The following is a 55,740-nucleotide window of genomic DNA, read 5'->3' on the forward strand; positions in this document are numbered from 1 at the left end:
GGAACGGCAAAGAGCCGTGTGGGACGACAGCTCGGCGACGCCATGGGCAAGGGGCTGTTCACCGCGACGTCCGCGCCGCTGCTCGGCATGGGAAGGGACGTCCCCAACGGCCGCATGTTCCTCCGGGACGGGCATCTCGACCTCGCCTGGGACCTCACCGCCTCGGCTCCGTACTTCGACCAGATGAACACGACCATGAAGCGTGTGTCCCACAGCATCGGCGGGCGCTACGCATCGAGTCCCCTGTGGTGGCTCAACCGCCTCATCACCGTGCATCCCCTGGGCGGCGCGCCGATGGGACGCCATGAGCGGGAAGGCGTGGTCGACTCCTTCGGGCGGGTGTACGGCTACCCGGGGCTTTCGATCGCCGACGGCTCGGTGATGCCCGGCCCCGTGGGGCCGAATCCCTCGCTCACCATCGCGGCACTGGCCGACCGGTCGGCCGACCGCATCATCGAGGATCACCGACAGCACTCCGCGGAGCCCACATGACGACCGGCCAGGGCGGCGAGCGCCGCGAGGCGTCCCCCCGCAGATCCCTCATCCTCGCCGGCGGCGGCCTGAAGGTGGCCTTCCAGGCGGGCGTCCTCCAAGTCCTCCTGGACGAGGCCGAGTTGCGGTTCGATCACGTCGACGGAGCCAGTGGAGGCGTGTTCAACCTCGCGATGTACTGCCAAGGGATGTCCGGGCGCGAGATCGCGGACAACTGGCGCACCCTCTCCCCGCTGAAGGGCGTCACCCCGAACTGGCGCGAGTTGCCGAAGGGACCGTACGCCCGTTCCCTCTTCACGCTGGACGGCTATCGGCGCCGCGTCTTCCCGGACTGGGGACTGGACTGGGAGCGGATCCGGGCCACCGACCGGGAAGCCACCTTCAACCTCTACGACTTCAGCTCCAACGAGCTGGAGACGGTGACCGCGGACCGCATGGACGAGGACCGCTTCTGCGCCGGGGTGGCACTGCCCATGTGGTTCCCTCCCGTCGTGATCGACGGGAGGACGTACATCGACCCGGTCTACCTGACGGACGGGAACGTCGAAGAGGCCATCCGGCGAGGCTGCGACGAACTGTGGATCATCTGGACGGTCAGCCGGCGGCACCGCTGGCGGAACGGCTTCGTGGCCAACTACTTCCACATCATCGAAACGACCGCCAACGGCCAGTTGAAGCACTGGCTTCGCCGGATCGAGGCCAGCAACACGGCCATCCGCGCGGGAGAGCACGGAGAGTTCGGACGCCTCATCGACGTCAGGCTCCTGAGCGCCGAGGTCCCGCTGAACTACCTCGTCAACTTCAGCAGGGACCGTTTCGCCCAGGCCGTGGAACTCGGCGTCCACCGCGCCCGCCAGTGGTGCACCGACCAGGGGATTCCCTGGAAGCCCGGCGCCCCTCCGGACCGCCCCGACGGCCCCACCCGTCTGCGCTTCACCGAACGCATGGTCGGACGCGTCGCCTTCGGCGAGCACGACGTCCAGGACATGCCCGCGCCGGAGGATGCGACTGCCGTCGACCTGGCCCTGCACGTGACCGTCGACATTCAGGGGATGGACCGCTTCCTCGTCGATCCGGAGCACGAGGCCTCCCTGCGGGGAGAGATCGTCTGCCAGGCTCTGGGCGGACGCCTTCCGGTCGAGCGAGGAACCTTCCAGCTGTTCGTGGAACGGTCCGACCCGGAACATCTCCAGATGTGTTACCGCCTGTTCTTCACCGACCGCGCCGGTCACCCCCTCACCCTCAGCGGGCACAAGGACGTCAACGAGGACTCCCGCCGGGGAGTCTGGAAGGACACGTCCGTCCTCCACACCCGCGTCCTCCGTGGCCACGTCGGCATCGACGAGGAGGCCGAAGCCCAGGTGGTGGCCACGGGAGCCGTTCGCATCCGCCCGGCCGACTTCCTGAAGCAGCTCACCACCTTCCGGGTCGAAGCGCCGACGCTCGCCGGCAGGGCGGCCACGCTGGGCCGCTTCGGACGGTTCTTCTCCGGCAAGCTGTGGGACGTGTACGCGCAGAACGTCCTGCCCTGGTCACCCCTGTGAACGAGGAGTCGTCGTGGACGTCGGCAAGCTGCGCAAGCGCGCAACGGAGCTCCGGTTCACCCCGCGGAAGCCGGTGCGCTGGCTGGCACCGACGGAGCTGTCACGTACGGCGGTCAAGGTCGGTCTGGCCGCGGTGTTCGCCGACTACGCGGACAAGCGCGAGATACAGGGCGCGCTCCGGGCCGGACTGCTGCAGGCTCCGTTGGCGCATCCCGACGCCGGGGAGATCTGGATCGACTTCGTCGCCGACCTCGGCGACGGCTTCGAGGCGACGTACTCGGTGGCGTCCGCGCTGGCCGCGCCCGAGCTCGCCGTCTCCGATGCCGTCTCGTGCCCCCGGGGTTCGCTGCTCGTCCTCGGCGGGGACCAGGTGTATCCGGTGGCCTCGACGACGGCGTACGAGGACCGGCTGAAGGGGCCCTACCGCGCCGCGCTCCCGTCGGCACCCGACCAGCCGCTCATGGTGGCGCTGCCGGGCAACCACGACTGGTACGACGGACTCACCGCGTTCCTGCGGACGTTCGCCCAGGAGAGGTGCATCGGCGGCTGGCAGACCCGGCAGACCCGGAGCTACTTCGCGGTGCGGCTGCCGCGGCGCTGGTGGCTCGTCGGTCTGGACAGTCAGCTCGGCTCCTACATCGACGATCCGCAGCGACGGTACTTCGAGACCTGCCTCTCGCCGCGGCTGCTGCCGGGCGACAGCGTGATCGTCTGCTCCGCCGCGCCGACCTGGATCAAGAGCCACGGGGATCCCGACTCCTTCAACACCCTTCACTGGTTCGACCGGAACTTCATCCGGACCCGGCTCGACCGGGTGACCGGGCAGCGCGTGGACACGGGCGCGTCGATCCGCCTCTGGCTGACCGGCGACAAGCACCACTACGCCCGCTACGAGGAACGGCTGCCCGACGACCCGCCCACGTCCGGCGGAACCCCGCCCACGAACCCCCGACGGCGCCAGATGGTGACGTGCGGCCTGGGCGGCGCGTTCCTGTCCTCCACGCACAGACTGCCGAACGCGCTGTCGCTTCCCCCTGCCACGTCGCGGCTGCGGAAGAAGGACGACCCGCCGGCGGCATTCGCCCTCAGCCCGCACACGTACCCCACGGCGCAAGAGTCCCGCTCGCTCGCCCGGAGGATCGCCAACCCCTTCACGCGGTACTGGCTCGGGTGGCGCAACCCCGGGTTCGCCGGACTGGCCGGGGTGGTGCAGCTGGTGCTCGTCCTGTTGATGAGTGGCGCGTTCGCGCTGGCCGCAGGGAGACGGCATCCCGTCGACGCCATCCGGAGTGCCGGCGCCTACGACGTGATCGGCATGGTCGGCGTGTGCGTCTTTCTCTTCATCCTGCCCTTCGTGCTCGGCTGGGGAAGACGACCGGCGGGCGCACGGCCACCGCGGAGAATGACCGGTCCGATCGTCGCCACGCTGCTGCAACTGGCGGTCGCCGCAGGTGTCCTGGCCGTCACCGTCACCGTGGTCTGGGCGCTGCCACCTTCGTGGTTCGGATTGCTCCGGCTGGCCATCCCCGTGGCCGTCATCGTGGTGACGGGCGCGTTCCTCGGCTCCGCGGTCTTCGCCCTGTGGGTGCTGTTGACGCACCACGGTCTGGTCGCCGATTGGCAAATGTCCGGCCAGTCCGTCGACGACCGCACGGGCTTCGTCCGGATGCACATCGCACCGGACGGCACGCTCACGCTCTACCCGCTGGCACTCCAAGGCACCTGCCGGGACTGGCGACTCGACGTGGTCGCGGACACCCCGACCTCGTGGGTCCGGCCGGTACCCGGTACGCCGCCGACCGTGCGACTCATCGAAGATCCCGTGGTGATCGCACGGCACGGAGGACGAGCGGAGATCAGCCGCGGCCGCGGCGGTTGAACGCCGCCCTCGCCCAGAGGAAGCCGACCAGGAGGACGCCGATCAGCCATCCCATGGCGAGGTAGCCGCTGTTGCCGATCTCGCTGCCCATGAGGAGCCCGCGCACCGTGTCGATGACGGGCGTGAAGGGCTGGTACTCGGCGAACAGGCGCACCGCCGTCGGCATCGAGTCCGTGGGCACGAAGGCGCTGCTGACCAGCGGCAGCAACTGCAGTGGCAGCATGGCGGTGCCGGCGCCGCCAGGGCTCTTGGCCTGGGCCCCGAAGGCGATCGAGAGCCAGGTCAGAGCGATGCCGAGCAGAGTGAGCACGCCGAACGCGGCGAGCCATTCGACCGGGGTCGAGGTGGGGCTGAAGCCCATGAGCAGGGCCACCAGGAGGACGAGCGTGACGGTGGCCATCGTGCGGATGGTTCCGCCGATCACATGCCCGGTCAGCACCGCGGAGCGCGAGATCGGCATGGTGCGGAATCGTTTGACGATGCCTTCCGTCAGGTCGACGCTCACCATCACCGCCGTGGTCCCGCCGCCGTAGCAGACCGTGAGCAGGATCATCGAGGGGGCGATGTAGTTCAGATACTCGGTGCGACCCGAACCGCCGCCCATTCCGGCGCCCATGGTGCCGCCGAGAATGTAGACGAACATGAGCAGCAGGATGATGGGCGTCACCAGGCTGGAGACCAGCATGACGGGATAACGGATTCCGTGCCGCAGGCTGCGCCGCAGCATGGTCATCGAATCGGTGACCACGTAGGAGGAGCTGCTCATCGGGCGGACCCCTTCTGGGCGCTGCTCGGGTCGGTCAGAGCGAGGAACACGTCATCGAGGTCGGGAGAGTGGACCGTCAATTCGTCGACCTCGACGGCCACGTCGTCCAGTGTGTCGAGCAGCGTCCGGAGGGAGCGGACACTGCCGTCGGTCGGGACCCTCAGCGCGAGGGACTTCTCGTCCCTGGACACGTCGTCGAGGATGCGGGCCGCCGCCTCGAGGTGGCCGGTCTCGGCGAACTGCAGCCGGATGTAGCTTCCCGGGACGCGCCGCTTGAGTTCCTCGGCGGTGCCCTCGGCGACCAGGCTCCCGTGGTCGAGGACCGCGATGCGGTCGGCGAGCTGGTCCGCCTCTTCCAGGTACTGGGTGGTGAGGAAGACGGTGACGCCTTCGGCGACCAGGCCGCGGATGATGCCCCACATGGCGTGCCGGCTGCGGGGATCGAGGCCGGTGGTCGGTTCGTCGAGGAAGATGATGCGCGGCCTGCCGACCAGCGTCATGGCGAGGTCGAGCCTGCGCCGCATGCCCCCGGAGTAGGTGAGGGCTCCCTTGTCCGCCGCGTCCACCAGGTCGAACTGCTCCAGCAGTTCGGCGGCTCGACGCCGGCCGCCGCTGCGGCCCAAGTGGTACAGGTCCGCCATCATGATCAGGTTCTCCCTGCCGGTGAGCAGGTTGTCCACCGCGGAGAACTGACCCGTGACGCCGATGGCCGCCCGGACCTCCGCGGCGTTCCGCGTGATGTCGTGGCCCGCGACGTGTACGTCACCCGCGTCCGCGTCGGTGAGCGTCGCCAGGATCTCGACGGTCGTCGTCTTGCCGGCTCCGTTGGGGCCGAGGAGCGAGAAGATGGTGCCGGCCGGGATGTCCAGGTCGATGCCGTCGAGCACCACCTTGTCTCCGTACGCCTTGCGTAAGCCGGTCGCCTTGATTGCTGCGGGGGGCGTTGTCACGTCCCCTCCTTTCCTTCCTGCCCGATGTGCGCGGGGGGTACGAACCCCGTCAGGAGTGGTGGATGTCGATCTGGCCGACCAGGGTGCGCAGGTGCAGCCTGACGGTCTCCTCGGACGCCCCGGGCCCGTCGGTGGAGTTCAGGGCGTTGCTCACCCCGCCCACCAGGGCGTGGGCGTCGACGTACGCCGCCGAGTCCTCGTGGACGCCGACCTCGATCGAGCCGCGGGCGGTTTCGAGCGTGACCGATCCTCGGGAGACTTCGCTGACGTGGATGTCGCCGTTGGCGTTCTTGATCTCGACGTCACCGTCGGCCCGGCCGACCGAGACGTCGCCGTTGGTCGCGTTCAGTGTCAGACCGCGTGAGACGTGGCCGACCTTGGTGACGCCGCTGAGGTTCTCGATCGTGGCGGAACCGTCGACGTCGGCGATACGCAGCTTGCCCTGCGCGACGGTGATGTCGACGTCTCCCAGGACACGCTTGATCGTGACGTTGCCGAGCCCCGCCTCCAGGCGAAGCCCCGCGGTCTCCTCCAGGCGGATGTCACCGCATCCCGACTCGAAGCGGAAGGAGCCGAGCCGCCCCTGCCCGTCGACGGATCCCACGGCCGCGTCACCCTGCACCCGGGAGCCGGCCGGCAGGGCGATCGTGATGTGGATCGACTCGTCGCTGGTGGTCTCGACGTTCTTCTGCTTGCCGAAGAGCCTGCGGCGCGGCTTGGGGCCGCGGATCTGCAACGTGCCGCCGCTGTAGTCGACTTCGGTCTCCTCGGCGGCCCGGCGACTGGCCTCGCTGCCGTTGCTCGGCCGGACCTCCACCACGGTGTCGGTGCGGTCGTCGGCACGGAGTTCGACGTCTCCGGCGGCGATGCCGATCCGGACGGAGATCGGGTCGGGGGTTTCGAATGTGGGCATGCCAAACGCCTTTCTGGGCAGTCCAAACGTGGTCGACGAGCGACTGGACCGGGACGGGACGACGAAGCCACGCGATGGAGCGCACTCGATGGGGCGGACTCGATGGGGCGGACTCAGCCCTCAGCGGGACCAGCCGGAGTAGCCCTGACCGATCCGCAGCTCGCCTCCGGCGCGGGTGCCGCCTACGGCGGCGGTGACGACGCGGGCGAGCCATGCGTTCGCCGACAGGCCCTCAAGGCCCGCGACTTCGTCGACCAGCAGCTTGACGGACTCGGGAATACGAAGGGTGACACGCGCCATCGCGCCGTCCCCCGCGGGCGGTCCGGATGTCGGTGCGGCCGGAGCCGAACCGGCGGGTGCGGAGGGCGGGGAATCCTCCACCGGGACCGTGACCCGGAAATCGGGGTTGCTCCCCCGGAGAACCACGTCCACGGAACCCGGCTTCAGGTCCACGGCGATCTCCTCGGCCGCGGCCGACACCACTTCCAGCAGGGTGAGCCGGATCGCCGACTCCAGCGGAATGGCGAACCGCTCAAGAAAGGCCTCTGCCTCCTCCCCTCCCGCTGTACCGGCAGCGGCGACCGCACGATTGAGACTCGCGACAAACGGCGCCAGATCCATGACGTCACCGTAGCGTCATGAGTGACGTCACTACAAGCGGCGATGACGTCACATCCATCGATCTGACGTCACCCTCGACCCGGCTGACGTCACCCGCACGCCACGGGTCAGCGCACGCGCCCGCGGGCCTTCAGCTGGGTCGCCGGGAGCTCCGGGGCCGGAAGGCGGTCGCCGTCGTAGCCCTTCACCTCGCCGAAGCGGCCGCTGTCCACCCAGGCCTCGCGGGCCTCGCGGATCTCCTCGTCCGTGCGGCCGATGAAGTTCCACCACATGACGATCTCCTCCTCGAACGGTTCACCGCCGAGGAGCATCAGGCCCGCGTCCGACAGGGCGCGCAGGGGCAGCTCGGTGCGGCCGCAGCCGAGGTACAGCATGGAGCCGGGCAGGACCGGTACGCCGTCGACGTGGGCCTCGCCCGACATGGCCAGGACCGCGTACTCGAAGTCGGGCTCCAGCGGGAGGCTCGTCTCGGTGCCCGCCGTCAGCGTGAGGTCGGCTCCGACGAGCGGCGAGTACGTGGTGCCGGGCGAGGTGGCGCCGTCGAGGGCCCCGAGGATCACGGTGGCCGTGAGACCGGGGGCCGTGACCCGGGGCAGGTCGGCGTGGTGCTGGAAGTGGGGCTCCACGTGGCGGTGGGCGTCGGGGAGCGCGACCCAGAGCTGTGCGCCGTGGAGGAAGCGGGCGTGCGGGCGGGGGCTCTCCTCGGAGTGGGAGATCGCCCGGCCCGAGGTCATCAGGCCCAGCTCACGCGGGCGGACCGTCTGGAGGCTGCCGGTGGAGTCGCGGTGCAGGACCTCGCCCTCGTGGAGCCAGCTCACGGTCTGCAGCCCCATGTGCGGGTGGGGCGGGACCTGCATGCCGGGCTCGTCGGCGATGTCGTCGGGGCCGTAGTGGTCGACGAACGCCCAGGCGCCGACCATCCGCCGGCCGAGGTTCGGGAGCAGTCGGCGGACCTCGGTCGACTCCCCGAGCTGGACGCGCCGCGGGCTGAGGAGCTCTCGTACGGGCTCGGCGACGACGAAGCCGCGGCCACCGCACACCGTCAACGCGGCCTGACGATCAAGATTGCTCATGACGCTCAACCTATCGTAGTGGAATGTTCAACTATCCAGGTTTGTTGACCTGGTCGACCGTCACACAGAGTGGCAGATCCGGGAAGCCGGAAGGGGAGAGCAAGTGAGCGACACGTACTACGAGTTCGGAACGGCCGGGGAACGCTGGGACCGCGCACGGTTGTTCTTCGACGCGAAGGAGTACGGGACCGCCGTCCGTATCCTGCGCGGCCTCGTCGCCGAGCACCCGGAGCAGACGGCCCAGCGGCTCCTCCTCGCGCGTGCCTACTACCACTCCGCGCAGCTCACCCGGGCCGAGACCGAACTGCGGGCCGTCCTGGACCGCGACCCCGTCGAGCACTACGCCCGGCTGATGCTCGGACGCACGCTGGAGCGCCAGGGGCGCCCGGACGAGGCCGCGCCGCACCTGAGGATGGCCGCCGCGATGGCGGGCGAGACCCCGCCCTGACGCCGTTCTGATACCCCCGCACGGTATGGTCGCGCCAGGAGGTCCTGGTCTTGCGTACACGTCGGGCGGCCCGCGGACAGCGCGGCATGCGAGCAGGAGGTGCCCTGGCGCACCTCCTGCTCGTCGTCGTGCTCGCGCTCGGGGTGTTCCTGATGCACGCCGTCGGCCACCCCGAGGGCTCCGGCGGTACGACGGAGACCACCGCGGCCGCCCACCACTCCACCCCGGAGCCCGGCGCGCATGCCGCCGGCGGCGACGGCTCCGACGCGCGGCACGACCCCGGCGCGGGGATGGACATGACCACGCTGTGCGTGGCCGTTCTCGGCGCCTGGCTCCTCGCCGGGCTCGTCCGGGCCGCCCTGGCCCGACGCCCCGACTGGCTCACCGTCGTCCTCGCGCGGCTCGTCCCCGCCCTGGGACCCCACGCGCCGCCGCGCAGACCTCCCGACCTCGCCCTGCTGTCCGTCCTGCGGATCTAGGCCGTATCGCCACCGCGGGCGCCTCGCGCTGCCCGTGAACGCCTTCGACCTGACCTTTTTCCCGCCGGTACGGACACCCGTTCCGTACGGACAGCACACGAGGTATCACTCCCATGCGCACCTTCACGCGTCGCACCGCCAAGAAGTTCGCCCTCGCCGGCGTCGTCACCGCCACCGGGCTCCTGCTCGCCGCCTGCGGAACGGACGACGGGATGAGCGGCATGGACCACGGCGGCAATTCCGCCACGGCCTCCGCTCCCGCCTCTCCCTCCGCTTCCGCTTCCGCTTCCGCTTCCGCTTCCGCTTCCGCCGAAGGGTCCGCCACCGGGGCCGAGGCCGCCGCGCCCGGGGCCTTCAACGACGCGGACGTCATGTTCGCGCAGATGATGATCCCCCACCACGAGCAGGCCCTGGAGATGGCGAAGCTCGCCGACGGCCGGGCCGAGGACCCCGAGGTCAAGAAGCTCGTCGCCGCGATCGAGCGGGCGCAGGACCCGGAGATCCGGAAGATGAAGGCCTGGCTGAAGGGCTGGGGCAAGCCCGAGTCCGCCGGTGCCGGTCACGGTTCCGGGGGCGGGAGCGGCCACGGCATGGCCGGGATGATGTCCGAGCAGGACATGAAGGACCTGGCGGCCGTCAAGGGCGAGGCCTTCGACCGGAAGTTCGCCGAGCTGATGATCGCCCACCACGACGGCGCCGTCGACATGGCGAAGGACGAGCAGAAGAACGGCCGGAACGCCTCGGCGAAGAAGCTCGCCGACGATGTCGTCCGGACCCAGTCCACCGAGATCGCCGAGCTGCGGAAGATCCTCGACCGGCTCTGACCGCGAGCGGCCGGCCCTCACCGGGGCCGGCCGCCCGCGCCCCGTCCCTTCCGCTCCCTTCCTTCCTCTCCTCCGGCGAAAGAACGATGAAGAAGCACTCCCCCGGGCCCACGGCCACCGCCGCCGTCACCGCCCTCACCCTCGCGCTCGCCCTGACTGCCTGCTCGCAGGAGCCGGCCGCCGACGACACCCCCGACGTCACTCTGAGTCACATCCACGGCCTCGGCGTACGCGGCGACACCCTCTACGTCGCCACCCACGACGGCGTCCACACCCCCGACGCCGCCGGCCGCCCGACGCTCGTCGGCGACCGCCGGGACGACTTCATGGGCTTCACGGTCACGGCTTCGGGCGCCTTCCTCGCGAGCGGGCACCCCGCCCCCGGCACCGGCGGACCCGCCGACCTCGGTCTCGTCGAGTCGACGGACGCCGGGCGTACGTGGCACGAGAAGTCCCTCGGCGGCGAGGTCGACTTCCACTCCCTCGACACCGCGCCCGATTCCACGGTCTACGGCTACGACAGCGCGAACGGCCGCCTGCGGGTCAGCCCCGACGGCGTCACCTGGGAGGACCGGGCCGCCCTGCGCGCCCTCGACATCGCCGTCTCCCCCGCCGCCCCGGACACCGTCCTCGCCACCACCGAGACCGGCGTGGCCCGCAGCGCGGACGGCGGCAGGACCTTCGCCCCGGCCAGGGGCCAGGTCCTGTCGTACGTCTCCTGGGGTGCTCCCGACGCCCTCTTCGGCGTCGATCCGAGCGGGGTGCTCTTCCGCGGTACGGATACGGGGACGGGTTCCGGTGTCCGCTGGGCCCGGGTCGCCACCGTGCCGGGCGGGGCCCCTCAGGCGCTCACCGTCGTGGACGCCCGCCGCCTGCTCGCCGCCACCCAGGACGGGGTGTACGAGTCGCGGGACGGCGGGCGGACCTTCGAGCGGCGGGTCACGGTGGCTTCGGGCAAGGGCGGCCACTGACCTCACCCCTCGCGCCGCTCCACGACCACCTCGCCGCCCACCACGACCGTCTCCGCCACCGTGCCCGGGATCTCCTCGGGTGCGACGCGGAGGATGTCACGGGAGAGGACGACGAAGTCGGCGAGCTTTCCCACCGTCAGCGAACCCCGCTCGTCCTCCAGGTAGTTGGCGTAGGCCGAGCCCATCGTGTAGCCCTCGACGGCGGCGGCGACGTCGATCGTCTCGCCCGCCGTCCAGCTCTCCCCGCCGCCGGGCGGGCGGCGGGTGACGGCCGCGTGGATGCCCACCATGGGGTCCATCTCGGCGACGTTCCAGTCGCTGGAGAGTGCGAGGACCGCCCCGGCGTCGCGCAGGCTGCGCAGCGGCCAGGCCTTGTGCCAGCGGTCCGGGCCGACGTTCTCGGCCCAGTCCTTGCCGGGTCCCGCGATGTCGGGGGCGGCGTGCCGGGGCTGCATGCAGGCGACGACGCCGAGTTCGGCGAAGCGGGGGGTGTCGGCCGGGTCGAGGCACTCGACGTGGACGATCTGGTGGCGTGCGTCGCGTGGCCCGTTGGCGGTTCGGGCGCGGGCGACGGCGTCGAGGACGGTGCGGATGCCCCGGTCGCCGGTGGCGTGGACGAAGCACTGGAAGCCGCGCGCGTCGAGGCGGGTGAGGAGCTCGGCGAACTCCTCGGGCGGGTAGAAGGTGTCGCCGCGGTGGTGGGCGCAGCCCGCGTACGGCTCCAGGAGGGCGGCCGTGCGGGGTTCGACGACGTCGTCGATGTACAGCTTGAGCGGGCCGACCCGCAGCCGGTCGTCCGCGAACTCCTTCGCCGCGGCTTCGAATGCGTCGAGGTCGGTGTCGGTGGTGCCGCGCGGATGGAAGAGCGCGGCGACGATCCGCGAGCGCAGCCGGCCCTCGGCGCGGGCGCGCTGGAAGAGGGCGAGGTCGTCGAGGGAGTTCTGGGGCTCGACGACGGTGGTGATGCCGTAACCGATGGCGTCGTCGAGGCTCTTGGCGAGCCGGCCGTACTGCCGGTCGGGCGAGGCCCAGGGCACCCCGAGGTCGCGCAGCGCGCGGTGGCCGTCGCGGGAGAGGCCCTTGATCGCGAAGTCCTTGACGAATCCGGTGGGTTCGCCGGTGGCCGGGTCGGTGACGGCCCGGCCGAAGGGCAGATCGGTGTGGTCGCGGTCGACGCCGAGTCGCCGGAGGGCGGCGGTGTTGAGCCAGGCGGTGTGCACGTCGTAGCTGAGGACGACGGCGGGGGTGTCGCCGGTGGCCGGGTCGAGGTCGGCGGCGGTGGGCATGCGTCCGCCGGGGACGGCCGAGTAGTCGAAGGCCTCGGCCTCGATCCACTCGGCGTCGGGGTGCGCCGCGTGCCAGGAGCGGATGCGGTCGTGGATGGCGTCGAGAGTGCGGGCGCCCGCGAGCTGGACGCAGGCGTCGTCCGAGCCGAGGCGGACGTGGTTGTGGGCGTCGACGAAGCCGGGCAGGACGAGCCGCCCTCCGGCGTCGAGCACCCGGGTGCCGGGCCCGGTCCAGGCGTCCGCTCCGGCGTCGGAGCCGATCCAGACGATGCGGCCGGCGCGGACGGCGAGGGCCTGCGCCTCGGGGAGCGCGGGGTCGACGGTGTGGATGCGGGCCCCGAGGAGGACGAGGTCGGCGTGGGCGGGGGTCGCGGCGGTGGTGTTGTTCATGCGGGTGGCTCCGTGACGTACGTACGCGTGTGGTACGGAGGGGCGGGATCGGGGCGACGCGGGGTGGGTCAGGGGTGCGCCGGGGCTACCGTGCGGCGCGCGAGGAGCGCGTACACGAGGGCGGAGACGACCGCGCCGAGGAGCGTGAGGTCCGCGCCGCCGAGCGGGGCGACCAGGGGGCCGGTCCACAGTGCGGAGTCGCAGGTGAGCGCGGAGAAGGTGAGGCCGGCGAGGAGCGCGATCAGGCCGGGCGGATGCCAGCCCGAGCGGTACCAGTAGGCGCCGCCCTCGCGCGCGTGCAGGCCGTCGGAGTCGTAGGCGCAGCGCCGGAGGACCATGTCGGCGAGGAAGACGCCGCCCCAGGGGGCGAAGACGATGATCAGGAGGGAGAGGAAGGAGAGGAGCGAGGTGGTGAAGTCGGTGAGGAAGAGGGCACCGAGGGAGCCCGCGGCGGTGACGGCCGCGCTGATGACGATGGCCCGGGCCCGGTTCCACGGGATGCCGAGGACCTGGAGGTTCAGGCTCGACGAGTAGAGCGTGATGATCGAGTTGGTGACCGAGCCGCCGAGGACGAGGGCGAGGAAGAGCGGCTGGAACCAGCCGGGGAGCAGGCTCTCGGTGCCCGCCACCGCGTCGGTCATGGCGACCTGGGTCGCGGCGGCGACGCCGGCGACGCCCAGGGCGACGGAGGAGAGGAAGCCGCCGAGCGCGCCGCTGACGGTGACGGCCTTGAGGGAGGTCGTGCGGGGCAGGTAGCGGGTGTAGTCGGCGGGCATGGGGAGGTACGAGAAGGGGCCCGCGAGCATGACGACGAAGGCGAGGCTCCAGCCGGCGGCGCCGGGCGCGGCGGAGGGGGCGGAGGTGTCGGCGCCGGGCAGCACGAGGACGAGGAGCGCGGCGAAGCCGACGGCGAGGACGTAGGCCATCCAGCGTTCGGCGAACTGGACGGTGGCGTGGCCCCAGAGGGCGACGGCGAAGGTCAGCGCGAGGGTGACGCCGAGGGCGAGGGCCCGGGTGAGGTGGCCGCTGTGCCAGCCGAGGTCGGCGAAGAAGGCTTCGAGGGCGAGGGTGCCGACCACCGTGTTCACGATGGTGTAGCCGATGCTGACGATCCAGTTGAGCAGACCGGCGGACCAGTTCCCGCGGATGCCGAAGGCGGCCCGGGAGATCACGAGGGTCGCGGTGCCGGTGCGCACGCCGCTGAGTCCGGCCGCGCCGATGGCGAGGAAGGAGAGGCCGCCGAGCACGACGACGAGGGTGGCCTGCCAGAAGGAGAGCCCGAAGGCGACGGCGAGGGCGCCGTTGATGACGTAGGTGAACGTGAGGTTCGAGCCGAACCAGAGCCAGAAGACGTCCTTGGCGCTGCCGTGCCGTTCGGCGTCGGGGATGGGGTCGATGCCGTGCTCCTCGACCTGGAACACCTCGTCCCGGCCCGTCGTCACGGCCACCGTCTCGTGTCCGAGCACACCGCACCTCCTGATCTTGAATGCCGTTCTAAGTTTTTGAATGACATTCAAGATGTGCGATAGATTCAGGCCACGTCAAGACCTTCGGAGGTTGCGGTTAGGGTCGATCGGGTCACGAAACGACAGAACGAGGATGGTGGCGGCGGCGGTGGCAGGGGCAGCACGACGGCGGGACGGACACGTCACCCAGGAGCGGATGCTGGAGGAGGCCATGGCGGCGATCGCCGAGGACGGCCTCGCCTCGCTCACCATGTCGGCGCTCGCGGAGCGGCTCGGCACCAGTGGCGGCCACATCCTGTACTACTTCGGCAGCAAGGACCTGCTGCTGCTCGCCGCCCTCCGGTGGAGCGAGGCCGCGCTCACCGAGGAGCGCGAGGTCCTGTTGTCCCGGCGGATCACGGCCGAGCGCAAGCTCGACCTCTTCCTCCGGCTCTATCTGCCGCGCGGGCCCCGCGACCCGCGCTGGACACTGTGGATCGAGCTCTGGGCCCGCACCCCCGGCAACACCGAGCTGCGCGAGGCCCAGGAGGCACTGGACCAGGGCTGGCAGGAGGACCTGGAGTCCCTGCTCGCGGCGGGGGTCGCCCGGCGGCGTTTCGCGCCGCTGGACGTCACCGAGCGGGCCTCCGAACTCCTGGCGCTGCTCGACGGGTTGAGCACCCGGGTCGTCCTGGGCCAGGAGTCCGGCCGGGACGCGCGGCCGGCGCTGGAGGCGGCGCGCTCCGCGGCGCGGCTGCTGATCGCTCCGTACGCCTCCGACACGCCCCGGGCTGAAGAGAAATGACGGCCGCTCAGTCCCGGTAGGCCTCCAACAGGCGCAGCCACGCCTCGCTCAGGGTCGGGTACGACGGTACGGCGTGCCAGAGCCGGGCGATCGGGACCTCGCCGACGACGGCGACCGTCGCCGAGTGGAGGAGTTCGCCGATCCCCGGGCCGACGAAGGAGGCGCCGAGGACGACCTCCCGGTCGAGGTCGACGACCATCCGGGCCTGCCCCCGGTAGCCCTGGGCGTAGAGCCCGGCACCGGCGACCTGCCGCATGTCGACGTCGACGGCCCGGACCCGGCGGCCCGCCCGCTCGGCCTCGGCCAGGGTGAGGCCGACGGCGGCCGCCTCGGGGTCGCAGAACACCACCTGCGGCGCGGCGGCGCGGTCGGCGGTGGCCGCGTGCGCCCCCCAACTCCCGTCGTCCAGCGGCCCGGTGCCCTTCGCGCGGGCCGCGATCGCGGCACCGGCGATCCGGGCCTGGTACTTGCCCTGGTGGGTCATGAGCGCGCGGTGGTTGACGTCCCCGACCGCGTAGAGCCAGTCGCTGCCGGTGACCCGGAGGCTGTCGTCGACGTCGAGCCAGGAGCCCGGTTCGAGGCCGACCGTCTCCAGTCCGAGGTCCTCGGTGCGCGGGGCCCGGCCGGTCGCGAAGAGCACCTCGTCGCCCTCGACGTGGTCGCCGCCCTCCAGGACCACGGTCACCGGGCCGGTGCCCCCGTCGCGTACCACCGCGGCGACCCGGGCACCCGTGCGGACGTCCGCTCCGCGCGACGCGAGGGCCGAGGCGACGCGCTCGCCGACGAACGGCTCCATCCGGGGCAGCAGCCCCCCGCCCCGCACCAGCATCGTGACCTTCGCGCCGAGGGCCTGCCAGGCGGTGGCCATCTCCACCCCGACCACTCCCCCGCCGACCACGGTCAGCCGCGCGGGCACCCGGCCAGCGCTGGTCGCCTCACGGCTGGTCCAGGGCCTGGCCCCGGGCAGGCCGGGCAGCTCGGGGAGGACGGCGCGGCTACCGGTGCAGACGGCGACCGCGTGCCGGGCGGTGAGGACGTGCTCGTCGCCCTCGGGTCCGGTGACGGCGACCCGGCGGGGCCCGGCGAGGCGGCCATGGCCGCGGAAGACCCGTACGCCGATCGAATCCAGCCAGTCGACCTGGCCGTCGTCCTTCCAGTGCCCGACGACGGTGTCCCGGTGGCGGAAGACCTCCAGGGCGTCGAGCGGACCGTAGACCGACTCGCGCAGGCCGGCGACCTTGCGGGCGTCGGAGCGGGCGAGTGCGGGGCGCAGGAGGGCCTTGCTGGGCATGCACGCCCAGTACGAGCACTCACCGCCGATCAGCTCGCTCTCGACGATCGCGGCCGTGAGCCCGGCCGCCCGCACCCGGTCGACGACGTTCTCGCCGACCGGTCCCGCCCCGAGGACCACGACGTCGTACGCGCTCTCTTCCACCGTTCGTGTCATGATCCCAGTCTGCTGGCAGGGGTCCGGAATAGCGCGGCTCGATACGCCGTTGTGCCGGGCGAGTCCCCAGGGGACCGTGAGGACACCGCCAGGAGACCCCGAAAGGCAGGCAGGCATGAGCACCGTAGAGCTCACCAAGGACAACTTCGACGAGATCGTGAGTGGGAACGGTTTCGTCCTGATCGACTTCTGGGCTTCGTGGTGCGGTCCCTGCCGTCAGTTCGGCCCGATCTTCGAGGCCGCGTCGGAGCGGCACCAGGACCTGGTCTTCGCGAAGGTGGACACCGAGGCGCAGCAGGAGCTGGCCGCCGCGTTCGAGATCCGCTCGATCCCGACGCTGATGATCGTGCGGGACAACGTGGCCGTCTTCGCGCAGCCGGGTGCGCTGCCGGAGGCCGCCCTGGAGGACGTCATCGGGCAGGCGCGAAAGCTGGACATGGACGAGGTCCGCAAGTCCGTCGAGGCCTCGCAGCAGCAGTGACGTGACGGCATGACGCCGTGACGAGAGGGGTACGTGGAGAGCCTCCCGTACCCCTCTCGCGTACGTGGTGGGGCTCAGCGCTCCAGGACCAGCGCGAGGCCCTGGCCCACGCCGATGCAGAGCGCCGCGAGGCCCGTGCCCGAGCCGGCCGCGGCGAGCTGGTGGGCCACGGAACCGGCGAGACGGGCGCCCGAGGCGCCCAGCGGGTGGCCGATGGCGACCGCGCCGCCGCGCGGGTTCACGATCTCCGGGTCGAGTTCCGGCCATTCGGCGAGGCAGCCGAGCGCCTGCGCCGCGAAGGCCTCGTTGAGCTCGAAGGTCGTCAGGTCGGCGAAGGAACGTCCCGCCTTCTCCAGCGCCCTCCGGACCGCCGCCACCGGGCCGAGGCCGAAGAGCTGGGGCTCGATGCCGGTGACCGCGGACGTACGGATACGGGCGAGCGGCTCGCGGCCGGTCTCGCGCAGCCCCTCCTCGTCGACAAGCAGCAGGGCCGCCGCGCCGTCGTTGAGCGGCGAGGAGTTGCCCGCCGTGACGGTGCCGCCCGTGGGGCGGAAGGACGGCTTGAGCTTGGCGAGCGCCTCCAGGGACGTGGTGTCGCGGATGCACTCGTCCCGGGCGAGGTCCACGCCTGCGTACGGGACGACCTCGTCGTCGTACAGCCCCTTCGCCCACGCCTCGGCGGCCTTGCGGTGGCTGGCGAGCGCGAAGGCGTCCTGCCGGTCGCGGGTGAGGCCGTGCTTGTCGGCGACGAGCTCCGCGCCCTCGCCGAGGGAGACCGTCCACTCGGCGGGCATCCGGGGGTTTGTCATGCGCCAGCCGAGAGTCGTCGAGTGGAGCTGCTGGTGACCTGCGGGGAAGGCCCGCTCGGGCTTCTGCAGGACCCACGGGGCGCGGGACATGGACTCGACGCCGCCGGCGATGGCGACCGACGCGTCGCCCAGCGCGATCGCGCGGGCCGCCTGGATGACGGCCTCCATGCCGGAGCCGCAGAGGCGGTTGACGGTGACGCCGGGGACGGAGACGGGCAGTCCGGCGAGCAGGACGGCCATCCTGGCCACGTCGCGGTTGTCCTCTCCCGCGCCGTTGGCGTCGCCGAAGTAGACGTCGTCGACGCGGGCCGGGTCGAGCGCGGGCGTGCGGTCGACGAGGGCCCGCACCACGTGGGCGGCGAGGTCGTCCGGGCGCACCCCGGCGAGCGCGCCCCCGAACTTCCCGATCGGTGTGCGGACGGCGTCGACGATGTAGACGTCGCGGATGCTCATCGGTTCTCTCCCACGTGACCTTCGGAACGACTCTGTTCGCCTGGTGCCTCGCCTGGTGAGGAGACGTTCGTCTCCGGCGTGCGCCGCCGAGTCTGTGCCCGTCGCCGCGCGGTGTCAACGGGCCTCTTCAGGCCGGACCGGGGGTGGCCCGCAGGGGAGAGTGCCAGGTCAGCCACGGGAGAACGCCGGGTCAGGCGCGCGGCGCCGGGCGGACGAGGGCCGTGAGTCCGTAGTCGAGTTCGCGGCCGTCGACGAGCAGGGCCTCGACCGTCCGCGTCTCCGGGTCGACGTCGGCGACGATGCCGTGCCCCTCGTACATCGGATATCCGGAGGAGCCGTGCCGCCCGGTGGCCTCGACGACCGCCGTGCGGACGGCGCTGTCCTCCACGGACGCGCCGCCGCGGTCCTCGACGTGCTCGGGCACCAGCAGGATCTCGAAGCGCTTCGGAACTGTGCTCATGTCCCGACGCTAAGCGCTCAGCTGGACTCCCGCCGGACGACCCGCGACTCCAGCAGGCGGCGGGGGCGCGGCGGGACGTCCTCGTCCCGCACGGCGCGGTCGACCAGCTCGGCCAGCTCCCGGCCGAGGACCATGTCGATGTGGACGGTGCTCAGCCGCGGCCGCAGCAGCCGGCCGAGGAGCAGGTCGTCGGCGCCGACGACGGCCGTCTCGTCCGGTACGGAGATCCCGGCGTCCTGGAGGGCCCGCATCAGGAGCATCGCGTACTCGTCGTTGTACGCGAACACGCCGTCCAGCCCGAGCTCGCGCCACCGTCCGGCCAGCTCCTCCGCCGACTCCTCGTCGTACCGCAGGGGAAGGGGCACGACGGTGGCACCGGTGCCCTCGGCCGCGCGCCGCGCGCCGTCGAGGCGGGGCTGCGAGAACATCCCGAGGCCCGGCTCCTCCGGGACGACGACGCCGATCCGGCGCCGGCCGCTCTCGACGAGGTGGGCGGTGGCGACCTCGCCGACCCGGCCCTGGTCCATGACGAGGGAGTGGGTGCCCTCGACCTGCTGGGTGCCGAGCGTGATCACCGCGCGCGCCCCGGAGCGCTTGAGGAGCTCGACCGCCTGCTCCGTGAGCTCGACCTCACCGAGCGAGACCACGGCGACCGGCCGCAGCTCGGCCCAGGCCCGGGCCGCCTCGTCGGACTTCAGGCCGATGCTGCCGTACTGCACGACCGTGTAGTCGAGGCGCCGCAGCTCCCACTGGAGATCGCTGAAGAACTGGCTGTAGAGCGGGCCCACAGGGATGTGGGCGCTCGGCAGCAGCACCATCCGGCTGTGGCCGGCACGCAGGCTGCGGGCCGCCGCGTGGGGGACGTACCCCAGCTCCTCGGCCGCCTCGCGCACCCGCTGACGGGTGGGCTCGCTGATCCGGACGGCCGAGGTGTTGTTCAGCACGTACGAGACGGTGGCCCGGGAGACGCCCGCGAGGCGCGCGACGTCGGCACTGGTCGGGACCGCGCGCCCGGTGGGGCGCTCGGGGGACTGTTCGGTTGAGTGGCTCATCGCTCCGGCATCTTTCCAGAACAATCCGGCACAGGGTCTGGCGGATGGCCTGATTTGAGTGCTACACAGTGCTCACACGTGTCACTGACACGTGTAACTCTATCGCTCAATCCGCTCTTCGCCCCCTCATCGGGCGATCTCTCCCAGGAGGGCAATGTGGCCCTTTCCTCCCCCGGAACCGGCTCCGGCACCGGCACCGCCGGCCCCGACGCCGCCACGACCGGCCCCGACTCCCCCGCGGCCGGCGGGCCGACGCGGGGCCTGCTGCCCCTGCTCCTCGCCGGCAACTCGGCGATGTACACCCTGTACATCGGCGTCGGCGGCATGCTCCTCGCGCTCCAGGTCGAGTCCATCGACCCCGCGAACAAGGTGGCGAACTTCGGCCTCGTCGCCGGTGTGTCCGCGATCTTCGCCACGGTCTTCAACCCGGTCGCGGGCGCACTCTCGGACCGGTCCGGGCGGCGCAACCCGTGGATCCTCGGCGGCGGCCTGCTCGCCCTCCCCGTGATGCTGCTCCTCGGCAGCGTCCACACGATCCTGCTGGTCACGATCGCCTGGTGCCTCGGCCAGGCCGTCATGAACATCTACCAGGCGGCCATCACCTCCGTGGTGCCCGACCGGGTCCCGATGGCCGCGCGCGGCAAGGCCTCGGCGGCCGTCGGCCTCGGCCTGCCCATCGGCTCGACGATCGGCGCCCTCATCGGCGCGGCCTACTCCGACGACTACCGGACGGGCTACCTCGTCTTCGGTGCGATCGTCGCCGCAACGGCCGTGCTGTTCAGCACCTGTGCCCGCGAGGAGCGCATGCCCCCGAAGGCGCCGCTGCCGGTCAAGCAGCAGATCGCGGCCTTCGGCAGTGCCCTCAAGGACCATGACTTCCGCTGGGCGTTCATCGGCCGGGCCCTGCTGGTCCTCGGCTACTTCGCCGTGGCCGGATTCCAGCTGTACATCCTCAAGGACCACACCGAGCTGCCCGCCGGGCTGAAGCCCGAGGAGGCCGTGGCCATCCTCATGCCGCTCAACGCGGTCGCCATGGTGGTCTCCACCGTGCTCGGCGGCTGGCTGTCCGACCGCTACGACCGCCGCAAGCTCTTCGTGGGCGCCTCGGCGGCGCTCGCCGCCGTCGCGCTGGTCATCCCGGCCGTCTCGACGAGCTGGACCGCGATGCTCGCCTTCTCGGTCGTCAACGGCCTCGGCTTCGGCTGCTACATGGCCGTCGACACCGCGCTGGTGACCATGGTGCTGCCCAAGGCCGAGGACGCGGCCCGGGACATGGGCGTCCTCAACGTCGCCAACGCCGGCCCCCAGATCATCGCCCCCTTTGTGGCCTCGCTCATCGTCTCGCTGAGTGGCGGATACACGGCCCTGTTCCTGGTGGCGGCCGTACTGTCGGTGCTCGGCGCGCTCGCCGTGCGCCCCATCCGCAGCGTGCGCTGACCCCCGGTCGGCGCCCGCCCGGGGGTGTCCGGCGGATCAGGGCCTGCCGATGCCCCTGATCCGCGGGACGCCCCCGTACCCGTCGCACCGTTCAGAGAGGCAGCACCGTGCACCTGCACACCACCACGTGGGGATCCGGTGACCGGATCGCCCTGCTCGTCCACGGCCTCATGGCCGACCACCGCACCTGGCGGCGGGTCGGACCGGCCCTCGCCTCGCGGGGCTACCGGGTGATCGCCGTGGACCTGCGGGGGCACGGGGCGAGTGCCCGGGCGGCGGGACCCGAGGAGTACCGGCCGGAGGACTACGCCGACGACCTCGTCGAGAACCTCCCGGCCGGGGCCGAACTGGCCGTCGGGCACTCCCTCGGCGGGCTCGCCCTCGTCCGGGCCGTGGAGCGCCTCACACCCGCCCGCGCGGTGTACGCGGACCCGGCCTGGCACCTGAGGCGCGGTCCCGACGGGTACGTGCCGGAGCTCTTCGTCCGGGGCAAGTCCTTCTCCCGGGACCTCGTGAAGGGGTTCAACCCGCGCTGGTCGGACGACGACCTCGACACCGAGATGGCGTCGGTACGCGTCTGGGACGAGCGATCGGCGTACGGCCTGGTCGGCGTCACCGGTACGGACATGTGGCCGGTACGGCCCACCGTCCCCTCCCTCGTCACGCTCGCCGACCCGAGCCTGCTGATCTCCGCCGACGACGCCCGGATGCTGGAGGGGCGCGGCTTCACCCTGCGGACCGTCGCGGGCGCCGGGCACACGATCCACCGGGACGACTTCGACGGGTTCATGTCCGCGCTGGACGACTGGATCTGACGTACCGTTCATCCATGGACGACGCGTCGATGGACTCCTCGATGGTGGGACTGCTGGGCCGGGTGACCGGCCCGGTCGGGCCCGGCCTCGTCGGCGAGGTGATCGTCCGGATCCGGGGCGGCGCCGAGCACTTCCTCGCCTATCCGGCCTCGCCGAAGGAACGGATCGAGACCGGAACGGTCGTGATGGTCATGGAACATCTCCCTCCGCGCACCGTCTATGTCACAGCCGCGTACGACAGTTGACCGAACCGTTGAGTGGCGCCCATCACAGGCGCACACTCCCTTCACCGGGTCCGCACGGCTCCGGTGAAGGGGGAACTGCCCATGGGCATCGGCATTCTGGCGGGCGTCGTCGTCGGCGCCTTCGTCCTTCTGATCGTCGTCTTCAAGATGATGTGGCGCGTCGCGGAACCCAACGAGGCGCTGATCATCTCCGGTTCCAACCACAAGAACGAGGGCCTCGGCGCGGGGATGGGGTTCCGGATCGTCACCGGTCGCGGCACCCTCGTGATGCCCGGCGTCCAGGCGGTGCGCAAGCTCTCGCTCGACCTCAACGAGACCCAGTTGTCCGTCGAATGCGTCACCCACCAGGGCATTCCGCTCAAGGTCCGCGGTGTGGTGATCTTCAAGGTCGGTGACGACTTCGTGTCGATCGCCAACGCCGCGCGCCGCTTCCTCGACCAGCAGAAGCTCATGAGCGAGCGGGTGCACATCGTCTTCGCCGGTCATCTCCGCGCCATCGTCGGCGGGTTGACCGTGGAGGACATGATCCGTGACCGGGAGAAGCTGACCGGACAGGCCCGTTCGGCCTGTGGCACGGAGATGGAGAAGCTCGGTCTGATCGTCGACTCGCTGCAGATCCACGAGATCGAGGACCCGACCGGGTACATCAAGAACCTGGCCGCCCCGCACGCCGCCGCCGTCCAGCGGGACGCGCGGATCGCGCAGGCGGAGGCGAACCGGCGGGCGACCGAGGCCGAGCAGATGGCCGCGGCGCGGATGTCGGAGGCGACCCGCGACAGCGAGATCCTCCAGGCGGGCTACCAGGCCGAGCGGGACCAGGCCTCGGCCACGGCCCGTCAGGCCGGCCCGCTCGCCGACGCGGCCTCGCGCCAGGAGGTCGTGGTCCAGGAGACCCGGGTGGCCGAGCTGGAGGGCCACCGCAAGGAGCAGCAGCTCCAGGCGGAGGTCCGCAAGCCGGCCGACGCCATGGCGTACGAGACCCGGACGCTGGCCATGGCCGAGCGTGACGCCCGGATCTCGGCGGCCGAGGCCGACGCGAAGGAGACCGAGCTGGCGAGCGCGGCCAAGGCGACGGCCACCCGGCTCACCGGTGAGGCCGAGGCGGCGGCGCAGCACGCGAAGGGGCTCGCGATCGCCGAGGCGACCCGGGCGAAGGGCCTGGCGGAGGCCGAGTCGATCAAGGCGCGTGCGGCGGCGCTCGCGGAGAACCAGGAGGCGGTCGTCGCCCAGCAGCTGGCCGAGAAGTGGCCGGAGATCGTGTCGGCCGGCGCGTCGGCCTTCGGGAACGTCGACCAGATGGTGCTGCTGAACGGCGCCGACGGGATGGCGGATGTCTTCGCCAAGGCGCTGACCATGGGCGGGACCGGTCTCGGTCTGGCCCGGCAGCTGCTCGCCACGATGAACCCGGGCGCGCCCGAGCGGCTCGGTGGGGTGCCGCCGGCTCCCCGATCGGAGGAGAGCGTGGAGATCACGGTCGGCGACGCGGAGTAGCCGGAACCACCGGACGCGACGAGCGACCCGCGCGACGGGCCCGGTGCCGTCATGGCGCCGGGCCCGTTCGTGCGATCCCCTGGCCTTGGTGGAGGCCTGGCCGCTGTGCGCGGGCCTGGCCTCAGTAGTGGCCTGGCCTCAGTTGTGGCCGAACTTCCGTTCCTTGCGGTGGGACGCGTGCTCCACGAGGGGCATCTGCGGCTCTCTCGTGGGGGTCGCCACGGTCTTCTCCTTCGCGGCCGCCTCCGTGCGGTGCTCATGACCGCCGGTGCGGGCACCTCGGTTGGTCCGGGTCTGTTTCTTGCCCACGATCGTGCCTCCCATGAAGGGGTCTCGGACTGTGGTCCGTATCCCCTCAGCCTTGCACGGAGGCACGAAAGCCGCATTTCAGCGGATCCGCACGTCAGACGGGTCGGTCGAAGACCCGGGCGAAGGCGGCGAGCGTCCGCGCGCCGGAGGAGCGGTCCAGGACGGCGAAGACGATCTCCTCGAAGTGGCCCGCGAACCGGCCGTCCCCCGTGAGCAGCGCCTTGAAGGCTCCGGCGACTTCCGCCGGGTCGTTCTGGAACACCCCGCAGCCCCAGGCTCCGAGCACGAGCCGTCGGTATCCGGCCGCGGCGGCCGTCTCCAGGACCCGTTCGGCGCGGGAGGCCAGGGCCGCCGGGAGCCGTGGGGCCAGTTCGGGGGTGTTGCGGCGGACGACGCCCGCGTTGGGTGCCGGCGAGGTGAGGAAGCCGACCGTGAACGGCTCGGCGAGCAGTGCGCCGCGTTCGTCGCGGAAGACCGGGACCCGGGGCGAGTGGATGACCCGGTCGGTGTAGAAGGCGTCGCGGTTCTCGCGGTGGTGGGCGTAGTAGCCGGGGGCGCGGAGCAGCGTGGCGTGGAGGGCGGAGGCCCGGCAGAGGGCCTCTTCCTGGGCCTGGGCGCCGTTGAGGTAGCCGCCGCCGGGGTTGCGGGCGGAGGCGAAGTTCAGGACGGCGACCGGGCGGGCGGGGCCGGCCGAGACCATGCGGCGCGCGGCGGCCAGGCTGCTCTCGCCGGTGACGTCCAGGGTGGCCGTGCGGTCGGTGTCGGGGGTGACGGGGACGGGTTCGGGGCCGTGGAGGCGGGTTCCGGCCAGTGCGGCGGCCAGGTCTTCGGCGAGGGAGACGATCCGGCCGTCCGGGGCCCGGTACTCGCCCGCGGCCACGATCTCCTCGGTCCGCCGCGCGATCTCCCGCAGTCGTGCGCTCATGGCCGCCAGCATGATCGTTCCCTCTTCGCCGGGACAACGGATTTTCCGAGGTTTCCGCCGGGGCGGGAAGTTTCGGGCCAACAGGGGCACAGGGGGCGCGTGCGGCCTGCGGAGGGCGCTCTTGCACGCGCGTCGGCGGTGGCTTTAGGTGGAAGCAGCGGCTTCCGGGGCCGGCCTTACCCGGCCTGTCCCGTGGATCAGGAGGTGCACGGATGGCAGCGAGCGGCACACCGCGTGGCGGCCCCCCACTCACCGAGGCGGAGGCGGAGGACCTGCTGCGCGGCATCTGTTTCAAGACAGGCCCACCCCGCACGGTGGGGGCCGAGCTGGAGTGGCTCGTCCATGATCTGCGCGACCCCCGCCTGCCCGTACGGCCGCCGAGACTGGCCGCCGCGCTCAGCACCGTACGGTCCTTGCCGCTCGTCTCGGCACTCACCTTCGAACCGGGCGGTCAGCTGGAGCTCAGTTCGCGTCCGGCCGGGTCGCTGATGGAGTGTCTCGACTCGCTCGCCGCCGATCTGCGCTCGGTACGGGAGGCGCTCGGACCGCTCGGTCTCACCCTGAGCGGCTACGGGGTGGACCCCTGGCACGCGCCGCGCGGCCGGGTGCTGCACGAGCCGCGGTACGACGCCATGGAGATCGTGCTCGACCGTACGGGACCGGCCGGGCGGGCGATGATGTGCGACTCGGCCTCCGTGCAGGTCTGTCTCGACGCAGGGCTCGACGAGCCGGGTCCGCTCGGCTACCACCGGCGCTGGCGGCTCGCCCACCTCCTCGGCGCGGTGCTCGTGGCGGTCTTCGCCAACTCCCCGCTGCACGGCGGCCGTCGGACCGGCTGGCGCTCGACGCGCCAGGCGCTGTGGACGGAGCTCGACCCGCGGCGGGCCCTCGCTCCCCGGCCGGACGGGAAGCCCCGCGACGAGTGGACCGCGCACGTCCTGGACACGCCGGTGATGTGCGTACGGGCCGCCGAGGGGCCGTGGGCGGTGCCGGAGGGGCTGACCTTCCGCGAGTGGCTGCGCACCGGCGCCCCCCGCCCCGCGGACCTCGAGGATCTGCGCTACCACCTGACGACGCTCTTCCCGCCGGTCCGGCCGCGCGGCCATCTGGAGCTGCGGATGATCGACGCGCAGCCCGGCCCGGACGGCTGGGTGGTGCCGGTGGCCGTGACGACGGCCGTCTTCGAGGACCCGGAGGCCGCGGAGACCGTGTACCGGGCGGTCCAGCCCCTCGCGGAGCAGGCCGGTCCTGGTCCGGCGCCCCGCAATCCGCTGTGGCTCGCGGCGGCGCGCGACGGCCTCGCCGATCCCGGACTGCACGCCGCCGCCCGCGGGGTCTTCGCGGCCGCCGTCGAGGCGCTGCCGCGGATCGGGGCGAGCGAGGAGGTGCGGCGGGCCGTCGTCGCCTTCCAGGAGCGGTACGTGATCCCCGGGAGCTGTCCGGCCGACGAGCTTCAGGCGGTGACGTCATGACCGGGACCGAGCGGAGCACCGGGATCGATCCGGAGGTGCTGCGCGCCCGGGCCGTGGACGCCCTGACCGTCGCGCGGGAGCGCACGGCCCTCCTCACCTCCTGCGTCGAGGACGGCGAACTCACCGCGCAGCACTCGCCTTTGATGTCGCCCCTGGTCTGGGACCTGGCGCACATCGGCAACCAGGAGGAGCAGTGGCTGTGGCGGGCCGTCGCGGGGCGGGACGCCCTGCGGCCGGAGATCGACTCCCTCTACGACGCGTTCGAGCACCCGCGCGCCAGCCGCCCCTCGCTGCCCCTGCTCGCGCCCGGCGAGGCCCGCGCTTACGCCGCGGACGTCCGCCTGAGGATCCTCGACGTGCTGGAGACCGCCCCGCTGGAGGGGCGGCCGCTGCTCGACGACGGTTTCGCGTTCGGCATGATCGCCCAGCACGAGCAGCAGCACGACGAGACCATGCTGATCACCCATCAGCTGCGTAAAGGGCCGGCGGCGCTGACCGCTCCCCCGCCACCGGCCGCGCGGTCCGGTCCACTGCCCGCCGAAGTCCTCGTCCCCGGCGGCCCGTTCGCCATGGGCACGTCGGACGAACCGTGGGCACTGGACAACGAACGCCCGGCCCACGCCCGGGTCGTCCCGGCCTTCTTCGTCGACACCACCCCCGTCACGAACGGCGCATATCTGGCCTTCATGGCGGACGGCGGGTACACGGACCGGCGCTGGTGGCGGCCCGAGGGATGGGCGCAGATCCGGGAGCACGGCATCGAAGCGCCGCTGTTCTGGCGCCGGGACGGCGGGCAGTGGCTGCGCCGCCGCTTCGGGGTGACCGAACCCGTACCGGTGGACGAGCCGGTCCTGCACGTGAGCTGGTACGAGGCGGACGCGTACGCGCGCTGGGCCGGGCGCAGGCTCCCCACCGAGGCCGAGTGGGAGAAGGCCGCCCGCTACGACCCGGTCTCGGGGCGCTCGCGCCGCTACCCGTGGGGCGACGCCGATCCCGGTCCCGAGCACGCGAACCTCGGGCAGCGGCACCTGCGGCCGGCCGCCGCGGGCAGCTATCCGGAGGGTGCCTCGCCGCACGGCGTAAGGCAGTTGATCGGCGACGTGTGGGAGTGGACGGCGAGCGACTTCCTGCCGTACCCCGGCTTCACGGCCTTCCCGTACAAGGAGTACTCGGAGGTGTTCTTCGGACCGGAGCACAAGGTGCTGCGCGGCGGGTCGTTCGCGGTGGACGCGGTCGCCTGCCGGGGCACCTTCCGCAACTGGGACCTGCCGGTGCGGCGTCAGATCTTCTCCGGCTTCCGCACGGCACGGACCGCGGAGCTCGACTGATGTGCCGTCATCTCGCGTACGTGGGCGGGCCGGTGGCGCTGGGCGAGCTGCTGGTCCGGCCGGAGCACGCTCTGCTGCGCCAGTCCTGGGAACCGCGTACCCAGACGAGCGGTGTCGTGAACGCCGACGGCTTCGGGGTGGGCTGGTACGCGGAGGGGGATCCGGTGCCCGCGCGGTACCGGCGCGCGGGGCCGATCTGGGGCGACCTCTCCTTCGCTGACCTCGCCCGGGTGGTCCGCTCCGGGGCGCTGCTCGCGGCGGTACGGGGCGCCACGCTGCCCGGCGCCGACGGGGAGGCCGCGGCCGCTCCGTTCACCGCGGGCCCCTGGCTGTTCAGCCACAACGGCGCCGTCACGGGCTGGCCCGGCTCTCTGGCCTCGACGGCCGGCGCGCTCCCGGTCGACGCGCTGCTGAGCCTGGAGGCGCGCACCGACTCGGCGCTGTTGTGGGCGCTCGTGCTGCACCGGCTGCGGGCCGGGGACGCGCCGGGCACGGCCCTGGCCGACACCGTGCGGGAGGCCGCCGCCGCGGCGCCCGGTTCCTCGCTGAACCTGCTGCTCACCGACGGCGCCACCGTCGCCGCGACGACCTGGGGGAACAGCCTCTGGTACCTGACGGGCCCCGGCCGTGTGGTCGTGGCCTCCGAACCGTACGACGACGATCCGCGGTGGCGCGAGGTCCCCGAGCACACGCTCGTGACCGCCGACCGCGGCGATGTCACCCTCACCCCGCTCAAGGAGCCGTCCGCGTGAGTCCGTTCCAGCTGACCCGTACCCTCGCCCCCGACGCCGCGGGCGCCGATCTGCGCGCCGACGTCCTCCACGGGCTGACCCGCTCCCCCAAGGCGCTGCCGCCGAAGTGGTTCTACGACGCCCGGGGCAGCGAGCTGTTCGAGGAGATCACCCGGCTGCCCGAGTACTACCCGACGCGGGCGGAGCGGGAGATCCTGATCGCGCGGGCGCCGGAGATCGCCGCCGCCACCGGGGCCAGGACCCTGGTCGAGCTGGGCTCCGGCTCCTCCGAGAAGACGCGGTTCCTGATCGACGCGCTCCTGCCCGGTCTGGACGCCTACGTGCCGGTGGACGTGAGCGAGTCCGCGCTGACCGGGGCGGCCGAGTCGCTGCTCGCCGACCGGCCGGAGCTGCACGTGCACGCGTTGGTGGCCGACTTCACCCGGGGGCTCGCGCTGCCGGGGACGCCCGGTCCGCGGCTGGTGGCCTTCCTCGGGGGCACGATCGGCAATCTGCTCCCCGAGGAGCGGCGGACGTTCCTGCGCTCGGTCCGGTCGATGCTCACGCCGGGCGACGCCCTGCTGCTCGGCACGGATCTGGTGAAGGACGAGGAGACGCTCGTCGCCGCGTACGACGACGCGGCCGGGGTGACGGCGGCGTTCAACAAGAACGTGCTGTCCGTGATCGGCCGGGAGCTCGGCGCCGACGCGGATCCGGACGATTTCGAGCACGTGGCGGTCTGGGACCGGGACCGGGAGTGGATCGAGATGCGGCTGCGCGCGCGGCACGCGCTCACGGTGAAGATCCCGGAGCTGGATCTCGTGGTGCCCTTCGCGGCGGGCGAGGAGGTACGGACGGAGGTGTCGGCGAAGTTCCGTCAGGCAGGAGTGCGGGACGAGCTGGCGGAGGCGGGGCTCGACCTGTCCCGCTGGTGGACGGACGACGAGGGCAGGTTCGCGCTGTCGCTCGCGACGGCACGCTGAGCGACGACGCGAGCTCCGAGGGCGCGCCCGGTGAGGACGCGTACGGGGAGGGCGCGCGCGGCAAGGGCGCGCGGTGCGAGGGCGCGCGGTGCGAGGGCGCGCGGCTTGAGGGCGCGCGGTGCGAGGGCACGCGGCTTGGGGACGCGCGGTGTGGCTGCGGCCTCCGTGACGGCCCGCTGAGCCGCAGCGGCCAGGGACCGCCGGTCCGGGAAGCGCGTACCCGACAGCGGGTCCAGTAGCCGTACGTCGGCGGTGACTCCGCGCATGGTGACGAGCCGCCACAGGGAGGCGCCCAGTGGATCGTCGCCCACGTAGGCGGCGGCACTGGTGGGCCGGTAGTCGATCCGTACGGGCTGGACGTCGGCCCCGCCGTCCAGCGCGGCCTGGAACGCGGCGGGCCGGAAGCGGCCTCCGGCCCGGCCGCACCAGGTCGACCCCTCCGGGAAGACGATCACCCGGCCGCCGCCGGCGAGCACGGCGGCCATCGTGCGCACGGTGCCGGGCAGGTCCCTGAGCCGGTCGCGGTCGATGAAGAGGGTCCCGCCGAGCGCGGCGAGGGTGCCGAGGACCGGCCAGCGGCGGACCTCGGCCTTGGCGACCATCCGGCCGGGGAGGACGGCCGCGATGAGCGGGATGTCCAGCCAGGAGACGTGGTTGGCGACGACGAGGAGCGGCCCTTCGGCCGGGGCGGCGGCCCCGTCGAAGCGGACGCGCACGCCGAAGGCGCGGACCACGGACCGTACCCAGTACCGGACGAGGGCGAGCCGCACCGGCGTCGGCAGGAGCCCGGTGGCCGGCATGCACAGGATGCCGAGGAGGACCGCGCCGATCCCGGCTGCCAGCCGCATCGCGGCCAGGGCGGTGCCCGCGGCGCGGGCCCCGTGGCGGGCGACCGGGTCGGGGTGGGCGGCGCAGTGGCCCGGGGTGCAGGGCGCCGTGGGGAGCCACGGCGAGGGCGCCGTGGTCCCGTTCACTGGGCGGGGGCGAGCGACAGGAAGTGGTTGAGGTAGCGCGGGTTGGTGCGGCGCAGGGAGAGCAGGACGTACAGGTCGGCGACGCCGAAGTCGGGGTCGTGGGCGGGGGCGCCGCAGACCCAGGCGCCGAGGCGGAGGTAGCCGCGCAGCAGCGGCGGGAGTTCGGTGCGGCCTGCGGGGCGGGCGATGCCGTCGGAGTTCCAGAGCTTGTGCGGGGTGACCCAGTACTCCTCGGGGGCGAGGTGCTTGGCCTTGACCGTGTCCCAGGTGGAGGCGGCGAGGACGCCGCCGTCGGTGAGGGGGACCGAACAGCAGCCGGCGAGCCAGTTGTGGCCGGTCCGGGTCATGTAGCGGGCGAGGCCGGCCCAGATGAGGGAGATGACGGCGCCGTTGCGGTGGGCGGGGTGGACGCAGGACCGGCCGACCTCCACGAGGTCGTGGCGGACGGGGGCGAGCCGGGTGAGGTCGAACTCGCTCTCGGAGTAGAGGCGTCCGGCTACGGCGGCCCGCTCGGGCGGCAGGATCCGGTAGGTGCCGACGACGTCGCCGGTGGCCTCGTCCCGTACGAGCAGGTGGTCGCAGTACGCGTCGAAGGCGTCGGAGTCGAGGCCGGGGTCGGGGCCGTCGAGCCGGGCGCCGAGTTCGCCGGCGAAGACCTGGTGGCGCAGCCGCTGGGCGGCCCGTACGTCCTCCTGGTCACGGGCGAGGCCGACCACGTACCGGGGCGTGGGCTGCTCGGGCCCGGCCTGGGGCTGGGGTCGCGGCTGGGGCTGGGCGGGGACGGACCCGGTGGGGACGGACCCGGTCCCGGCGGGGACGGCGAGTGTGGGCGACGGTGCGGTCATGTCGGGCTCCTCCGGCGGACGGAAGGTGAAGGGGCGGGACCGGGCCGCGTGAGCGGTGGCCCGGCTCCTTACTTCTTCCGTCACCGGCTGGATTCGACATGACCGTCCGGGGGCTCGCGGATGTGCGAACGCTGAATGCTATTCGGCGAGGGTGTCCGAGATCTCGGCCGAGGCCTTCGCGGCGGCCTGTGCCGGGTCCTCGCCCTGGAGGACGGCCGTCATGTACGGCTTGATGGGGTTGTCGGCCTCGACATTGGCCCACTGCGGGGAGTTGGGGGTGGCGCGGCCGCGGGCGGCGGCCGCCGCCATGACGGCGGTCGCCTCCTGGCCGGAGACGACGGAGGCGAGGCCCTTCTTGTTGGGCACGTACCCCATGGCGCGGGCGAGTTCGGTCTGCCACTTCTCGCCGGCGAGCGCCTTGACGACGTCGAGGGCGGCGCCGCGCTGGGGTGCGTTCTCCGGGATGATGAGGTCGGAGCCGCCGGTGAAGACGGCGCCGGGCTGGCCGGCCTTCTTGCCGGGCATCGCGAAGAAGCCGAGCTTGTCCTTGAGGTCCGGGTTGGCCTTCAGGATCGGCGCGACGGCACTGGTCGTGGCGATGATCTGGGCGACGTCGCCCTTGGCGAAGACGTCGGCCTGCGGCGGGTTCTGCTCGTCGGCGTTCTTGGGGCCGGTGCCGAGGGACTGGAGGTCCTTGTAGAAGGCCATGCCGCGCAGGGCCGCGGGGCTGCCGAGGGCGCCGGTCCACTCGCCGCCCTTGTCGACGGCGAGTTCGCCGCCCTCCTCCCAGATGAAGCCGGAGAGGGTGTACCAGTCCTGGCCTGCGAGGTAGATGCCCTGGGAGCCGCCGCGGTTGAGCTTCTCGGTGTCGGCGAGCCACTCGGCGCGGGTGGTCGGCGGCTTGTCGATCCCGGCGTCCCGGAACAGGTCCTTGTTGTAGATGACGATGCGGTTGGCCGCGTACCAGGGAATGCCGTACTGGGACCCGCCGATCCTGCCCGGCTGGGCGAGACCGGGCAGCCAGTCCTCGCTGCCCAGGTCGCGGACGGACTCCAGGGTGAGGTCGTAGAGCTTGTCGGTGTCGGCGTACTGGGCGACCTGGGTGTTGCCGACCTCGATGATGTCGGGTCCGCCGGGTCCCTCGATGGCCTCGGTGACCTTCTTCCCGATGCCGGTCCAGTCCTGGATGCTGATCTTGAGGTCGACGCCGTCGTGCTCTTCCTCGTAGGCCTCGGTGAAGCGCGTGAGGAAGTCCTCGCTGGCGCTGTCCCGCATGAGCCAGATGTTGACGGTCTTCGTCTCGCTCCCGCCCGGCATCATCCCGCAACCGGCGAGCGCGAGCGCGGTGGCGGCTGCCAAGGGGCAGGCCAGATGGCGGTTCTTCACGTAGGTCACCTTCTGCGGTTCTGCACAGGTTCGTGCGGCATTGGGGGCTGACCCGACGTGGGGGGACCGAACGGGGTGTTCGCGCGGGTATGTGGCCTGGATTCTGGTCTGGACCAACGAAGTGGTCAAGTCCTTGACCATCTCGTTTCAGCCTCCGGATGGACGAACCGGAGCCTTACCTTCGGTAAGCGACCGCACGCCGTACGGAGGCCGTCCTGTCGCGCGCCGCCCCGGCCTGGGGCACGGTGGAGGGACGCACCGAGAGGAGTTCGGCCCCCATGTCGAATCACACCTACCGCGTCACCGAGATCGTCGGGACGTCCACCGAAGGCGTCGACGAAGCCATCCGCAACGGCATCAACCGCGCCGCGCAGACGCTGCGGGGCCTCGACTGGTTCGAGGTCACGCAGGTCCGCGGCCATATCGTCGAAGGCGCGATCGAGCACTACCAGGTGGGGCTCAAGGTCGGCTTCCGCCTGGAGGACGAGAGCTGACGGACGGCGAGGGAACGACGTCCGACGAGCGACGTCCGACGAGCGACGTCCGACGAGCGGCGCCCGACGGACGACCGAGCCCGGGTGGCCGGGCGGATCAGGTCCGGCCCTCCTTCTCCTGGGCGTCCGTCAGCACCTCCGACGAAACCGCCCAGTGGGCGCGTACGACGCGGAACCCGGCCGCCTCCGCCGCGTCGCAGACCAGTGCGTCGTCGTCGACGAGCATCCGGATCTCACGGTCGGCGCCGAGCCGCCGGAGCACCTCCACCTTGGTCACCCTGGCCGGCCTGAAGTCCCGGTCGCCCCGCATGTGGATCCGGCCCTCCGGCAGCCCCTGCGCTGCCAGCCAGGCCACGGTGGCCCGCCGGCAGCGCTCCGGCCGCCCGGTCAGGTAGACCACCTCGCACTCCTCGGCCGCGTCACGGCACAGCTCGACGCCCTCCGCCAGCGGCGGATCGTCGGGCGCCGCCGCGAAGAAGCCGCGCCAGTCCTTGGGCCGCGCCTCCAGGAAGTGCTGGCGGTGGGCGGTCGCGGAGAGGGTGTTGTCCAGGTCGAAGACGGCCAGTGGCCGGGTGTCGCGTGTCACGGCCCCAGCGTAGGAGCAGGTGTACGCCGCCGCCTCACGCTTTCCGGCCCGCGCCCGCGGACCCCGGACCCGACACCCCGTGCCGGGAATCCCTCGCCGCTCCCGGCGTTGGACCGTACGTGAGCACCTTCCTCGACGGCATCCGATTCTCCGTCCTCGACCGCTCCCGCACGCGGGAGGGCGAGGACGCCCCACAGGCGCTGCGCGACACCGTGCGCCTCGCCCAGGAGGTGGAGGCCCTCGGCTACCACCGGTTCTGGGTGTCGGAGCACCACAGCGTGCCCGGGGTCGCCGGCTCGGCGCCGACGGTGCTCGCCGCCGCGGTGGCCGCCTCGACGTCCACCGTGCGGGTCGGCACGGGCGGGGTGATGCTGCCCAACCACCAGCCGCTGGTCGTGGCCGAGCAGTTCGGGGTCCTGGAGTCCCTCTTCCCCGGCCGGATCGACATGGGCGTCGGCCGCTCGGTCGGTTTCACGGACGGCATCCGGCGGGCCCTCGGGCGCGACAAGGAGGACGCCGACCGGTTCGGGGAGCAGCTCGACGAGCTCCTCGGCTGGTTCACCGGAGAGCAGACGGCCCATCCGCAGGTGCACGCCCGGCCCGCGGAGGGCCTGCGGGTCCCGCCGTTCGTCCTCGCGACGGGCGAGGGCGCGGCGATCGCCGCGGCGGCCGGCCTTCCGCTGGTCATCGGCGACCTGCGGGGCCGGGACCGCGTCCTCGCCGCCGTCGACACGTACCGCTCCGCCTTCCGTCCCTCCCCGTGGGCCGCCGAGCCGTACGTGGTCGTGGCCGGGACGGTCGTGGTGGCGGACAGCGAGGCGGCGGCCCGCCGGCTGCTGATGCCGGAGGCCTGGTCCCTCGCGTACTCCCGCACCCGCGGCGTGTTCCCGCCGCTCGCCCCGCCCGAGCGGATCGAGGAGCCGGCGCTGACCGGCCGGATGACGGAGAAGCAGCGCGGCTTCTACGAGTCCGGTCTCGTGGGTCATGTGCACGGCACGGAGGAGCAGGTGGCCGAGGCGCTGGAGCGGGCCGTGAAGGAGACCGGGGCCCAGGAGGTGCTGGTGACCACGAGCACGTACGACCGGGCGGCGCTGAGCGACTCGTACCGCGGGCTTGCGCGGGCCGTCGGCCTGACGGCGCCGGCCACCACCCACCCGACCGGGGCAAACAGGGAGCAGTAGCTAATATCGATGCATGCGTGACAGACCCCACGATCCGTACGTCCGTGTCCGCGGCGCCCGCGAGCACAACCTCGCCGGGGTCGACGTCGACATCCCGCGCGACGCACTCGTCGCCTTCACCGGGGTGTCCGGTTCGGGCAAGTCGTCGCTCGCCTTCGGGACGATCTACGCGGAGGCGCAGCGGCGCTACTTCGAATCGGTCGCGCCGTACGCGCGGCGGCTGATCCATCAGGTGGGGGCGCCCGCGGTCGGCGAGATCAGCGGGCTGCCCCCGGCGGTCTCCCTGGAACAGCGCCGGTCCTCGCCGAACGCCCGCTCCTCGGTCGGCACGGTGACGACGCTCTCCAACTCGTTGCGGATGCTGTTCTCGCGGGCCGGCCGCTACCCGGAGGGCGCGGCCCGGCTCGACTCCGACGCCTTCTCCCCCAACACGGCGACGGGCGCGTGCCCTTCGTGCCACGGCATCGGCCGGATCCACGAGACGAGCGAGGAACTCCTCGTCCCGGATCAGGATCTGTCGATCCGTCAAGGTGCCATCGCCGCCTGGCCGGGCGCCTGGCAGGGGAAAAACCTGCGGGACGTCCTGGACACCCTCGGGTACGACGTCGACCGGCCGTGGCGCGAGCTGGCCGCGAAGGACCGGGAGTGGATCCTCTTCACCGAGGAGCAGCCGGTGGTCACGGTGCACCCGGTGCGGGAGGCGGAGCGCATCCAACGCCCTTACCAGGGCACGTACATGAGTGCCCGGCGGTACGTCCTGCGGACGTTCGCGGACTCGAAGAGCACGACGCTGCGGGCGAAGGCGGAGCGGTTCCTGTCGAGTGCGCCCTGCCCGGTGTGCGGCGGCAGCCGGCTGCGCCCGGAGGCGCTCGCGGTGACCTTCGCGGGGCGGACGATCGCCGAGCTGGCCGCGCTGCCGCTGACGGTCCTGGCCGGGCTCCTCTCGGCGACGCCGACGGGCGGTACGGAGACGGGCACCGAGGAGACGGCGCGCGTCCTCACCGAGGACCTCGTCGCCCGGATCGCCACGGTCACCGAACTCGGTCTCGGCTACCTCAGCCTGGACCGCGCGACGCCGACCCTCTCCAACGGGGAGCTCCAGCGGCTGCGGCTCGCCACCCAGCTGCGCGCGGGGCTCTTCGGTGTCGTGTACGTGCTCGACGAGCCGTCCGCCGGTCTGCACCCGGCCGACACCGAGGCGCTCCTCGTGGTCCTCGACCGGCTGAAGGAGGCAGGGAACTCGGTCTTCGTCGTCGAGCACCATCTCGACGTCGTCCGTCACGCCGACTGGCTCGTCGACGTCGGGCCGCGCGCCGGGGTGCACGGCGGACACGTCCTGCACAGCGGTCCGCCGCAGGAGCTGGCGGCCGTCGAGGCGTCCGCGACCCGGCGCTTCCTCTTCGACCGGCGGCCGGCGCCCGCGCGGACGGTGCGCGCTCCGTCGGGCTGGCTGCGTACGGGCTCGGTGACCCGGCACAATCTGCGGGCGGTCGACGCGGCCTTCCCGCTCGGTGTCCTCACCGCCGTGACGGGTGTGTCGGGTTCGGGCAAGTCGACCCTCGTCGGCGCGCTGACCGAGGAACTGCCCGGGGTGGGCCGCCTGGTGACGGTGGACCAGCGTCCGATCGGGCGGACCCCACGCTCCAACCTCGCCACGTACACGGGTCTCTTCGACGTCGTGCGGAAGCTGTTCACCGAGACGGAGGAGGCGCGGGCACGCGGCTACAAGGCGGGCCGCTTCTCCTTCAACGTCTCCGGCGGGCGCTGCGAGACCTGCCAGGGCGAGGGTTTCGTCTCGGTGGAGCTCCTCTTCCTGCCGAGCACCTACGCGCCGTGCCCCGACTGCCACGGCGCGCGGTACAACCCCGAGACGCTTCAGGTGCGGCTGCGCGGGCTCACGATCGCCGAAGTCCTGGACCTCACCGTCGAGTCGGCGGCGGAGTTCTTCGACGACGTCCCGGCCGCCGCCCGGAGCCTGCGGACGCTGCTGGAGGTGGGCCTCGGCTATCTGCGGCTCGGGCAGCCGGCCACTGAGCTGTCCGGCGGCGAGGCGCAGCGCATCAAGCTCGCCTCCGAGCTCCAGCGTCCGCGCCGCTCCGCCACGCTGTACGTGCTGGACGAGCCGACGACGGGGCTGCACCCGGCGGATGTCGAGGTCCTGATGCGTCAGCTCCACGGCCTCGTGGACGCGGGCCACTCCGTGATCGTCGTCGAGCACGACATGGACGTGGTCGCCACCGCCGACTGGGTCCTCGACCTGGGCCCGGGCGGCGGCGACGAGGGCGGCCGGGTGGTGTCGGAGGGCCCTCCGGCCGAGGTGGCCGCCTCCCCGGCGAGCCGGACGGCTCCGTACCTGGCCCGGGCGCTCGCCGGCGGATGACCGCCCGGGAGCACCCCGCCCCCGCTCCTCCCGCCTTCTCCCCTACCCCTACCCCTACCCCTACCCCTTCACCTTCCGCCGCGCCCGCAGCCATTCCTTGTTCATCGCCGCGATCGACGGCAGCGGGATCCCCTTCGGGCACGCCGTCGCGCACTCACCCGTCAGCGTGCAGCCGCCGAAGCCCTCCGCGTCCATCTGGGCCACCATGTCGAGGACCCTGGTCTCGCGTTCCGGGGAACCCTGCGGCAGGACGTTCAGGTGGTTGATCTTCGCCGAGGTGAAGAGCATCGCCGAGCCGTTGGGGCAGGCCGCGACACAGGCGCCGCAGCCGATGCACTCCGCGTGCTCGAAGGCGGAGTCCGCGTCGGCCTTCGGGACGGGGGTGGCGTGGGCCTCGGGCGCCGAGCCCGTGGGGGCGCTGATGTAGCCGCCGGACTGGATGACGCGGTCGAAGGCGGAGCGGTCGACCACCAGGTCCTTGACGACGGGGAAGGCCGCCGCACGCCAGGGCTCGATGTCGATCGTGTCGCCGTCGCGGAAGGAGCGCATGTGGAGCTGGCACGTGGTGGTGCGCTCGGGGCCGTGGGCGTCGCCGTTGATGACGAGGCTGCACGCGCCGCAGATGCCCTCGCGGCAGTCGTGGTCGAAGGCGACGGGGTCCTCGCCGCGCAGGATGAGGGCCTCGTTGAGGGTGTCGAGCATCTCCAGGAACGACATGTCGGCGGAGATGCCGTCGACGTCGTAGGTGGACATGGCGCCGGGGGCGTCGGCGTTCCGCTGGCGCCAGACGCGCAGGGTGAGCCTCATGCGTAACTCCGCTGGGTGGGGTGGACGTACTCGAAGGTGAGGTCCTCCTTGTGGAGGACGGGGGAGGCGCCCGGCGCCGTGCCGTGCTCTCCCGGCGGGCGCCCCCCGGGGCCCCGGAATTCCCAGGCCGCCACGTACGCGAACTCCTCGTCGCTGCGCGCCGCTTCGCCGTCCGGCGTCTGGGACTCCTCGCGGAAGTGGCCGCCGCAGGACTCCGCCCGGTGGAGCGCGTCGAGGCACATCAGCTCGGCCAGCTCCAGGTAGTCGACGATGCGGTTCGCCTTCTCCAGGGACTGGTTGAACTCCTGGCCGGTGCCGGGGACCTTGATCCGGCGCCAGAACTCCTCCCGGATCTCGGGGATCCGGGCGAGCGCCTTGCGCAGGCCCTCCTCCGTGCGGGCCATGCCGCAGAACTCCCACATGAGTTCGCCCAGTTCGCGGTGGAAGGAGTCTGGGGTGCGGTCGCCGTCGACGGAGAGGAGGAGGTTCAGCCGGTCCTCGGTCTCGGCGAGGACGTCCCGGACCGCCGGGTGGTCGTCGGTGACCGGCTCGGCGTGCGGGTGGCGGGCGAGGTAGTCGTTGATGGTGGCGGGGAGGACGAAGTACCCGTCGGCGAGGCCCTGCATGAGGGCGGAGGCGCCGAGCCGGTTGGCCCCGTGGTCGGAGAAGTTGGCCTCGCCGATGGCGAAGAGGCCGGGGACGGTGGTCTGGAGGTCGTAGTCGACCCAGAGTCCGCCCATCGTGTAGTGCACGGCGGGGTAGATCCGCATGGGGACCTCGTACGGGTTCTCGGCGGTGATCCGCTCGTACATGTCGAAGAGGTTGCCGTACCTCTCCTCGACGGCCTTGCGGCCGAGGCGCCGGATCGCGTCGGCGAAGTCGAGGTAGACGCCCTGGCCGCCGGGGCCGACGCCGCGGCCCTCGTCGCAGACGTTCTTCGCGGCGCGCGACGCGATGTCGCGGGGGACGAGGTTGCCGAAGGAGGGGTAGATCCGCTCCAGGTAGTAGTCACGCTCGTCCTCGGGGATGTCGGCCGCCGGCCGCCGGTCCCCGTGGGCCTTCGGGACCCAGATGCGCCCGTCGTTGCGGAGGGACTCGCTCATCAGGGTCAGCTTGGACTGGTGGTCGCCGGTGCGCGGGACGCAGGTGGGGTGGATCTGGGTGAAGCAGGGGTTGGCGAAGTACGCGCCGCGCCGGTGGGCCCGCCAGACGGCGGTGGCGTTGGAGTTCATCGCGTTGGTGGAGAGGTAGAAGACGTTCCCGTAGCCGCCGCTGGCGAGGACGACCGCGTCCGCGTAGTGGGTGGAGACCTCGCCCGTGATCAGGTCGCGGGCGACGATGCCGCGGGCCCGGCCGTCGACGACGATCAGGTCGAGCATCTCCGTACGGGCGTGCATCTCGACGTTGCCTGCGGCGATCTGCCGGGACAGCGCCTGGTAGGCGCCGAGCAGGAGTTGCTGGCCGGTCTGACCGCGGGCGTAGAAGGTGCGGGAGACCTGGACGCCGCCGAAGGAGCGGGTGTCGAGGAGTCCGCCGTACTCGCGGGCGAAGGGCACGCCCTGGGCGACGCACTGGTCGATGATCTCGACGGAGATCTGGGCGAGGCGGTGCACGTTGGACTCTCGGGCGCGGAAGTCGCCGCCCTTGACGGTGTCGTAGAAGAGGCGGTGGATCGAGTCGCCGTCGTTGCGGTAGTTCTTGGCGGCGTTGATGCCGCCCTGGGCGGCGATCGAGTGGGCGCGGCGCGGGGAGTCCTGGAAGCAGAACTGGACGACGTGGTAGCCCTGTTCGGCGAGGGTGGCGCCGGCGGAGCCGCCGGCGAGGCCGGTGCCGACGACGATGATCCGGTGCTTGCGGCGGTTGGCGGGATTGACGAGCTTGGCCTGGAAGCGGCGGGTGTCCCAGCGTTCGGCGATGGGGCCTGCCGGGGCGGTGGTGTCGGCGAGCGGTTCGCCGACGCGGTAATCGAGGTAGGTCATTCAGCTCACCACTCCGGTCATGACGGCGACGGGTACGGAGACGAAGCCCGCGGTCAGGACGAGCGCGAGGGTGTTCGCGGCGGCCCTGAGGAGGCGCTCGCGGCGGGCGTTGCCGACGCCCAGGGTCTGGGCGGCGCTCCAGAAGCCGTGGCGGACGTGGAGGCCGACGGCGAGCATGGCGACGATGTAGATGACGTTGCCGTACCAGGTGGAGAAGGTGTCGACGACGTTCTGGTAGGGCTTGCCCTCCTCGAAGCCGCCGGGGTGCACGGTGCCGGTGGTGAGGTCGAGGATGTGCCAGACGATGAAGAGGGCGAGGATGATCCCGCCCCAGCGCATGGTGCGGGTGGCGTACGAGGCGCGCCTGCGGCGGTGGACGTACGCGGTGGGGCGGGCCTTCACGTCGCGCCGGCTGAGCTGGTACGCGGAGACGGCGTGGGCGCCGACGGCGGCGAGGAGCACGATCCGGACGAGCCAGAGGGCCCACTCGTGGTGCAGGACGGGGGCGCCCATCACCCGCAGCCAGTGGCCGTAGGCGTTGAACTCCTCGGGGCCGAAGAAGACCTTCAGGTTGCCGGCGACATGGGCGACGAGATAGCCGAGCATGAGCAGCCCGCTGACGGCCATGACCGTCTTCTTGCCGAGGGTCGATGACAGGAATCCGCGTGACGGTGTGGGGGACGGCGGGCGGCCCGTCGTCCGGTCCCTCGTGGGTGCCAGAGCCATGCCCCCGACGCTAGGGCCGAACGACCCGAGAGGTCCAAGACATGGTCCGGCTGATCTCGATAGGCACAACCTATCCGTGTCCCCTACGCTGGGGTCATGCAGTTCCAGCAGCTCCTCTACTTCGTCGCCGTGGCCGAGACCCGTCACTTCACGCGGGCGGCCGAGCGCGTCCATGTCTCGCAGCCCTCGCTCTCCCAGCAGATCAAGGCCCTGGAAGGGGAGTTGGGCGCGGAGCTGTTCAGCCGGGCCCGGGGGAACATCACGCTCACCGACGCGGGCGAGGCGCTGCTGCCGCTCGCGCGCCGGATCCTCGCCGACACGGAGACGGCCCGGCTGGAGGTGCAGGAGCTGGCGCAGCTCAAGCGGGGCAGGGTGCGGCTCGGCGCGACGCCGAGCCTGTGCACGGGGCTGCTCCCGGACGTGCTGCGCGCCTTCCACGACCTGCACCCGGGAATCGAGCTCCTCATCGAGGAGGGCGGCTCGCACGATCTCGTACGGGAGCTGGCGCGCGGGGCGCTCGACCTGGCCCTGGTGGTGCTGCCGCTGCCGTCCCCGTCACCGGCGCTGACGACGGTCGAGCTGCTCCGGGAGGACCTGGTGGTCGTCACCTCGGCCTCGGCTCCGGCGCCGGGGCGTCCGGTGCGGATCAAGGACCTGCGGGACCAGCCGCTCGTGATGTTCCGGCACGGCTACGACCTGCGGGAACTGACCGTGGCGGCCTGCCGGGCGGAGGGTTTCGAGCCGACGTTCACGGTCGAGGGCGGGGAGCTGGACGCGGTGCTCGGTTTCGTCCGGGCGGGGCTCGGGCTCGCGGTCGTCCCGGCGATGGTCGCGGCGCGGGCGGGCCGCGATCTGCGGGTGACGGCGCTCGCCCGGCCGGGGCTGCGGCGTACGATCGCGCTCGCGCACCGGAGCGACGTGGCGCCCCCGAGGGCGGCGCGCGAGCTCCAGCGGATACTGCTGGCCTCGCGGCGGAGCGGCCCGGACCGGGCCGCGGACATCGGCTGAGGCGGTCGTCACCCGCCCCGTCCGCTCCACCTGAACCCCCGTAAATCCGCGTGCGGCAGACCGTCGGCGGCTGCGAGCATGCCTCCATGGTCCACGCTCTCGAACACCTGGTCGTCCGGCACACCCACCATCTCCCCTCCCCCACCGGTCCGGCCGGGGACGGGGCCGCCGCCGCGCGCAGGCTCGACGCGGCCCTGATGACCGCAGGGTTCAAGCTGTCGGGCGACCTGGTCGAGCGCCTGTCGGGGCTGGCCGGGCCGACCGTCGTCGAGACCGCCGTCCGCACTCTCGCGACCGTCCGTGACATCGTCGGCGACCACGTCCGGCACAACGCCTACTTCGTCGACTTCCCGGACAACGTGCCGGACACGCTCGACTTCTGGAGGGCGTGCGTGGCCGAGGCGTTCGCCGACGGCGACGCCCGCACCCATGCGCTCGACCAGCTGAGCGCCGGCCTCCTCGACCTGCTGACCCTCCCGTCGTACGGCCGCTACCAGCACACGTACGAGGAGATGCTCGCCGTCCACGACGAGCTGATCGCGGCGGCCGGCGACCGGCTGACGGTGCTGCACCTCGGCGCGGACGCGGACACCGAGGTCACCGCGCTCTATCTGGCCCTGGCCGGCAGCACGACCCCGCTCGGCGAGGAGCATCTGCGTGATCTGGCCGTGCTCGCCGAGCACTGCGCGGACGGCCCCCAGCCCGAGACGATCACGGTCCGGGAGAACCGCGCCGTCGTCAACCACGCCCGGCTGCGGGTGGGCGCCGCCCCGCTGCTCGACACCGTGACCGACGTCCTGCGGCTGGCCTGCGCCCTTGCGGAGGGTGATGTCACCCTGCGCGAGCCCACCCGGTTCCGCGCACTGTCCCGCCCGCACCGCCGCACCCTGCTCGCGGGGCTCGACGCGGTCGTGGCCGCGTCCCCGGCGAAGCTCTCGGACGTGTCCGCGCACGGGGAGGCGTGGAAGCGCCTCGGGGAACGGCTGCACCCCCACGAGTACCCGCACTGGCCGCACGCCGCCGAGGTGTTCGCCGTCGCCCGGGGCGAGCGGACGGTGCCGTCGTTCGACAGCCGCGTGGAGGAGATGCTGGACCGGGGCGAGGTCGCGGGCGTGGCGGAGCTGCTGGCCACCGCGGCCCCGGGGCGCCTGTTCCGCGCCCTGGACCGGCTGCTGCGCGGCGCGGCGGAGGGCAAGGAGCGGGAGGCGGTCCTCGCGGCGGTCGAGCGGGCCGCGCCGGAGGTGTCGGGCCGGGTCGTCCTGTCGGTGCGCGAGCACCTGGAGAACCGCGCGGGCGGGAGTGGCGGGGAGCGCCGGCTGTTCGTGAACCGGGAGGGCAAGGCCTGGGTCACCGACGACACGCGTCCGCCGCTGGAGGACTCCGACCGCGAGCGGCTCATCGCGGTCCTCGACGCCGAGACCCGGCGCCGACTCCCCTCGCCGGGGCGTCTGTTGATCGACCCCGACGTCCTGAGTGTCGCCCTGCCGTTGAGCGGCCGGGCGGCCTCGGCGGGACTCGGCGTGCTGCCGCGCGGCTCGGTCTCGCCGGTCGAGGGGGAGCTGCTGCGGTTCTTCATGTACTGGAGGCAGGCACGGTACACGACCGACCTCGATCTGTCGGCGCTCGTCCTGGACGCGGACTACGCGACGGTGACCTGGCTGTCGTACACGGCCCTGACCGACGTCGAGGGCCGGCACTCGGGTGACATCACCAACGCGCCGGACGGGGCTTCGGAGTTCATCGATCTGCGACTCGGCGCGGTGCGCGGCACGTTCATCGTCCCGCAGGTGCACGTCTACTCGGGTGAGGACTTCGACCAGGTGGCGGAGGGCTTCTTCGGGTACATGCTGCGCGAGTCCGAGCAGCGCGGCCGGCCGTTCGAGCCGCGTACGGTGCGCATGAAGTCGGATCTGCGCGGCCCCGGCCGGGTGGCCCTGCCGCTCGCCTTCCGGCGGGACGACGAGGGCCACTGGCACGCGCACTGGCTCAACCTCTGCCTGCGGGGCACGCCGTCGGCGAACCAGGTCGAGGGGCACCGGGTGTCGATCGCGGTCCTCCTGCGCGGCCTGCTGGGGCGCACGTCCCTGACGGTCGGTCATCTCGTGGCGCTGATGGAGGAGTCGGGGGCGCGGACGACGCTGTGGGACGGCCGGACGGTGCCGGACGCCCCGGTCACGTACATCGGTCTGGAGCGTCCGGAGGGTCTGGCTGCGGGCTCGCGTGTGTTCACCCCGGAAAATCTGCGCGACCTGCTGCCCGCCTGAGTGCTACGGTCGTTCCGGGGCGAGGCCATGGAGAGGCTTCCTTCTCATCTTCCATGAAATAGCCTCTCCGCTTTCCTCCCCCGTATCTCTTCCCGGCCTCCCCGCTTCGCGTGGGGAGGCCGGTTTCGTACGTCCGGGTCTCAGACCGCGTCCGCCAGGAGCAGCGAGTGGATGCGGTCCGGGGCGCCGGGGCGGGCGTAGTACCAGCCCTGGGCCGTGTCGCAGCCGAGCTCGCGGAGCTGGCGGGCCTGGGCGCCGGTCTCCACGCCCTCGACCGTGACGGCGAGCTCCAGGCTGTGGGCCAGGGAGACGATCCCCTCGACGATCTTGAGGTCGACCGGGTCCACCGGGTGCTGCTGCATGCCCCGGGTGAAGGAGCGGTCGAGCTTCAGGACGCTCACCGGCAGACGGCGCAGGTTGGCGAGGTTCGAGTAGCCGGTGCCGAAGTCGTCGAGCGCGATGTCCACGCCCATCTCGGCGAGCTGCCGCAGCGGCTTGAGCAGGTCCTCGTCGGCGCCGATCAGGGCCGACTCGGTCACCTCAAGGCAGAGCGCGCCCGGTTCGAGCCCCGACCGCTCCAGGACGTCGACGGTCTCGGCGACCAGCCGGGGGTGGTGCAGCTGGGTCGGGGACAGGTTGACGTTGATCCGCAGCGGGCCGCCGTCGGCGTGCCGGGCCTGCCAGAAGCGGGCCTGGCGCACGGCCTCCTGGAGCACCCAGCGGCCGAGCGGCACGATGAGGCCGGTGTCCTCGGCGAGCGGGATGAACCGGTCGGGGCCGAGCACCCCGTGCTGCGGGTGGCACCAGCGGACCAGTGCCTCCGCGCCGTGCACGCTGCCGTCGCCGAGGTGGACGAGCGGCTGGTACTCGATGAAGAACTCGCCGCGCTCCAGGGCCGTGGGCAGTGCCGTCGTCAGGCCGTGCCGGGTGATGGCGCGGGCGTCGGCCTCGGGGTCGGCGAGCTCGAAGCGGTTGCCGCCCGCGGACTTGGCCCGGTACATGGTGATGTCGGCGCTGCGCAGCACCTCGGCCGGGGTCCGCTCCCCCGCCGGTCCCTCGACCACGCCGAGGCTGCCGCGGACGGTCAGTTCGCGGCCGTCGATGCGCAGGGGGGTGGAGAGGGCGCCGAGGATGCGGTCGGCGAGTTCGGTGACGTCCTGTTGGCCGGCGCAGCCGGTGGTGAGGGCGACGAACTCGTCCCCGCCGAGCCGGGCCACCATCTCGCCCGAGCCGGTGACGCAGCTCTGCAGCCGGTCGGCGACCTCGACGAGCAGCCGGTCGCCGGTGGAGTGGCCGAGGCTGTCGTTGATGACCTTGAAGCCGTCGAGGTCGAGGTAGCAGAGGCCGAAGCGGGAGTTCTCGCCGGAGACGAGGGCCTTCTCCAGGCGTTCGAAGAACAGGGTCCGGTTCGGCAGCCCGGTGAGCGCGTCGTGGGTGGCCTCGTACCGCAGACGCAGGTGGAGCAGCCGCCGTTCGGTGGTGTCCTCCATCAGGGCGAGCTGGTACTGGGGCCGTCCCTCGGCGTCGCGGAGGAGCGAGACGGTGAGGTTGGTCCAGAGAACCGTTCCGTCGCCTCGGTAGTACGGCTTCTCCACCCGGTAGGACTCCCGCTCGCCGCGGACGAGCTCCTCGTACAGCTTCCAGACGTGCGGGCCGTCCTCCGGGTGGACCCACTCGCTGACGTTCCGGCTGCGCACCTGGCCCTCCATCCCGCCGAACATGCGGGTGAGGGTCTCGTTGACCTCCAGGACGTTGCCGTCGAGGTCGGCGATGCCGATGCCGATGGCGGCCCCGTCGAAGACCGCGCGGAAGCGGCTCTCGGTGGCGTGGAGGGCGATCTCGGCGGCGCTGCGGGCGGCGAGCGCGGAGCGGGCGATCGCCTCCTGTTCGGCGCGGGTCCGCTCGCGCAGGGCCTGCGCGTAGCCGGCGGCCATGGCGTGCTGGAGCCGGGCGCAGCGGGCGCGGAGCTCCTCGGCCGGGAGATCCGACTCCGTGCCGCAGTACAGCACCAGGTACGAGTCGACCACGCCGAGGCTGCGGCCGAGCGCGTCGGGGTCGGTGCAGTGGGCGGCGACGAGGGCCGCGCCGGCGCGTTGGGCGGGGGCCGTGTCGAAGGGGCGGGCGTGCAGGGCGTCGCACAGGGTGCGGGCCGGCGGCAGCAGGTGCCCCTCGAACTCGGCGCGGGTCAGCGAGGTGGCCGTCACCGGGAAGATCGCGCGGCTCCAGATGGTGACGAACCGCCTGAGTCTGTCCTCCGGACCGTCCGCCTCGGCGACGGAACCGGTGGGCTGCGACGGGACCTTCACGCCTTGCGCCCCACCCCTGCGAATCCGGAGAAGGCGTAAGGATCCTCCTCCTCGACCGGACTGTCCGGTCGCCAGGCGGGCATCGGGACCAGCCCGGGCTCGACCAGCTCGGTGCCCGCGAAGAAGCGGGTGATCTCCTCGCCCGACCGCATCACCAGGGGGCTGCGGATGTTGCGGTAGACGCCGACGGTGCCGCCCGCCTGCTCCTCGGTGAGCGGGATGCCCTCGTACGAGGCGTGGGTGACGACGAGGAGGCTGCCGGGCGCGAGCGCGTCGATCAGCTCGGCGACGGCCTCGTAGGGCCGGTCCTCGTCCTCCAGGAAGTGGAGGACGGCGACGAGGAGCAGGGCCACCGGCCGGTCCAGGTCGAGGAGCCGGGACACCTCGGGGCTGCGCAGGATGTCGGCCGGCTTGCGGAGGTCGGCGGCGACGACCGCGGCGGCCTCGTCCCCCTCCAGGACGGCGCGGCTGTGGGCGACGGCGACCGGATCGTGGTCGACGTAGACGACCCGCGCGGCGGGGTTCGCGGCCCGGGCGACCTCGTGCACGTTGCCGAAGGTGGGTATGCCGGAGCCGATGTCGAGGAACTGGGTGACGTCGTTGTCAACGGCGTGGCGGACGGCGCGCCGCATGAAGGCACGGTTCGCCTGCATGATCTTGGGGAGGCCAGGCATGAACTCCATGGCCTTGCGCGCCGCTTCCCGGTCCACTTCGAAATTGTGCGAGCCGCCCAGATAGAAGTCGTACATACGGGACACGCTCGGCACCGAAATGTCGATACCCGGCGGAGCCCAGGCGGGACGCTCCATCAATGTCTCCAACAAGTCGCCATGGGGGATGCGGCCATGTGTTCGCGGCCGGTGTTCGAGGTGAGGCTACTGATCGCCCGCCGGGAGAGCGAGTAGAAACGGAAATTAGCGGTCCGTTCTTGGTCACACGTCATTGGCACATGCTCGTGGAGCGCAGAGTTCACGCCTTCAGGTCGTGCAAATTCACGTGCATATGAGTGTGCGTCGACTTCCCGGCCGACCTCAGCCGCACCTTACGGGGGCGCGGGCCCTTGGCGCACCTCGGTCGTCGCCTTCGAGGACGAGCCGGCGACGCCGCAGGATGCCGTGCCGTCCGACGCCCATGACAGGGCGACAACCGGACAGTTCTCGTACCGGAGCCCCTACGGACTCCCCCGGAGTCCCGTTGATGTCCTGACGGGACCCTGACTAAGTCAGGTCGGAGGCCCGCCGAAGCGGAGAGGAGCGCCCGCGGCGAATCACACGGCTCGGCGGCACCCGGGCATTCCGCCGAATCCGCCTCCGGAGCGGCGAAACGTCAAACCACGCGTCGTGAGAACCCCACCATCCGGCGAATCCCCGCCGATTCCACCCCGGTTCGCCGCGTCTGTGATCAAGCTCGACGGCGTGTCTCTGTACGGATCACCCCTCGCGCGGTCGCTGGCGGCCCTCGGACTCGTGTGGCTGCTCGCCGCACCCGTCCCCGCCGCCGACTCCTGCGCCTACGCCACGACCGGCCCCGACGGTTCGCACACCTCGGTGGCGGTCATCGGGCCGGGCGCGTGCTCACCCACCCCCGCTCCGCCGCCGCCTCCGCCGCCGACGAAGCCCACGACGCCCGCGCCCCGGCCCACGACGCCGAAGCCGCAGCCTCAGCCTCAGCCCCCGACCGTCCCGGCGCCACCCCCGCCTCCCGTACGGACGACGACGCCGCCGCCTCCGCCGGTGACCACCCCCGCACCGCGCCCGGAGCCCGCCTCCCCCGCCTCCCCCGCACCGGCCACCCCGGTCCCACCGGAGCGCACTCCGGCGCCCGCGCCGCCGGCGTCACCTCCCGCCGCGGCGCCCGCGCCCGCGCCCACCGCGGGGACCCGGCCCCCGGCCCGCGGGCCCGTCGCCCTCCCGCACTACCGCCGCACCGCGCGGCCCCAGCCGAAGGGCGGCACGTCCGTCGTCACGATGACGCTGGTGATCATCGCCCCCGCCGTGCTCGCGACCGCGATCCTGCGCCCCCGCTCCCGCTGATCTCCGAGGATTCCCATGTCCGAATGGCTCGTGCTCACCCTCGCGATGGCCGCCGCGTGCGCCGTCGTCCTGACCATCGTCGTCATCAACCACCGTCGTATCCCGGAGGACGACGACCCCAGTGAGACCCCCGACGTCATCGAGTACATGACGATGATGATCGGCGTGATCTACGCGATCGTCCTGGGTCTCGCCATCGCCGGCGTCTGGGAGGCCCGGGGCGCCGCCCAGGAGACCGTGCGGCAGGAGGCCCAGGCGATGCACGAGATCTCGGCCCGTGTCGAGGTCTACCCCCTGGACGTCCGCACCGGAATCCGCGCCGATGTCGACGCGTACGTCGCGTACGTGGTCGACGAGGAGTGGACGCACATGTCCGAGGAGGGCGAGCTCAGCGAGGAGGGCACCGCGCTCCTGGAGCAGGTCCGCCGGAGCGTCACCGACTACCAGCCCGCCAACGACTTCGAGGGGCAGGCCTACCAGCCGCTCGTCGACCAGGTCGCCGCGGCCGACGACGCCCGGGGCGCACGCGGACAGAGCGCGGGGGCGACGATGCCGGGGGTGGTCTGGTTCGGCCTGATCATCGGCGCCCTGGTCACTGTCGGCCTCATCTTCACGCTCCAGATTCGCAGGACGGGACGGGAGGTGCTGCTCGCCGGGCTCTTCAGCGTGCTGATCGCGTTCCTGTTGTTCCTCATCTGGGACTTCGACGCGCCGTTCGGTCGGGGCATCTCCGCCACCGCCACGCCGTTCACCGATCTGTTCCCGCAGGTCACAGGGTGAGCGCAGGCGTCCGAATGGGCCGCACGAGGGACAAGAGTGCCCCATTCGCACGCCTGGGATCGCGGCTGTGGTAGTGCGCTCCTAGCGTTTCGGGCATCGAGGTGCACGCAGGCCCTTCGCGGAAATCCCGTTTCGCGGCTGCCCCTCGGAACCCGGAGGATTCACCATGCGCGCGATACATGCCGCGTCCGCTGCCCTGCTGGGGGCGGCTGCCATCGCCCTGGCCGCCCCCGCCACCGTCGCCCTCGCGGCGGAGGGTGCCCCCGCCACCAATCCGCGGGCACCAGGAGCCAAGGCACCGGGCGATTTCGTCGTGTCGCCGTCGGTCGTCGCCCCGGGCGGCCGGGTGACGCTGAGCGCCCCCGGCTGCGCCAGTACGGCGACGGCCTCGGCCGGCATCTTCGACACCGTTGCCATCGCACCCAACTCGGCGGCGACCGCCGTCGTGGACGCGGACGCCCGGCGCGGAGCTGTGTACACGGTGTCCTTCAACTGCACCGGTGGTGTGCAGGACACCGTGGATCTGACGATCAGCGGTATTCCCACGGCCACCCCGACCATCAGCTCCACGCTGCTCATTCCCCCGCGCGGGGTGCAGGGCGGTCTCGGCGGCTCGGTGGACGAGGTGGACGGGGGGATGCTCGCGGCCGGGACGGCTCTGGTGCTGGCCGCCGCGACCGGTGTCGTGTACGTGGTCCGTCGCCGCTCCGGCGACTCCCGGCGCCACTGAACGGGGAGCGGGGGCCGGGCGCCTGCGGACGCCCGTCGCCCCCGGGTCCTGGCAGGGACTCGGGGGCGACGGGCACAGCAGGCCGACCGGGAGGTTCGACCGGTCAGACCCCCGCGCCGGTCATACGGCGACGGCGGATGATGAAGAGTCCACCACCGAGCGCGGCGGCGGCGACCAGGCTGCCGCCGACGGCCATCTCCGTGGAGCTGGGTGCCAGCGAGCCGCCGATGCCGCCCTGGGCGCCACGGCCCGGGAGGACCCGGAACGGCTCCGTCACCACGTTGGAGCCGCCGTTGCACCTGACAGCCAGGTTGTAGTTGCCGGGAGTGGCGTGGTTGTAGACGCGGGCGACGGCGGTGGAGACGCCATTGCCGCCCGAGAGGGTGGCGTCCGGGAAGGCATTGGACGTGACCGTGCCGCCACGGTTGCAGCCCCTGGCGGTGATCGTGAGCGTCGACCCGGGGTGGACTTCGAAGGGGCTGACGGTGACGTTGCTCGGGCTGTTGTTCGAGCCACCGCTGACGACGTTGCCCGGACCGTAGGTGGCGGCGGCGAGGGGGGCCGCAAGGCCGACCGCCGCGATCGCGGTGGCGGTCACCGCCAGAGTGCGTGCAGCACGCATGGTTGAACCTCCAGTGGAAGGACGCCCCAAAGCGGTGCTCCGGGAAATTCGACGAGTACGCCTTCCATGACGAACCATCACAAGTCGGGGCGAGCCGTGCACGTCGGCACTGGTCCACCCCAGTGAGACGACACGCCCGGAAATCGACCCGCGCACGGCACAGAACCGCAGGTCAGAGCTGCCCGAGGTGCTTATCTGACGAATACTCGGATGGGCCAGCCCCGTGTCACCCGGCTGTCCCCACGGGGAGGTCGCCGGGCCCTCGGCGCGCGTCCGGCGCTCCGCGCTCGCCGGTTCAAGGGCCGTTCTCCCCCGCCCTGCACCCGTCCGGCGGCGGCCCCCACCCGTTCGCCTCGTCCGGGGCGACGGCCCCTCCCGCCGCGCTTACCGTTCTGACGACGCCACGAAGGGAGAACCATGCCCGCGAAGGACTTCCGCGTCTTCGAGCGCAGGAGACGCCGACCCTGGGGCGTCCTGGCCCTCGCCATGCTGTCCGGACTCGCCATGATGCGCAACGGGGTCGACGTCGCCCTCGGACCGCCCCAACCCGCCGCGGCCGCACGGCCGGTGGCGCGACCGCTCGTCCCGCCGCCGGCGGAGGAGACAGCCGGCCTGGAGCCGCTGCCCTTCGCGCCGGCCTCACGGATCAAGATCCCCGCGATCCGGGTCGCCGCGCCGATCATGGACGTGGGCCTGGACGCGGACGGCTGGGTGGCGGCGCCGCCCCCGCAGGACGCCAACCTCGCCGGCTGGTACCAGAACGGCATCTCCCCCGGTCAGCGCGGGACTTCGGTCGTCGTCGGCCATGTCGACAACGCGAGCGGCCCTGCCGTCTTCTACGGCCTGGGATCGCTGGAGAAGGGCCAGCACGTCGAGGTCGAGCGGTACGACGGCCGGGTCGCGGTCTTCGAGATCTACGGGGTCGAGGTCTACTCCAAGAACGACTTCCCCGGCGTGCAGGTCTACGCGGACACCGGTCAGCCCGAACTCCGGGTGATCACCTGCGGCGGCGGCTACACACGGGCGCACGGCTACGACGGGAACGTCGTCGTGTACGCCCGCATGGTCGGCTCCCGCTGACGCTCGCGGCACGGCGAAGGGCCCCGGCACCCACCAGCGCCGGGGCCCTTCGCGTACGACCGCCGTCAGCGCCTCGGCACGGTGATGTGGTAGCCGGCGTCGAGGAGTTCGGGCAGATAGCGGCGGAGCGCGACCACGCTCTGGGAGCGGTCGCCGCCCGCGTCGTGGGAGAGGACGACGGCGCCGGGGGCGGCGCCGTCGAGCACGCGGCGGACGATCGTGCCCGTGCCCGGCTCCTTCCAGTCGAGGGTGTCGATCGTCCAGGCGAGCGGCTCCATGCCCAGCTCGGCGCCGATCTCGAAGGAGTGCCGGTTCCAGGCCCCGTAGGGGGCGCGGTACCAGAGCGGCGCGGCGCCGAGGGTCCGCTCGACGACCTCGCTGGTGGAGCCGAGCTCGTCGCGGATCCGGGAGGGCCGCAGCTTGGGGATGAGGGGATGGGACCACGAGTGGTTGCCGACGACGTGCCCGTCGGCGGCCATCTCCCGCAGCAGGTCCGGGTTCTCGACGGCCATCTCGCCGCACACGAAGAACATCGCCCGGCAGCCGTACCGGCGCAGGGTCTCCAGGATGGCGGGGGTGTAGCGGGGGTCGGGGCCGTCGTCGAAGGACAGCACCATCGAGCGGCCGACCCCGGACATGCTGAGGAAGGGCCGCTGCCGCACCGGCGGCACCGCGCGCCGGAAGGCCGGGGGCGCGTACGCGGTCATCGGCTGGAGCCGGTACGAGGACGGGCGCAGCCGGGCCGCCCGCGCGGCCTGCGGACCGGCGGCCGGCCCCGCCGCGGGTCCCGCGCCCGGCGCGCCCTGGGGCGCGGGGGCGGCGCCCGTGGGCCGCTCGGGCGCGGCGAGCCGGTCCGCCGCGAGGTATCCGACGGTGGCCGTGGCGCCGAGCGCCGCGGCGAGACGCAGCACCGCCCGGCGCCCACTGGGCATCTGATCCTTTTTCATGACCAATGGTTCGTACGGGCGAGGGCCCACCCGGCTCACCGACACCGGCCCCCTGTCCGAAAACACCCGATGAGCCGAAAGCCTCCTGGGGTGACCGCACAGCGGCCCGCCCGGTTCGACGTCCTACTTCCCCATGGTCAGGCCGTCCTTGTCCGCTCCCCTGCTGAGTACGACCTGCCGGATCGTCTCGCGGTTCGAGGAGTGGCGCGGGTCTCCGTCACCCGCCGCGCCGAGGTTGACGACCCGGCCCCGGCCGGTGTCGAACCACTGCGGGACGAACTCGGCCTTGGTGACCTCCCAGCGCGCTCCGGGTGCCTTGGGCGGGGCGAAGGTGAAGCGGCCGAGGGTGCCCTGGTTGCCCCGGGGGTCGAAGGCGCCCTCGTGGTTGATCATGTCCCCGGCGATCTGGTCACCCATCCCGTAGACGATCCACGTGCCGTTGACCTTCTCGTACGCCTGCGGGATGTGAGCGTGCGTGCCGATGATCAAGTCGATGTCGGGACGGCCGTCGCTCGTGGAGGCGGTGAGCGCACGCCCGAGGGAAAGCTGCCGCTCGTCGGCGTCGGTCTGCCACTCGGTGCCCCAGTGGACGCTGACCACGACGACGTCGGCGCCGGCCGCGCGGGCCGCGCGGGCGTCGGCGATCACCTTGCGCTCGTCGAGCAGCTGGACCGCCCAGGGCTGTCCCTCGGGCAGCGGGTACCCGTTGGTGTCATAGGTGTAGGCGAGCTGGGCGACCGTGGCGCCGCCCGCCTTCATCAGCGTGGGCCGCGCCGCCTCCTCGGCGGTACGGGCGGAGCCGGCGTGCCGGATCCCGGCCGCGTCCAGGGCGTCCAGGGTGCGTCGGAGCCCGGCCGCTCCGTCGTCGAGGGTGTGGTTGGACGCGGTGGAACAGGAGTCGTATCCGGTGGCCTTGAGGGCGGTGGCGACCTCGGGCGGCGACTTGAAGGCGGGGTAGCCGGTGTAGGGGCCGCCCTCCTTCCCGTACACGGTCTCCATGTGGCAGATGGCCAGGTCGGCGGGGGCGACGACGCTCTTGACCCCGGCGAGCATGGGGCCGAAGTCGTAGCCGTCGCCGCCGGCGTCCTGGGCCGCGCGACGGATGATGGAGTCGTGCGGGAGGACGTCACCGGAGGCGACGAGGGTGAATCCGGCGGGGGCGGAGGCTCCGCCCGGGGCGGCGGACGGCGCGGCGGACGGCGGCGCGGTCCGGCCGGTGGCGGGCTGCCCGGCCGAGAGCCCGGGGGCGGGGCCACCGCCGCTCGGGGCGCTCCCTTCGGTGCAGCCGGTGGCCGCCGCGACGAGGAGGGCGGCGACCGCCACCACTGCCGGTCTGGTGCGTGAGGTCATCTACGGCACTCCGCTCAGCTCTTGCTATGAACACCTGTTCTGAAGAATTGATCGCGCAGGAAAGCCGCAGTCAAGGGTCAAGGCCGTACAAGCACACGAACCCCGCTGAAACGGACGCAACAACTCCGCCTGACCGTTCGCCGTACCATTCGCCGCTCTGTGCGACCGTTCGTCGCAGACCGATGTCCCTTCCCTGTCACTCCTCTTCCGGATGCGTTCGTATACCGCCGGGACGACGAGCCGAGGGAGAGGCGGGGAGCATGACGACGGCGACGACCGACGAACGGAACCTGGAGCAGCTGCAGCGGGACCACGGCCCGGCACTGCTCTCCTTCCTGCTCGGGCTGACCTACGGCGACCGGCAGCGCGCCGAGGACCTCGCCCAGGAGACCCTCGTACGCGCCTGGCTCCACCCCGAGGCCTTCGAAGGGCCCTACGAGTCCATGCGGCCCTGGCTCTTCACCGTGGCCCGCCGGCTGGCCATCGACGCGCGCCGCTCGCGCCTCGCCCGGCCCGCCGAGATCGGCGACGGCGTCCTCGCGGTGACGCCCGACCCGGCCGACGCCACCGCCTCCGCCGAGGCGGCGCTCGACGTACGGGCCGCCGTCCGCGGACTGAGCCCCGAGCACCGGGAGGTGCTCGTCCGGATCTACTTCCACGGCCTGACCGTCAACGAGGCCGCCGTGGACCTCGGCATCCCCGCCGGGACCGTCAAATCCCGCTCGCACTACGCCCTGCGGCAGCTCGGCCGGTCCCTGCCCGGCTACCGCCCGCACCGCGCGGGCGTTGCCCGGCCGCGCGCCACGGCCTCACAATGACGCCGTGACGACTCCCGACGCCGTGGCGCTGACGCCCACCGCCGCCGAAAAGATCCTCGCCGACAACTTCGCCCCCTGGGTGCTCGACCTGGGACTCACCATCGAATCCGTCGCCTCCGCCGACGGAGCCGGAGCCGAGGCCGTGCTCCGGCTCCCCTGGTCCGACCGGCTCGCCCGGGAGGGCGGCGGCCTCTCCGGCCAGGCCCTGATGGCCGCGGCGGACACGGCGACGGTCATCGCGGTCGCCGCGGCCCGCGGCGGCTTCGTCCCGATGACCACCGTCCAGCAGTCCATCACCTTCCAGCGGGCGGTCGTCGGCAGCGACGTCCTGGTGCGGGCCCGGCTCACCAAGTCGGGCAAGCGGATGGCCTTCGCCGACATCACGATGACCGCCGACGGCACGGAGGAGACCGCCGCCCACGCCACCGCCGTGTACGCGCTGCTCGGCTGAACCGGCCACGGCCCGCCGCTCCCACCCCGTACGCCACGCCTGGCAACACTCGCCCCACCGGCACCTATCCGGCCGGAAAACGTATCCGAAACCACACGGGCGAGTTGAGCAAAGCGGGACCCGCGGAGGCCCTTCACGGTGGAGGCTCTCCCCCGGGCCCCTGACATCCGGGCCCCACATGTACGGGTCCCTGATGTACGGGGTCCCTGATGTACGGGTCCCCATGTCCGGGAGAAGAAGGTGGGAGCGTTGCTGCCCGAGAGCACGAACGGCACCGGCGGCACGAGCGGCGGCGGACTCGCCGTCCCAATGGCCTGGCTGTGCGCCGAGTACCAGGCGGACGCGGTGTTGCGGTCCGCCGCGCTCGTGGCGCCCGGCTCGCTGGAGTACCGGGCCGGCCTCCAGGCCCTGGCCCTCACCGTCCATCTGTCGGAGGACCCGGACCCCGTACCGGTCGAGACGTTGCTGCGCCGCACGGCGTACGACCGGCCCTGGACGTCCTGGGTCGAGGAGCGGCTCGCCGGCCGCCTCGCCGCGGAGGGGGACGGGCCCGACCTGGCCCTCGCCCACAGCGCCTGGCGTGCTCTGCGCGACACCTGGGTGCGTGCCGCCGATGTGGACGGCCCGACGGCCGGCGAACGCGGTTCACCGGTGGACGAGAAGGTGCAG

54 protein-coding genes (2 of these 54 cut by a window edge) are annotated in these 55,740 nt (G+C 72.4%); 29 read left to right on the top strand and 25 right to left on the bottom strand.

The window, feature by feature from the left end; translation table 11 throughout:
• The 3 genes in view from OG357_RS03750 to OG357_RS03760 are tightly spaced (at most 13 nt apart) and all read left to right on the top strand, a layout consistent with a single transcriptional unit that may run on beyond the window.
• On the top strand, positions 1-492 hold the end of the coding sequence (locus OG357_RS03750) for a GMC family oxidoreductase (protein WP_329619746.1). The gene continues 1,254 nt to the left of window position 1, outside the view; the window shows 492 of its 1,746 coding nt (coding positions 1,255-1,746); its start codon lies off the left edge, out of view; its stop codon occupies positions 490-492.
• Positions 489-2,036, top strand: a complete 1,548-nt coding sequence (locus OG357_RS03755) for a patatin-like phospholipase family protein (protein WP_329619747.1) — start codon at positions 489-491, stop codon at positions 2,034-2,036. The genes OG357_RS03750 and OG357_RS03755 overlap by 4 nt, the downstream gene beginning before the upstream one ends.
• 13 nt (positions 2,037-2,049) lie before the next feature.
• Positions 2,050-3,915, top strand: a complete 1,866-nt coding sequence (locus tag OG357_RS03760) for a hypothetical protein (RefSeq protein WP_329619748.1) — start codon at positions 2,050-2,052, stop codon at positions 3,913-3,915.
• Here the strand turns inward: OG357_RS03760 and OG357_RS03765 are convergent.
• The 5 genes from OG357_RS03765 to OG357_RS03785 form a co-directional block, all read right to left on the bottom strand.
• Entirely contained in the window at positions 3,893-4,681 is a 789-nt protein-coding gene (locus tag OG357_RS03765) for an ABC transporter permease (RefSeq protein ID WP_329619749.1), read from the bottom strand. The two genes, OG357_RS03760 and OG357_RS03765, sit on opposite strands and share 23 nt — an antisense overlap.
• Complete coding sequence (locus OG357_RS03770) at positions 4,678-5,631, bottom strand: ATP-binding cassette domain-containing protein (RefSeq protein WP_329619750.1); 954 nt, start codon at positions 5,629-5,631, stop codon at positions 4,678-4,680. Before OG357_RS03770 ends, OG357_RS03765 begins: the two co-directional genes overlap by 4 nt.
• Before the next feature lie 49 nt (positions 5,632-5,680).
• The gene (locus OG357_RS03775; RefSeq protein WP_329619751.1) at positions 5,681-6,544 is read right to left on the bottom strand and encodes a DUF4097 family beta strand repeat-containing protein; all 864 of its coding nucleotides are present in this window, start codon (positions 6,542-6,544) and stop codon (positions 5,681-5,683) included.
• Positions 6,545-6,664: 120 nt separating this feature from the next.
• Complete coding sequence (locus OG357_RS03780; protein ID WP_329619752.1) at positions 6,665-7,165, bottom strand: hypothetical protein; 501 nt, start codon at positions 7,163-7,165, stop codon at positions 6,665-6,667.
• A gap of 107 nt (positions 7,166-7,272) precedes the next feature.
• A complete protein-coding gene (locus OG357_RS03785) occupies positions 7,273-8,238 on the bottom strand; it encodes a pirin family protein (RefSeq protein WP_329619753.1) in 966 nt (321 codons plus the stop codon).
• Between the two features lie 103 nt (positions 8,239-8,341).
• Here OG357_RS03785 and OG357_RS03790 point away from each other — a divergent pair, with 103 nt between their 5' ends.
• The 4 genes from OG357_RS03790 (at position 8,342) to OG357_RS03805 (ending at position 10,960) form a co-directional block, all read left to right on the top strand.
• Positions 8,342-8,686 (top strand): tetratricopeptide repeat protein, encoded by a 345-nt coding sequence (locus OG357_RS03790; RefSeq protein ID WP_329619754.1) that lies wholly within the window; start codon positions 8,342-8,344, stop codon positions 8,684-8,686.
• Positions 8,687-8,772: 86 nt separating this feature from the next.
• Positions 8,773-9,165: a DUF6153 family protein gene (locus OG357_RS03795; RefSeq protein WP_329619755.1), complete on the top strand. Its 393-nt coding sequence runs from the start codon at positions 8,773-8,775 to the stop codon at positions 9,163-9,165.
• Positions 9,166-9,278: 113 nt separating this feature from the next.
• Positions 9,279-9,989: a DUF305 domain-containing protein gene (locus OG357_RS03800; protein WP_329619756.1), complete on the top strand. Its 711-nt coding sequence runs from the start codon at positions 9,279-9,281 to the stop codon at positions 9,987-9,989.
• An 86-nt stretch (positions 9,990-10,075) separates the two neighbouring features.
• Complete coding sequence (locus tag OG357_RS03805; RefSeq protein ID WP_329619757.1) at positions 10,076-10,960, top strand: F510_1955 family glycosylhydrolase; 885 nt, start codon at positions 10,076-10,078, stop codon at positions 10,958-10,960.
• Positions 10,961-10,962: 2 nt separating this feature from the next.
• On the opposite strand, the gene OG357_RS03810 is transcribed toward OG357_RS03805, so the two are convergent.
• Together OG357_RS03810 and OG357_RS03815 are read right to left on the bottom strand one after the other, a co-directional pair.
• Positions 10,963-12,636: an amidohydrolase gene (locus OG357_RS03810; RefSeq protein ID WP_329619758.1), complete on the bottom strand. Its 1,674-nt coding sequence runs from the start codon at positions 12,634-12,636 to the stop codon at positions 10,963-10,965.
• A gap of 68 nt (positions 12,637-12,704) precedes the next feature.
• On the bottom strand, positions 12,705-14,102 hold the full coding sequence (locus tag OG357_RS03815) for a purine-cytosine permease family protein (RefSeq protein ID WP_329619759.1): 1,398 nt from the start codon (positions 14,100-14,102) through the stop codon (positions 12,705-12,707).
• 148 nt (positions 14,103-14,250) lie between these two features.
• Here OG357_RS03815 and OG357_RS03820 point away from each other — a divergent pair, with 148 nt between their 5' ends.
• Positions 14,251-14,886 carry a TetR/AcrR family transcriptional regulator gene (locus OG357_RS03820; protein ID WP_329619760.1) on the top strand — a complete coding sequence of 212 codons (636 nt, stop codon included), beginning with the start codon at positions 14,251-14,253 and terminating at the stop codon, positions 14,884-14,886.
• A gap of 7 nt (positions 14,887-14,893) precedes the next feature.
• On the opposite strand, the gene OG357_RS03825 is transcribed toward OG357_RS03820, so the two are convergent.
• Entirely contained in the window at positions 14,894-16,333 is a 1,440-nt protein-coding gene (locus OG357_RS03825) for a dihydrolipoyl dehydrogenase family protein (protein WP_329619761.1), read from the bottom strand.
• Positions 16,334-16,448: 115 nt separating this feature from the next.
• Here OG357_RS03825 and trxA point away from each other — a divergent pair, with 115 nt between their 5' ends.
• Positions 16,449-16,814, top strand: coding sequence for a thioredoxin (gene trxA / locus OG357_RS03830; RefSeq protein WP_329619762.1), 366 nt, complete (start codon positions 16,449-16,451; stop codon positions 16,812-16,814).
• A 74-nt stretch (positions 16,815-16,888) separates the two neighbouring features.
• Here the strand turns inward: trxA and OG357_RS03835 are convergent, their stop codons facing one another.
• The 3 genes from OG357_RS03835 to OG357_RS03845 all read right to left on the bottom strand — a co-directional run bounded on the left by OG357_RS03835 (position 16,889) and on the right by OG357_RS03845 (position 19,588).
• A complete protein-coding gene (locus tag OG357_RS03835) occupies positions 16,889-18,076 on the bottom strand; it encodes a thiolase family protein (RefSeq protein WP_329619763.1) in 1,188 nt (395 codons plus the stop codon).
• Positions 18,077-18,266: 190 nt separating this feature from the next.
• Positions 18,267-18,536 carry a hypothetical protein gene (locus OG357_RS03840; protein ID WP_329619764.1) on the bottom strand — a complete coding sequence of 90 codons (270 nt, stop codon included), beginning with the start codon at positions 18,534-18,536 and terminating at the stop codon, positions 18,267-18,269.
• A 17-nt stretch (positions 18,537-18,553) separates the two neighbouring features.
• On the bottom strand, positions 18,554-19,588 hold the full coding sequence (locus tag OG357_RS03845; protein WP_329619765.1) for a LacI family DNA-binding transcriptional regulator: 1,035 nt from the start codon (positions 19,586-19,588) through the stop codon (positions 18,554-18,556).
• Positions 19,589-19,744: 156 nt separating this feature from the next.
• Between OG357_RS03845 and OG357_RS03850 the strand changes: the two genes are divergently transcribed.
• The 4 genes from OG357_RS03850 to OG357_RS03865 all read left to right on the top strand — a co-directional run bounded on the left by OG357_RS03850 (position 19,745) and on the right by OG357_RS03865 (position 23,576).
• A complete protein-coding gene (locus OG357_RS03850) occupies positions 19,745-21,025 on the top strand; it encodes an MFS transporter (RefSeq protein ID WP_329619766.1) in 1,281 nt (426 codons plus the stop codon).
• A gap of 107 nt (positions 21,026-21,132) precedes the next feature.
• Positions 21,133-21,840 carry an alpha/beta fold hydrolase gene (locus OG357_RS03855; RefSeq protein WP_329619767.1) on the top strand — a complete coding sequence of 236 codons (708 nt, stop codon included), beginning with the start codon at positions 21,133-21,135 and terminating at the stop codon, positions 21,838-21,840.
• A 14-nt stretch (positions 21,841-21,854) separates the two neighbouring features.
• A complete protein-coding gene (locus tag OG357_RS03860; RefSeq protein ID WP_329619768.1) occupies positions 21,855-22,085 on the top strand; it encodes a hypothetical protein in 231 nt (76 codons plus the stop codon).
• Positions 22,086-22,166: 81 nt separating this feature from the next.
• Positions 22,167-23,576 (top strand): flotillin family protein, encoded by a 1,410-nt coding sequence (locus OG357_RS03865; RefSeq protein ID WP_329619769.1) that lies wholly within the window; start codon positions 22,167-22,169, stop codon positions 23,574-23,576.
• Between the two features lie 138 nt (positions 23,577-23,714).
• Here the strand turns inward: OG357_RS03865 and OG357_RS03870 are convergent, their stop codons facing one another.
• Together OG357_RS03870 and OG357_RS03875 are read right to left on the bottom strand one after the other, a co-directional pair.
• The gene (locus OG357_RS03870) at positions 23,715-23,885 is read right to left on the bottom strand and encodes a hypothetical protein (protein ID WP_317601405.1); all 171 of its coding nucleotides are present in this window, start codon (positions 23,883-23,885) and stop codon (positions 23,715-23,717) included.
• A gap of 94 nt (positions 23,886-23,979) precedes the next feature.
• Complete coding sequence (locus OG357_RS03875; protein WP_329619770.1) at positions 23,980-24,810, bottom strand: TIGR02452 family protein; 831 nt, start codon at positions 24,808-24,810, stop codon at positions 23,980-23,982.
• Positions 24,811-25,022: 212 nt separating this feature from the next.
• On the opposite strand from OG357_RS03875, the gene egtA reads away from it, so the two are divergent.
• Genes egtA through egtD form a run of 4 tightly spaced genes read left to right on the top strand, consistent with a single transcriptional unit; the run spans position 25,023 to position 29,324 of the window.
• Positions 25,023-26,282, top strand: a complete 1,260-nt coding sequence (gene egtA, locus OG357_RS03880; RefSeq protein WP_329619771.1) for an ergothioneine biosynthesis glutamate--cysteine ligase EgtA — start codon at positions 25,023-25,025, stop codon at positions 26,280-26,282.
• Positions 26,279-27,610, top strand: coding sequence for an ergothioneine biosynthesis protein EgtB (egtB, locus tag OG357_RS03885; protein WP_329619772.1), 1,332 nt, complete (start codon positions 26,279-26,281; stop codon positions 27,608-27,610). The genes egtA and egtB overlap by 4 nt, the downstream gene beginning before the upstream one ends.
• A complete protein-coding gene (gene egtC, locus OG357_RS03890) occupies positions 27,610-28,362 on the top strand; it encodes an ergothioneine biosynthesis protein EgtC (protein ID WP_329619773.1) in 753 nt (250 codons plus the stop codon). Before egtB ends, egtC begins: the two co-directional genes overlap by 1 nt.
• A complete protein-coding gene (gene egtD / locus OG357_RS03895) occupies positions 28,359-29,324 on the top strand; it encodes an L-histidine N(alpha)-methyltransferase (protein ID WP_329619774.1) in 966 nt (321 codons plus the stop codon). Before egtC ends, egtD begins: the two co-directional genes overlap by 4 nt.
• Here egtD and OG357_RS03900 read toward each other — a convergent pair.
• The 3 genes from OG357_RS03900 to OG357_RS03910 all read right to left on the bottom strand — a co-directional run bounded on the left by OG357_RS03900 (position 29,219) and on the right by OG357_RS03910 (position 32,529).
• Positions 29,219-30,298: a lysophospholipid acyltransferase family protein gene (locus OG357_RS03900; protein WP_329619775.1), complete on the bottom strand. Its 1,080-nt coding sequence runs from the start codon at positions 30,296-30,298 to the stop codon at positions 29,219-29,221. The two genes, egtD and OG357_RS03900, sit on opposite strands and share 106 nt — an antisense overlap.
• Positions 30,295-31,143, bottom strand: a complete 849-nt coding sequence (locus tag OG357_RS03905; RefSeq protein ID WP_329619776.1) for a GNAT family N-acetyltransferase — start codon at positions 31,141-31,143, stop codon at positions 30,295-30,297. The genes OG357_RS03900 and OG357_RS03905 overlap by 4 nt, the downstream gene beginning before the upstream one ends.
• Before the next feature lie 138 nt (positions 31,144-31,281).
• The gene (locus OG357_RS03910) at positions 31,282-32,529 is read right to left on the bottom strand and encodes an extracellular solute-binding protein (RefSeq protein WP_329619777.1); all 1,248 of its coding nucleotides are present in this window, start codon (positions 32,527-32,529) and stop codon (positions 31,282-31,284) included.
• Between the two features lie 278 nt (positions 32,530-32,807).
• Here OG357_RS03910 and OG357_RS03915 point away from each other — a divergent pair, with 278 nt between their 5' ends.
• Positions 32,808-33,023 (top strand): dodecin, encoded by a 216-nt coding sequence (locus OG357_RS03915; RefSeq protein WP_329619778.1) that lies wholly within the window; start codon positions 32,808-32,810, stop codon positions 33,021-33,023.
• Between the two features lie 97 nt (positions 33,024-33,120).
• Here the strand turns inward: OG357_RS03915 and OG357_RS03920 are convergent, their stop codons facing one another.
• The gene (locus tag OG357_RS03920) at positions 33,121-33,609 is read right to left on the bottom strand and encodes a phosphatase domain-containing protein (protein WP_329619779.1); all 489 of its coding nucleotides are present in this window, start codon (positions 33,607-33,609) and stop codon (positions 33,121-33,123) included.
• 119 nt (positions 33,610-33,728) lie between these two features.
• On the opposite strand from OG357_RS03920, the gene OG357_RS03925 reads away from it, so the two are divergent.
• Together OG357_RS03925 and OG357_RS03930 are read left to right on the top strand one after the other, a co-directional pair.
• Positions 33,729-34,790: an MsnO8 family LLM class oxidoreductase gene (locus tag OG357_RS03925; protein ID WP_329619780.1), complete on the top strand. Its 1,062-nt coding sequence runs from the start codon at positions 33,729-33,731 to the stop codon at positions 34,788-34,790.
• A gap of 13 nt (positions 34,791-34,803) precedes the next feature.
• A complete protein-coding gene (locus tag OG357_RS03930) occupies positions 34,804-37,170 on the top strand; it encodes an excinuclease ABC subunit UvrA (RefSeq protein ID WP_329619781.1) in 2,367 nt (788 codons plus the stop codon).
• A gap of 60 nt (positions 37,171-37,230) precedes the next feature.
• On the opposite strand, the gene OG357_RS03935 is transcribed toward OG357_RS03930, so the two are convergent.
• The 3 genes from OG357_RS03935 to OG357_RS03945 are packed head-to-tail and all read right to left on the bottom strand — an operon-like array spanning position 37,231 to position 40,682.
• A complete protein-coding gene (locus tag OG357_RS03935; protein WP_317601387.1) occupies positions 37,231-37,977 on the bottom strand; it encodes a succinate dehydrogenase/fumarate reductase iron-sulfur subunit in 747 nt (248 codons plus the stop codon).
• Positions 37,974-39,956: a fumarate reductase/succinate dehydrogenase flavoprotein subunit gene (locus tag OG357_RS03940; protein ID WP_329619782.1), complete on the bottom strand. Its 1,983-nt coding sequence runs from the start codon at positions 39,954-39,956 to the stop codon at positions 37,974-37,976. The genes OG357_RS03935 and OG357_RS03940 overlap by 4 nt, the downstream gene beginning before the upstream one ends.
• On the bottom strand, positions 39,957-40,682 hold the full coding sequence (locus tag OG357_RS03945) for a succinate dehydrogenase (RefSeq protein ID WP_443066618.1): 726 nt from the start codon (positions 40,680-40,682) through the stop codon (positions 39,957-39,959).
• A 96-nt stretch (positions 40,683-40,778) separates the two neighbouring features.
• Between OG357_RS03945 and OG357_RS03950 the strand changes: the two genes are divergently transcribed.
• Together OG357_RS03950 and OG357_RS03955 are read left to right on the top strand one after the other, a co-directional pair.
• Complete coding sequence (locus tag OG357_RS03950) at positions 40,779-41,690, top strand: LysR family transcriptional regulator (RefSeq protein WP_329619783.1); 912 nt, start codon at positions 40,779-40,781, stop codon at positions 41,688-41,690.
• Positions 41,691-41,776: 86 nt separating this feature from the next.
• Complete coding sequence (locus OG357_RS03955) at positions 41,777-43,954, top strand: hypothetical protein (RefSeq protein WP_329619784.1); 2,178 nt, start codon at positions 41,777-41,779, stop codon at positions 43,952-43,954.
• Between the two features lie 140 nt (positions 43,955-44,094).
• Here the strand turns inward: OG357_RS03955 and OG357_RS03960 are convergent, their stop codons facing one another.
• Entirely contained in the window at positions 44,095-46,260 is a 2,166-nt protein-coding gene (locus OG357_RS03960; RefSeq protein WP_329619785.1) for a putative bifunctional diguanylate cyclase/phosphodiesterase, read from the bottom strand.
• Positions 46,257-47,069, bottom strand: coding sequence for an SAM-dependent methyltransferase (locus tag OG357_RS03965; RefSeq protein WP_329619786.1), 813 nt, complete (start codon positions 47,067-47,069; stop codon positions 46,257-46,259). Before OG357_RS03965 ends, OG357_RS03960 begins: the two co-directional genes overlap by 4 nt.
• A 606-nt stretch (positions 47,070-47,675) precedes the next feature.
• On the opposite strand from OG357_RS03965, the gene OG357_RS03970 reads away from it, so the two are divergent.
• From OG357_RS03970 to OG357_RS03980, 3 genes are all read left to right on the top strand, one after another.
• Positions 47,676-48,293: a hypothetical protein gene (locus OG357_RS03970; RefSeq protein ID WP_329619787.1), complete on the top strand. Its 618-nt coding sequence runs from the start codon at positions 47,676-47,678 to the stop codon at positions 48,291-48,293.
• 15 nt (positions 48,294-48,308) lie between these two features.
• A complete protein-coding gene (locus tag OG357_RS03975; protein ID WP_329619788.1) occupies positions 48,309-49,073 on the top strand; it encodes a bestrophin-like domain in 765 nt (254 codons plus the stop codon).
• Between the two features lie 166 nt (positions 49,074-49,239).
• Entirely contained in the window at positions 49,240-49,803 is a 564-nt protein-coding gene (locus tag OG357_RS03980; RefSeq protein WP_329619789.1) for a hypothetical protein, read from the top strand.
• Between the two features lie 103 nt (positions 49,804-49,906).
• Here the strand turns inward: OG357_RS03980 and OG357_RS03985 are convergent, their stop codons facing one another.
• Positions 49,907-50,425, bottom strand: a complete 519-nt coding sequence (locus OG357_RS03985) for a hypothetical protein (RefSeq protein ID WP_329619790.1) — start codon at positions 50,423-50,425, stop codon at positions 49,907-49,909.
• A 417-nt stretch (positions 50,426-50,842) separates the two neighbouring features.
• On the opposite strand from OG357_RS03985, the gene OG357_RS03990 reads away from it, so the two are divergent.
• Positions 50,843-51,505 (top strand): class F sortase, encoded by a 663-nt coding sequence (locus tag OG357_RS03990; RefSeq protein ID WP_329619791.1) that lies wholly within the window; start codon positions 50,843-50,845, stop codon positions 51,503-51,505.
• Between the two features lie 65 nt (positions 51,506-51,570).
• Here OG357_RS03990 and OG357_RS03995 read toward each other — a convergent pair whose 3' ends face one another.
• The gene (locus OG357_RS03995) at positions 51,571-52,437 is read right to left on the bottom strand and encodes a polysaccharide deacetylase family protein (RefSeq protein ID WP_329619792.1); all 867 of its coding nucleotides are present in this window, start codon (positions 52,435-52,437) and stop codon (positions 51,571-51,573) included.
• A gap of 138 nt (positions 52,438-52,575) precedes the next feature.
• The gene (locus OG357_RS04000) at positions 52,576-53,802 is read right to left on the bottom strand and encodes a CapA family protein (RefSeq protein ID WP_329619793.1); all 1,227 of its coding nucleotides are present in this window, start codon (positions 53,800-53,802) and stop codon (positions 52,576-52,578) included.
• Between the two features lie 260 nt (positions 53,803-54,062).
• Here OG357_RS04000 and OG357_RS04005 point away from each other — a divergent pair, with 260 nt between their 5' ends.
• From OG357_RS04005 to OG357_RS04015, 3 genes are all read left to right on the top strand, one after another.
• Positions 54,063-54,620, top strand: coding sequence for a sigma-70 family RNA polymerase sigma factor (locus tag OG357_RS04005; RefSeq protein WP_329619794.1), 558 nt, complete (start codon positions 54,063-54,065; stop codon positions 54,618-54,620).
• A gap of 22 nt (positions 54,621-54,642) precedes the next feature.
• Positions 54,643-55,071, top strand: a complete 429-nt coding sequence (locus OG357_RS04010) for a PaaI family thioesterase (protein ID WP_329625482.1) — start codon at positions 54,643-54,645, stop codon at positions 55,069-55,071.
• A 249-nt stretch (positions 55,072-55,320) separates the two neighbouring features.
• A protein-coding gene (locus OG357_RS04015) for a hypothetical protein (RefSeq protein ID WP_329619795.1) crosses the window boundary here: on the top strand, positions 55,321-55,740 show its 5' portion. Its footprint extends 63 nt past the window's final position; only the first 420 of its 483 coding nucleotides appear in the window; the start codon lies at positions 55,321-55,323; the stop codon falls past the right edge of the window.

It is taken from the genome of Streptomyces sp. NBC_01255 (genome assembly GCF_036226445.1).
In the GTDB taxonomy this organism is placed as follows: Bacteria; Actinomycetota; Actinomycetes; order Streptomycetales; family Streptomycetaceae; genus Streptomyces.

Bases quoted from the DNA above. Each gene is read 5' to 3' on its own strand.
- OG357_RS03755 (WP_329619747.1), top strand. From the start codon at position 489: ATGACGACCGGCCAGGGCGGCGAGCGCCGCGAGGCGTCCCCCCGCAGA.
- OG357_RS03765 (WP_329619749.1), bottom strand. From the start codon at position 4,681: ATGAGCAGCTCCTCCTACGTGGTCACCGATTCGATGACCATGCTGCGG.
- OG357_RS03775 (WP_329619751.1), bottom strand. From the start codon at position 6,544: ATGCCCACATTCGAAACCCCCGACCCGATCTCCGTCCGGATCGGCATC.
- OG357_RS03780 (WP_329619752.1), bottom strand. From the start codon at position 7,165: ATGGATCTGGCGCCGTTTGTCGCGAGTCTCAATCGTGCGGTCGCCGCT.
- OG357_RS03785 (WP_329619753.1), bottom strand. From the start codon at position 8,238: ATGAGCAATCTTGATCGTCAGGCCGCGTTGACGGTGTGCGGTGGCCGC.
- OG357_RS03795 (WP_329619755.1), top strand. From the start codon at position 8,773: ATGCGAGCAGGAGGTGCCCTGGCGCACCTCCTGCTCGTCGTCGTGCTC.
- OG357_RS03800 (WP_329619756.1), top strand. From the start codon at position 9,279: ATGCGCACCTTCACGCGTCGCACCGCCAAGAAGTTCGCCCTCGCCGGC.
- OG357_RS03805 (WP_329619757.1), top strand. From the start codon at position 10,076: ATGAAGAAGCACTCCCCCGGGCCCACGGCCACCGCCGCCGTCACCGCC.
- OG357_RS03810 (WP_329619758.1), bottom strand. From the start codon at position 12,636: ATGAACAACACCACCGCCGCGACCCCCGCCCACGCCGACCTCGTCCTC.
- OG357_RS03825 (WP_329619761.1), bottom strand. From the start codon at position 16,333: ATGACACGAACGGTGGAAGAGAGCGCGTACGACGTCGTGGTCCTCGGG.
- trxA (WP_329619762.1), top strand. From the start codon at position 16,449: ATGAGCACCGTAGAGCTCACCAAGGACAACTTCGACGAGATCGTGAGT.
- OG357_RS03835 (WP_329619763.1), bottom strand. From the start codon at position 18,076: ATGAGCATCCGCGACGTCTACATCGTCGACGCCGTCCGCACACCGATC.
- OG357_RS03840 (WP_329619764.1), bottom strand. From the start codon at position 18,536: ATGAGCACAGTTCCGAAGCGCTTCGAGATCCTGCTGGTGCCCGAGCAC.
- OG357_RS03845 (WP_329619765.1), bottom strand. From the start codon at position 19,588: ATGAGCCACTCAACCGAACAGTCCCCCGAGCGCCCCACCGGGCGCGCG.
- OG357_RS03860 (WP_329619768.1), top strand. From the start codon at position 21,855: ATGGACGACGCGTCGATGGACTCCTCGATGGTGGGACTGCTGGGCCGG.
- OG357_RS03865 (WP_329619769.1), top strand. From the start codon at position 22,167: ATGGGCATCGGCATTCTGGCGGGCGTCGTCGTCGGCGCCTTCGTCCTT.
- OG357_RS03875 (WP_329619770.1), bottom strand. From the start codon at position 24,810: ATGAGCGCACGACTGCGGGAGATCGCGCGGCGGACCGAGGAGATCGTG.
- egtA (WP_329619771.1), top strand. From the start codon at position 25,023: ATGGCAGCGAGCGGCACACCGCGTGGCGGCCCCCCACTCACCGAGGCG.
- egtB (WP_329619772.1), top strand. From the start codon at position 26,279: ATGACCGGGACCGAGCGGAGCACCGGGATCGATCCGGAGGTGCTGCGC.
- egtC (WP_329619773.1), top strand. From the start codon at position 27,610: ATGTGCCGTCATCTCGCGTACGTGGGCGGGCCGGTGGCGCTGGGCGAG.
- OG357_RS03905 (WP_329619776.1), bottom strand. From the start codon at position 31,143: ATGACCGCACCGTCGCCCACACTCGCCGTCCCCGCCGGGACCGGGTCC.
- OG357_RS03915 (WP_329619778.1), top strand. From the start codon at position 32,808: ATGTCGAATCACACCTACCGCGTCACCGAGATCGTCGGGACGTCCACC.
- OG357_RS03930 (WP_329619781.1), top strand. From the start codon at position 34,804: ATGCGTGACAGACCCCACGATCCGTACGTCCGTGTCCGCGGCGCCCGC.
- OG357_RS03935 (WP_317601387.1), bottom strand. From the start codon at position 37,977: ATGAGGCTCACCCTGCGCGTCTGGCGCCAGCGGAACGCCGACGCCCCC.
- OG357_RS03940 (WP_329619782.1), bottom strand. From the start codon at position 39,956: ATGACCTACCTCGATTACCGCGTCGGCGAACCGCTCGCCGACACCACC.
- OG357_RS03945 (WP_443066618.1), bottom strand. From the start codon at position 40,682: ATGGCTCTGGCACCCACGAGGGACCGGACGACGGGCCGCCCGCCGTCC.
- OG357_RS03950 (WP_329619783.1), top strand. From the start codon at position 40,779: ATGCAGTTCCAGCAGCTCCTCTACTTCGTCGCCGTGGCCGAGACCCGT.
- OG357_RS03955 (WP_329619784.1), top strand. From the start codon at position 41,777: ATGGTCCACGCTCTCGAACACCTGGTCGTCCGGCACACCCACCATCTC.
- OG357_RS03965 (WP_329619786.1), bottom strand. From the start codon at position 47,069: ATGGAGCGTCCCGCCTGGGCTCCGCCGGGTATCGACATTTCGGTGCCG.
- OG357_RS03975 (WP_329619788.1), top strand. From the start codon at position 48,309: ATGTCCGAATGGCTCGTGCTCACCCTCGCGATGGCCGCCGCGTGCGCC.
- OG357_RS03980 (WP_329619789.1), top strand. From the start codon at position 49,240: ATGCGCGCGATACATGCCGCGTCCGCTGCCCTGCTGGGGGCGGCTGCC.
- OG357_RS03985 (WP_329619790.1), bottom strand. From the start codon at position 50,425: ATGCGTGCTGCACGCACTCTGGCGGTGACCGCCACCGCGATCGCGGCG.
- OG357_RS03990 (WP_329619791.1), top strand. From the start codon at position 50,843: ATGCCCGCGAAGGACTTCCGCGTCTTCGAGCGCAGGAGACGCCGACCC.
- OG357_RS03995 (WP_329619792.1), bottom strand. From the start codon at position 52,437: ATGCCCAGTGGGCGCCGGGCGGTGCTGCGTCTCGCCGCGGCGCTCGGC.
- OG357_RS04000 (WP_329619793.1), bottom strand. From the start codon at position 53,802: ATGACCTCACGCACCAGACCGGCAGTGGTGGCGGTCGCCGCCCTCCTC.
- OG357_RS04005 (WP_329619794.1), top strand. From the start codon at position 54,063: ATGACGACGGCGACGACCGACGAACGGAACCTGGAGCAGCTGCAGCGG.